The sequence below is a fragment of the Streptomyces sp. NPDC043870 genome (assembly GCF_056435785.1).
Genome location: NZ_JBWKDT010000049.1, coordinates 1 through 47139, shown reverse-complemented (window position 1 = coordinate 47139; position 47139 = coordinate 1). Strand labels below are relative to the sequence as shown.

The window sequence follows — 47139 nt, the reverse complement described above, 5'->3', positions numbered from 1 at the left end:
CTTCCCCACCCCCCCCCCCCCCCCTCACCCCCCCCCCCCCCCACCCCCCCCCCCCCCCCCCCCCCCCCCCCCCCCCCCCCCCCCCCCCCCCCCCCCCCCCCCCCCCCCCCCACGACCTTTTCGGCGTGCTCCCGCAGCTGATACGAACATCCGGGCGGCCGCTTCATTCGGGTGGGGATACAGGAATCCCCGGGATTCGGAGTTTCTGGCGCGGTGACGGATCGTTACAGAACGTGTAGCTGCACGACAGGCAGGCGCGAGCATCCGCAATATGCCTGAGCCGTACGTCACTTGCGCGCGCGACACGCGTCGCCGAAGGGGAGATTCACTGATGAAGTCCATGAGGGTCGCTGCGGTCGTTGCCGGTTCCCTGGTGGCCGCGGGTGCCGCCGCCCCGGCTTTCGCCGCTTCCGAACTCACTCCGAGCAGCCTCAACGGGGCGGTCGGGACCGTCGCGGAAGAGACCACGACCTCCTTGGAGCCGCTCGCGAACGAGGCGCTGGACACGGAGAAGAAGGGCTCGCTGCTCAGCAGCGTCAAGGACGCCAGCGGCGACCTGGGCAAGGTCAAGAAGGCCGCTCCGAGCCACCTCCTCGGCGGACTCCCCATGGGCGCCTGAGCGCGTGAGCGCCGGTGACGAATTCACCCGACTGAATTCCGTGGATTGCGCTGGATGAGCGATGTCGGTGGTGCGGTTCCGGGCCGGCCCGGCGGAATGGGGGTTCCGCAGGGCCGGCCTTTCGTCGCCGGCCGGTCCGCTGCCGGTCCGCTGCCGGTCCGCTGCCGGGCCCATGCCCGGGTGCGTACGCGCGAGCGAGCGCGACACCTTCGGGGTCAATCGGTGGTGGGGCTCCCCCGCGCGTGTGACACCGACGCCCGAACGATCCCGGTAAGTCGCTAAGGTCCGACCGTGACCTCAACCCCCAGCGCAGTACGCGCCTTCCGCCCGGCCCAGCTGGGCACCCTCGTCGTCATCGCCTGGAGCGGCGAACATCCTGACGACGAGCGCGACATGCCTTTCCTCCTGGCCTACTCACTCGGGGACGGCGACGGCGGCCCCGAAGGGGTGGAGGCCGCCGCCCGGCAGCTGCTCGCCGATGTGGGCCTGCCGGTCGGAACCGAGTACGTGGACGCCGCCCAGGCCGTCGGCCTCCCCGTCAGCCTCCTTGTCGAGGCGGGTCAAGCGGTCCTGACGATGCCTCATCTCACCGCCCAGTGCGCGGTGCCGCCGGAGTGGCTCGCCGCGGTGCAGGAGCGGGGCCATGTCTATTTCGTCTTCGCCACCCGGCCGTGGCCGGAGGCGGCTCCCGGGGTGCCGGTCACGGAGGAGGAGCTGCGGGAGTTCGTGGGCGACGAGGCGATGCTGTCGACGGCGGCGCACTGCCTGCTGCCGGTGCGTCAGCTGCGCGGGTGAAGCGGCAGCGGACGCCGAAAGGCCCGACGGGCGGGTGCATGACCGCCTGCCGGGCCTTGGTTACGCCCTACGGATCAAAGGTGCTGGGGCGCGCTCGCCGGGCAGCAGGCCGCGGGGTGCGCGACCTCCCGGGTGACCCCGGCGAGCTTGAGTGTTATCCAGCTGCTCGGGGCGGCGGCCGCCCCCGGGCGGCGAAGCGTCAGCTTCATGATCGAGCTCCTCGATACAAGGGTCAGGGACAACCGCGACGCTAATCGGAATCTGACGATCCGTCGCGTTGAGCGGGACGGCGATTACTGCGTGTGCGCATCGGCCCAGGTGGGCGAAGGGTCGGGGAACCGATCCTGAAGGACCGGTCGGAGAGGGGACCTGGAGAGACATGGAGACACAAGCGAGGGCACGCGTCCCGCGCCCGGCGACGGCGCCGGACGACGCCCCGTCAGATGCGGTCGGCGGTAGCCGCGGCTTCGCACTCCTGCTCGTCGTCACGGGCGCGGCGGGACTGCTCGCGTCGTGGGTCATCACGATCGACAAGTTCAGGCTGCTCGAAGACCCGCACTTCACGCCGGGCTGCAGCCTCAACCCGGTCGTGTCCTGCGGCAACATCATGAAGAGCGACCAAGCCGCGGCCTTCGGCTTCCCCAACCCGATGCTGGGCCTTGTCTCGTACGCCGTCGTGATCGGCGTCGGGGCCGGCCTCCTGGCGGGCGCCCGCTACCGCCGCTGGTTCTGGCTCGCCCTCAACGCCGGCACCCTCTTCGGCGTCGCGTTCTGCACCTGGCTCCAGTTCCAGTCGCTGTACCGCATCAACGCGCTGTGCCTGTGGTGCTCCCTCGCCTGGACCGCCACGATCCTCCTGTTCTGCTACGTGACCCGCCACACCGTCGAACACCGGATGCTCCCGGCACCGGCCGGCCTGCGGAACGGCCTGCGCGAGTTCGGCTGGGTACCGCCGGTGCTGTGGACGGGGATCATCGGGATGCTGATCCTGACGCGCTGGTGGGACTTCTGGACGAGCTGACGTCAGGCCTCCGGGATGCGCGTGAAGCGGCCCGCGATGTGGAGGTCGGACTCGATGTGGGCGGCGGTGGCGCGGAGTTGGGGGAGGACGTCCGTGAGGCACTCGTCGGGAGTGCGGCGGGCCGTGTGCATGGCGACGTTGAGTGCGGCGACGGTACGGCCCGTGTGGTCGTGGACCGGAACGGCCAGGGAACGGAGTCCCTCTTCGAGTTCCTCATCGACCAGGGCATGGCCCTCCTGGCGGACGCGGTCGAGGAGCGAGGCGAGGCGGGCGGGGTCGGTGATGGTGCGGGGGGTCAGCGGACGAAGCTCGGTGCGGCCGATGCGGGCCGCGCGCTCGTCCGCGGGGAGGCCCGCGAGCAGGACACGGCCCATGGAGGCCGCGTACGCCGGGAGGCGGGTGCCGACGGTGATGTTGACGCTCATGATGCGCTCGGTGGCGACCCGGGCCGTGTAGCGGATGTCGTCGCCGTCGAGGACGGCGAGCGACGCGGAGTCATGGACACGGCGGACCAGCTCCGCCAGGTGCGGTACGGCGATGTCCGGGAGCGTCGTCCGGGAGAGCGGGGGACAGCCGAGGGACAGCACGCGCGGGGTGAGGCGGAAGGCCCGGTCCCGTGAGGTGACGTACCCGAGGTGCTCCAGGGTGATGAGGGCGCGGCGGGCGGTGGCGCGGGCGAGGCCGGTGGCTTCGGCGATCGCGCTGAGGCCGAGTTCCGCCCGGCCCTCGCCGAAGGCGGTGATGACGGTCAGTCCGCGGGCCAGCGACTCCACGAACTCCGCGCCGAGCTCCTGCTTGGACGCGGTGGTCCAGTGCGCGAGTCCGGCGGCGGCGGGCTCCGCGGCGGGCGGGGCCTGCCGCAGCTCCTGTTCCATCGCGGCCACGGTCTCGCGTACCCGGGGAAGTACCGCGCGGCGCAGTGAGTCGGCGCTGTGGCGGCTGGTGTGGCTGACGACGCTCAGCGCGCAGGCCGGCCGTCCCCGCGGGTCGTGCACCGGGACCGCGAAGGCGATCAGCCCGTGCTCGATCAGCTGGTCGTCCAGCGCCCAGCCGTCCTTCGCGGCGCGGGCCGTCCGTTCCTCGAAGGCGGCTCCGGGGCGCCACGCCGCCCGTTCCTCGTCCGACCATGCGGCGGCGAACAAGGGGCCCGGTGCGGTGCGTTCGGCGGGCAGCAGATCGCCGATGCGGAAGGTCAGCGACATGGCGCGACGCCGGGTGGTCTGGTGGATGAAGCGGATGCCGTCGCGGTCGGGGACGGCGAGCGACACCGACTCGTCGAGCTCCTCGGCGAGCCGCTCGGCGAGCGGGCCGAGCGGGCCCGGCAGCCCGACCGCGGCCAGATACGCGTTGCCGAGCTCCATGAGCCGGGGCGCGAGCCCGGCCGCGTGGCCGTCGAGGCGCACGTAACCCATGCGCGCGAGAGTGGCGGCGACCCGGTCGACGGTGGACCGGGCCAGCCCGGTCGTACGGACGAGTTCGCTGAGGCTCATCCGGCCGCCGGCCTCGCTGATCCCGCGCAGCACGGCGATACCGCGCATCAGCGGACCTACGGCCTCTGCGGGGGGCGTGGCTGACATCGGTTCTCCAGGGCGTTGACATGCGTGACGGGTGCACGCACACTCGGGGGCGACTCAATTGTGAACTGTAGTTCATCTGGCGAACAGGGCAGGCGTCGCGGACAGGTCGACACCGCATCCTGGGAGGAGTCGCCCGTGCGGATGTGCGTGCGAAGGCCGCCGCACCCATGAAGGAGCTGACATGACCGACCGTCTGCGCGATGTGTACATCGTGGACGCCGTCCGTACGCCCATCGGCAAGTACGGCGGCGCTCTGTCCGGCGTGCGCCCCGACGATCTCGCCGCGGGCGTGCTCGGTGCCCTCGTCTCCCGTACTCCGGAGCTCGACCCGGCCCGTATCGACGACGTCTTCTTCGGTGACGCCAATGCCGCGGGCGAGGACAACCGGGACGTGGCCCGCATGGCCGTGCTGCTCGCGGGCCTGCCGGTCACCGTCCCCGGCACGACCGTGAACCGGCTCTGCGGCTCCGGGATGGAGGCCGTCATCCAGGCCGCCCGCGCCATCGCCGTCGGCGACGCGTCGATCGCCGTCGCGGGCGGCGTCGAGTCGATGAGCCGCGCGCCCTGGGTGGTGCAGAAGCCGGAGCGCGGCTTCCCCGCTGGTCACCAGCAGATGTACTCGACGACCCTCGGCTGGCGGATGGTCAACCCGCGCATGCCCGACGAATGGACCGTCGGCCTCGGTGAAGGGGCGGAGCTGCTCGCCGAGCGGTACGGCATCGGGCGCGAGGAGCAGGACTCCTTCGCCCTCGCCAGCCACCGGAACGCGGCACGTGCATGGTCCGAAGGGCTGTACGACGGCGAGGTCGTCCCCGTCGACGGCGTGGAGCTCGCGCGCGACGAGTGCATCCGCGACAGCACGTCGCCCGAGGCGCTGGCCAAGCTGAAGCCGGTGTTCCGGACGGACGGCAGCGGGACGGTCACCGCGGGCAACTCCTCCCCGCTCAACGACGGCGCCGCCGCGCTGCTGCTCGTGGACGAGGACGGTCTGCGCGCCACCGGCCGCGAACCCCTCGCCCGCATCGGCGCCTCAGCCGTCACCGGCATCGAGCCGCAGTACTTCGGGGCGGGACCGGTCGAGGCCGTCCGCCGTGCCCTGAAGAAGGCCGGCCGGGAGTTCGGCGATCTGCACACCGTCGAGCTCAACGAAGCCTTCGCCGCCCAGGCGCTGGCCTGTCTGCGCCAGTGGCCGGGGCTCGACCCGGCCGTCGTCAACCCGCGCGGCGGTGCCATCGCCATCGGCCACCCCCTCGGCGCATCCGGCGCCCGGCTCACCGGCGCCGTCGCCCACCAGCTCGCCGCCACGGGCTCCGGCACCGGCCTCGCCACGCTGTGCATCGGCGTGGGGCAGGGCCTGGCACTGGTACTGGAGAGGTGACGCGTCCCGGCGAGGACGAGCACGAGCACCGTGATCCCCACCCAGGAGCGGACGAGGAGCACTGATGCACACCAGCGTCGGCATCATCGGCGGCGGTCCCGCAGGACTGCTGCTGGCACGGTTGCTGCACAGCGCGGGGATCGACAGCGTGGTCCTGGAGCGCCGTGACCGCGCGTACGTCGAGCAGCGGCAGCGCGCCGGCATCCTCGAACAGGCCACCGTGGATGCCCTCCGCGCCGCCGGGGCCGGGGAACGGATGGACCGCGAGGGCATGCCCCACCACGGCATCGAGCTGCGCTTCGGCCGCCGCGCGCACCGCGTCGACTTCCCGTCCCTCACCGGCGGGCGGAGCGTGATGGTGTACGCGCAGACCGAGGTCGTGAAGGACCTGATCACCCTCCAGCTCGCCGCCGGCGGTCCGCTGCTGTTCGGAGCCGAAGTGACCTCCGTCGAGGGCGCCGACACCGAGAGCCCGGTGATCCGTTACGTACACGAAGGCCGCGAACAGACGCTGACCTGCGACTACGTCATCGGCTGCGACGGCTTCCACGGCGTGGCACGGAACGCGATACCCGAGTCCGTGCGGACCGGGTACGAGCGGACGTACCCGTACTCCTGGCTGGGCATTCTCGCCGAAGCGCCGCCCGTCTACGAGGAGTTGATCTACGCCCACTCGGAGCGCGGGTTCGCGCTCGCCAGCATGCGGTCGGCATCGGTGAGCAGGCTCTACCTCCAGGTGCCGAACGGCACCGACCCCGCGGACTGGTCCGACGAGCGGATCTGGGACGAGCTCGACGCCAGGTTCGCGACCGACGCCGACCCGGGGTGGCGGCTGGAGCGCGGTCCGGTCATGTCCAAGGCGGTGCTCCCGATGCGCAGTCACGTCACCGAACCCATGCGCCACGGCCGGGTCTTCCTGGCCGGCGACGCGGCGCACATCGTCCCGCCGACCGGGGCGAAGGGGCTCAATCTGGCCGCCGCCGATGTGATCGTGCTGGCCCGGGCGCTGATCAGCCGGCGGGACAGCGGCTCGACGGAGCTGCTGGACGCGTATTCGGACACCTGCCTGCGCCGTGTGTGGCGTGCGGAGCACTTCTCGTACTTCATGACGACGACGCTGCACGCGGATCCGGCGCAGCCGGCGTTCGAGACGCGCCTGCAGCTGGCGCAGCTGGAGCGGGTGGCGACGTCGCCGCACGCGGCGGCGGAACTGGCGGAGAACTACACGGGGTTGCCGCTCCCGTGCTGACGGGGGCGCTGCCCAGGACCCCCGGTCGTCGACCGCCGGAGGGGCCTGTGGACGTGGCCCCTCCGGCGATCGAGGACTCCGCCCTGGGCCGGGGTCGTGTGTCAGCCCGCCTCTCGCATCGTTCTCGGCGTTCGCCAGGTGAACTTCGATTCACTGGGTGAGAGCGTCCGGCGCCTCGTTACGGCGCCTGCGGCGTGAGGTGCACCGTGAACCAGTCGCGGGCGAGCGCCGACACTTCCTCCAGTGCTCCCGGCTCCTCGAAGAGATGCGTCGCGCCCGGGACGACCGTCAGCTGGTTCTCGCAGCGCAGCGCCGCCTGGGCCTGGCGGTTGAGGTCCAGGACCGTCGTGTCGTTGCCGCCGACGATCAGCAGCGTCGGCGCGCGTACGCCGGGGAGCCGGGGACCGGCCAGATCGGGCCGCCCGCCGCGGGAGACCACGGCGCCTACCTCCTTGCCGGCGGTGGACGCCGCCCACAACGCCGCCGCGGCGCCGGTGGACGCCCCGAAGTAGCCGATCGGAAGGTATGCGCGGGTGCGCAGCCACTGGGTGGCGCCCGCGAGCCTGCGGGCGAGGATCTCGATGTCGAAGACGTTCGCCCGGTCCGCGGCCTCGGCCTCGGTGAGCAGGTCGAAGAGCAGGGTGCCGAGGCCGGCCCGGTTGAGGGCCGATGCGACCGACCGGTTGCGCGGGCTGTGCCGGCTGCTGCCGGAGCCGTGCGCGAACATCACGACCGCTCCGGCCCCGTCCGGCAGGGTGAGTTCCCCGGCGAGCCGGACGCCGCCCGCCTCGACGTCGACGTCCTCGGCCTCCGCACCCCGGGGATCGACGCCCCGGGGATCGACGCCCTGCGGGTCGACTCCCCCGGGATCGCTCTGCGTGGCCTCGGCCGCCTGTGCCAGCAGGGAGACGACCTCCTCGTCGGCGGTCTGCGAGAAGTCCCGGTACCACTCACCGACGGCCGAGAACGCGCGCGGCGTCGACAGGCACACCACCTCGTCGGCCTCGGTGCGCAGCCACCCGACGGCGTCCGGCGGCGCCACCGGCGCGGCCAGCACCACATGGGCCGCTCCCTGCGCCCGTACGACCTCGCAGGCGGCCGCGGCGGTGGCGCCGGTGGCGATCCCGTCGTCCACCACGATCACCGTCCGGCCCTTGATGTCTATCCGTGGCCGGTCGGCCCGGAACCGCTCCGCCTGCCGTACGAGTTCGGCCGCCTCGGCCTGTTCCACCGCCTCGACGTCCTTCGCCGAGACGTGCCCCCGGCGGACGATGTCGTCGCTGATGACCCGCACCCCGCCCTCGCCGATGGCACCGAACCCCAGCTCCCGGTGGTACGGCACCCCCAGCTTCCGCACGACGATCACGTCCAGCGGCGCCCCGAGCACCCGCGCCACCTGGAACGCCACGGGCACCCCGCCCCGCGGCAGCCCGAGCACAACGGGATCAGCCCCCCGCAGATGCCGCAACGCTTCGGCGAGGCGCTGCCCCGCGTCCACGCGATCGGTGAACAGCACAGTGGTTCACCCCCAAGCCAGGAGGGGAGACAGAAACCACGTCCACACCTACTTCGAACCAACCCCATGGCGGGCCGCTCCGCAACTCGGGCCGGAGGGCACGAGTCAGCGCCCCTCCGGCAGGCAGAGCACAGGAATCCGCTGGACGAGGTTGTTGCCGAAGCCGCCGCGGTTCCACGCCTGATCGAGGGGCTGGGTACGCCCGTCGGCATCGGTGGCGCGGACGCTGAGCACATGGCGGCCGGGTGTGGCCGCCCATGCCGTATGCCAGTGACGCCAGGCCCAGGCGTGGCCCTCCGGGGGTGTCAGTGCGGCGTCGTGCCACGTACGGCCGTCGTCGGTACTGACCTCCACCCGTACGACCGGCGCGTGGCCGGACCATGCGCGGCCCTCCAGCCCCATCCGGCCGGGGCGCACCACACGGGCCCGGGACATGAAGTCCGGGAATCCGGGCGGGATCATCAGGGCGCGCGGCGCGACGCGGGTGACCGGTTCGCCGGGGTCGTCGGGGGACTGCTTGTAGCGGTACGCGACCGACTGCTGGAAGCCGGTGAACGGGGTGTCGGTGAGGCTGATGTCCCGCAGCCACTTCACATGCGCCATCCCGTACCAGCCGGGCACCACCAGCCGTACGGGACGGCCGTGCTGCGGCGGCAGCGGACGGCCGTTCATCTCGTACGCGACCAGCACCTCGGGATCGCTGCCGGTGGCCACGGACAGCGGGAGGCTGCGCTGGTAGTCCTGCTCGACCCCGCGCTCGACCCCGTGGTCGGCGCCCGTGAACACCGCCTCGACGGCGTCCGGCTCCACCCCGGCCTCGGCGAGCAGGGTCCGCAGCGGCACCCCGGTCCACTCCGCCGTCCCGACCGCCTCCACCAGCCACGGCTGGCTCACCGGGCGCGGGCTGAGCCGTGCCCGGCCGTTGCCCGCGCACTCCATCGTGACCCGGTGGGTGACGGGCTCGTACGCCCTCAGCGCCGCCACGTCCAGTGTCAGCGGGGTGCGCACCCGGCCCCCTACGGTGAGCCGCCACTCGGCGGCTTCGGCGGCGGGGATGTCGTAATGGACGAGGACGTAGTGCAGCCCGGGCGGAGTCACGTCGTAGCGCAGCGCCTCCAGCGGCAGCCCGTGGTTGCGGGCGGCGAGCGCCAGCTCCTCCGGGCTGATGCCCTCGCCGGGCCCGGCGAGGCGCCCGGGTGTGCTGATTTCGCCGAGGCGGGCGTCGTCCATGCCCTCATGGTGCGCCGTCCGCGCGCGGGACGCGCTTCAGCGGTGCTCGGGGTTCGGGAAGTCGTAGCGGCACCCGGCGTCCCACTCCGAGCGCTGGTTGCCGTGCGCGGGGATGCCACCTGCCTGCTTGAGCATGGCGCCGAGGTGCATCAGGTTCCAGGTCATGAAGGTGGTGTTGCGGTTGGTGAAGTCGTTCTCCGGCCCGCCGGACCCGGGGTCGAGATACGAGGGCCCGGGCCCGGCCTCCCCGATCCAGCCCGCGTCCGCCTGCGGCGGGATCGTGTAGCCGAGGTGCTGGAGGCTGTAGAGGACGTTCATCGCGCAGTGCTTCACGCCGTCCTCGTTGCCCGTGATGAGACACCCGCCGACCCGGCCGTAATACGCGTACTGTCCGCGGTCGTTGAGCAGCGACGAGCACGCGTACAGCCGCTCGATCACCTGCTTGGTCACCGAGCTGTTGTCGCCGAGCCAGATCGGCCCGGCCAGCACCAGGATGTCGGCCGCCATGACCCGCTCGTACAGCGCGGGCCACGCGTCGCTCTCCCATCCGTGCTCGGTCATGTCCGGCCACACGCCGGTCGCGATGTCGTGATCGACGGCTCGTACGAGCTCGGTGGCGACGCCGTTGGCCTCCATCACCGTGCGGCTCTTGTCGATCAGCCCCTGGGTGTTGCTGGCCTCGGGCGAGCGCTTGAGCGTGCAGTTGATGAACATCGCCCGCAGGTCGTCGTAGCGCGGGGTGTCGGGGGAATCGGGGGATACCAACGGAGCCTCCGGGGGACGTGGCCGATCCTCGCGGGGAGAGTAGTGCCGGTGCGACGGCGAGTGTGGGACGACGGCGTCCGCGATCGGGTGATCAGGACGGACCGGTCCTCCCGGCGGTTGGTGACGGTTCGGTTGCATGGCCGGGGGCCGCCGTTCCCCGCGGTTCGATCGCGTCGTTGGCCCGGGCATGGACGACTTCGGCAGCAATGCGATCCCTGTCCCCGACGCCCGGCTGGCCGGCGCGTACTGGCTCGCCCCCCGTGCGCATGACGAAGCCGGCTGTGAGTGGTGTGTGCAACTGCGGGAGGCTGACGCCCGGGCCCGCCGGGCAGCTTGGGAGGCAAAACGTTCCCCTGCGGCCTGGGTCGTGCCCCCGGGGCTGCCGCCTCGCCCCGCAATCCCCGGCCGGGCCCATACGGGCCGTCGGGATTCACTCGCCGGCGGCGCTCAGGTCGGCGCTGACTGAGTTCGCCACGGAGTTACCCCTTGTCACCCCTTGAAGGCCGGCCACTCACGACTCATCGCAAAGGCCGCCCCGGCCGGACTCATGTCCAGGAAGCGCTGGAAAACAATCCGCCGAGGCCGAAGGCGCCCGAGTTGGAGAACTCGAGAGTGTCTTCGTTCCGGCGATGGCGGCCTGAGTAGTCCCTTGAACCTCCTGAGTAGTCCCTTGATCCACTTGAGTAGTCCCTCGAAGCACTTGAGTAGTCCCTCGAAGCAACCTGGTCGGATTTCACAAGGTGACCCTCGGCCGCGAGGACCTGCACACGTTGCAGAACCGTCCTCAGTTCGAGACCGAGTTCGTTCGCGACGACCTGCAGGTCCAGCCCGGAGTGCCAGCTCCACACCAGCACCGAGTCCATCGATGGTGACCAGATGGGACCGGACACCTGAGGCGGCTCGGCCCACATCTGTTCCTCAACGGCGGCAGCAGCAGAATAGGAATTGCTCGCCTGGGACGGCGGTGCTGCGTAGGGAGCTGATGCTGCGGCGGCCGTACTCGTCTCTCCCCGAGGGAAAGACGCATGCGTATCCGAAGACGCCTGACCGGCCTCCCCGCCCATCTCGCAGGCCTGGTCGGACATTCGCGTCAGCAGATTCGCCGCCACATTGCGGGCCCCCTCCCGGCCGACAGTCCTGCGGGCAACTCTGACCTCGCGCTCCTGCAAGCCCATCATGCCGGCGACGGTGCCGTCGTCACCGACGACCACCGCGAATGCGGCAAGCAGCCTCGTACGCTCGGCCTGCGCCTCATCCAGGGCACTCTGCGCCAGCCGCACCCGGTCATCGCCGGCACAGAAGGCTTTTGCCAGAACAGTATTTCTTTCCCACAACTCACGCGGTTCCACACACGCACAAACGCTTCGCCTACCCCCGGGACTCGCGACTGCGCCAGAATTCACACGATGAGCTCCAATAGCTAAAGGTTTTCGCCACCCGGTCGTGGCAACGGGGAGCGGGGCGCCGGCCGGAGCACGATGCATTCGATTGCATGTCCCGATCGTCGTACCAGTCGGCAGGCGTATTTACGATTCGGCAGAACTATTACCGGGACTGTTACCGGGGCCTCGGCACGCGCCCGACGGCATCGGGAGGGGACGGCCGTCCTCTCCCGGTCGATTCCACCCCTGCCTCCGCCCATGAGGGGGATGCCGGCGCGGGATCCCGCTCGAGCCGCAGCATGCGGAGCGTCCTTTGTGTCTCCTCCTCGAATGCTCTGCTGGAGGCGAGCCTGTCCCACTGCAGGTCGCGGGTTCCCGGCAGCATCGCGCCGCGTGCCCGCCACTCGGCCACCAGCTGCCCGTAAAGCGGCGTCTGGGCGAGCTCGCCCTGGCCGTACAGGCTGTCCGGAGTCCGTGTGCCCGGATGCGCACCGGCAGACGCCGCATCGGGCTGCGGGCCGTCGGCCGGTGTCGTGCCGGAGGCCGACGACGCACGGAGGTCGGACGCTTCCAGGGTCGGCCGGCGTTCCCACGCGCGGACTCCGACCTGAGGAACCGGTGTGGGCAGGGGGTTCGGCCCGCCAGGGGGGACCTGCGGTGTGTTGTAAGAATTCATCATTGACGAAACGATTTCCCGCGCCGACGGACACTTAACTGGCGCCGATATCCTCACCGCCGCGTGCAGCGCCGCCGTCCACCGCGACCGCCGGGGCCGCATCTGAGCCGCCGACCACGGTGTGGCAGCGGTGGTGACACCGGGGGAGGAAGGGAGCCTGCCTGGGCTCGGGTGCGTTTCGTGAATGAACGACCGAGGCTCGTCCAGCGAATCTCATCGTAGGGCTCCCTGGCCGGGAATCGGTCAGGAAGAGCGTGATCCACCCTTATGGAGCATCGCGATGAGGTCGACGAGGCCAGCTGATAGGGAAAACGTATCGCATCACGACCAAAATGAATGCTTTCCTCGGTCCTCACCCGTTTGGATCGTACGCGGGTGCAGTTGGCGGTGCTTGTGCGGTAGGTGTAGAGCGCGATTTCGGCAGCGCCGCAACGGCCGCGCCGAAGTGCACCAGCAATCTTGCCGAAGGGGACTCTCGTCCATGGCGGTCAATCCCTGAGGGGGGTTTCAATAACATGAGCCTTGCGGAACCGGTCACGGTGCATTCGGACCCGACTGGCACCGGCCAACGCGCCGCCTCCGGTCGGTGGAACGATCCGCTGGCGATCTCCTATTGCCAGACCGTTGATCGCACGCTCGTCATTGCGCTCCGAGGCGTGATCGACGAAATCAGCGTGTATCCTTTGCGGTTCATGCTCACCGTCGCTGTGAAATCCGGATACTCACGCCTTGTGGTGGACTGCGCGGAAATCACGGATTGCGACAAAGAACTTCTCGAACTTTTTCTTTCCTGGAAGCGCAACGGCAGAAATCTTGTCCTGGTCCACCCTTCGTCGCCCGTACGCAGATTGATTGCGACCGAGATTTCGAGGCGACTTTTCCTGTGCGCAATTTCGGTCAAGCAGGCACTGGACCTGGTGGAGAGGTCAGGGGGGAGTCCGCCAGACCCTCGGATCTGATCTGCACGGCGTCACCGCTGAGGCGCCGGACGCTCCGTGTCGGAATGCGGCAGCTATTGGCGGTCCACCTACAGTGACGCCATGCGAGGAATTCTGTTGGCCGGCGGCACCGGCTCGCGACTCTGGCCGTTGACTCGCTCGGTGTCCAAGCAGCTGCTGCCGGTCTTCGACAAGCCCATGGTCTATTACCCGCTGTCCACCCTGGTGATGGCCGGGGTCCGGGAGATCCTCATCATCACCGCCCCGGAGGACCAGCACCAGTTCCGAAGGCTGCTCGGCGACGGCGATCAGCTGGGCCTGCGGCTGGAGTACGCGACGCAAGAGCGCCCGGAGGGCATCGCCCAGGCCTTCGTACTGGGCGCCGACTTCATCGACGACGAGGCGGTCGCCCTGATCCTGGGCGACAACATCTTCCACGGCAGCGGACTCGGCACACGGCTGACCCAGCACGCCGGCATGAAGGGCGGCAGGGTGTTCGCGTACCCGGTGGCCAACCCCTCGGCGTACGGGGTGGTGGAGTTCGACGAGCTGGGCCAGGCACTGTCCATCGAGGAGAAACCGGCCCGGCCGAAGTCCCGGTACGCCGTGCCGGGCCTGTACTTCTACGACAACCGCGCCGTGGACATCGCGCGCGGCCTACAGCCCAGTGCCCGGGGCGAGTTGGAGATCACCGACCTCAACCGCTGCTATCTGGAGTCCGGTGAGCTGCACGTCATCCGGCTCGACCGGGGCACCGCCTGGCTGGACACCGGGACCTTCGCCTCCATGGTTCAGGCTTCGGAGTTCGTCCGGGTGATCGAGGAGCGCCAGGGCTTCAAGATCGGCTGCATCGAGGAGACGGCCTGGCGGTCCGGCCTGATCGACGACGACCAGCTCCGGGCGCTGGCCCAGCCGCTGCTCAAGAGCGGGTACGGCCAGTACTTGCTGGGACTGCTGGAAGACTCCCGATGCGCCGTCATGCCACAACGGGGAAGCCGAGCGCGTCGGGACGTACTGCTGCGAACAGGACCGGGCGCTCCTGTGTAGCCGCGGACCGCTTGGGGTTACGGACGTGGTGTTCAGCAAATCGAGCGACGTGTGGAAGGAAGCGATCACGTGAAACCACTGGGCATCGAAGGGGCCTGGGTGGACACACCCGAGGTCTTCACGGACAGCAGGGGCCGCTTCCACGAGTGGTTCAAGACCGACCGGTTCCACGCTGTGACCGGCCAGAAGCTCAGTCTCGAGCAGGCCAACTGCTCTCGCTCCGTACGCGGCACTCTCCGTGGAATCCACTGTGCGGCGGTCCCGCCGGGCCAGGCCAAGTACGTCACCTGTGTCAGCGGCGCCGTCCTCGATGTCGTGGTCGACATCCGCGTCGGCTCCCCAACCTTCGGTCAGTGGGAGGCAGTTCAGCTCGACGACGAGGACCACCGGTGCGTCTATCTCTCGGAAGGGCTGGGCCACGCCTTCATGGCGCTGGACGATCACGCCACCGTCGTCTACCTGTGCTCGCAGGGATACGCGCCGCAGCGTGAGTTCGGGATTCACCCGCTCGATCCGGCACTGGCGATCGAGTGGCCCGAGGGCCTCGACCCGCTGCTCTCCGCGAAGGACGCTGCGGCGCCCACGCTCGGGGAAGCCGAACGGCAAGGACTGCTGCCTTCCTTCGAGGACTGCAATGCCTATCGTCGAAGTATGCGAGCCGTCAACTGAAATCCTCCCGCCGGCGGCCCCGCTGAACCGCCGCCCTTGCCGGTCCCGATTTATGCGTCAAGTATTGCGGCGCCGGAATCGACATCTGTCCGCCCCGCAACGGAAATGGGTGGAAGTCGTTGAGGGAGTAATCAACTCTGATTCACGGCCGCTTGGGTGATCTTCGTCCACGACACGAACCAGCTCGTAATCATTCAATCGCCGAGGCTGAAGAATGGTGCTGTCCGTGGCCAAGGGCGACGTGACACGCATGCGAATGCAACGCACTCATAGCGTGTGCATGCTGGCGGTTTGGTCACTCCAAGTTCCGTGAGGAAGGTTCTCCGTGAGCCGTAAAGCGATCCGTAGTTCCCGGGTCAAAACCACAACATTGGTTTCGGCGGGCGCACTTGCTGCCGTACTCAACATTCTCCCCAGCACGGCGGCCATCGCCGACGCGATCCAGAGGTCCGGCACCGAGCACAGCTTCGGGATGCCGGGCCCGAACGGCGCAACGAGTGCCGACCGCGACCGCGACCGCAACCGTGGGCCGCAGGGACCGCGAGGCAGGACAGGCCCGCAGGGTCCGCAGGGTGCGCAGGGCGTGCCGGGTGAGGACGGCGAGGACGGGGAGGACGGCGAGGACGGCGCCCAGGGTCCGCAGGGCACGCAGGGTGTGCCGGGTACGGGTACTCAGGGCCCGCAGGGTTCGCAGGGTTCACAGGGCACGGGTACGCAGGGCCCGCAGGGTTCGCAGGGCTCACAGGGTGAACAGGGTGACCCCGGCGGCCCCCAGGGTCCGCAGGGCGACCCGGGTGCCGATGGCGCTGACGGTGCACAGGGTGCCCCGGGCGCTGACGGTGCTGACGGTGCCCAGGGAGCCCAGGGTGCCGATGGTGCTGACGGTGCGCAGGGTGCCGCGGGCGCTGACGGCGCTGACGGTGCGCAGGGCGTGCCGGGCGCTGACGGTGCTGATGGTGCTGACGGTGCGCAGGGTGCCCCGGGTGCACAGGGTGCCGCGGGCGCTGACGGCGCTGATGGTGCGCAGGGTGCTGCGGGTGCTGACGGCGCTGACGGCGCGCAGGGTGCCCCGGGTGCCCAGGGTGCCGCGGGTGCCGATGGCGCTGACGGTGCGCAGGGTGCCCCGGGTGCCCAGGGTGCCGCGGGCGCTGACGGAGCTGACGGTGCTGACGGTGCGCAGGGCGCCCAGGGTGTCCAGGGTGCGGCGACGCTCGAGACCTACACCGTCACCGGCGCCCAGGGCACCCAGTCGACTGCCCTGTGCGGCATTGGCGACGTCGCCACCGGCGGCGGATACCAAGCCGGCGTCACGGGCGTCACCGTGGACCAGGATGCGCCCATCTTCACGGGTACCGGCCCTGCCACAGGGTGGCAGGTCACGGCAGCCGGGGGTCTCCCGGTCACCGCGTTCGCGCTCTGCCACGACGCGTGACACCTCCCGGGTGGGCTGTGGTGCGGTACGGACCGCCTGCCTCACCCGGGAATGAGTGACGGTGCCCCGAGGCTTCCGCCTCGCGGGCACCGTCCGCATTCCGCCCGCGCCCGCACGGCATGCGCCGGCTCGTCGCCCGCGATCCGGGTTTCGCACAAGAAATCATCCCCGGTTCTGAACGCCGGGCAGCAAAAGCTACGGAGAACCATGCGCATCCTTGTGACCGGCGGCGCCGGCTTCATCGGTTCGGAATACGTCCGCCAGCGCCTGTATTCGGATCCGGCCGCGCGGATCACGGTCCTCGACAAACTCACCTACTCAGGGGTCGAGGCCAATCTGGCGCCGGTGGCGGATCACCCGGGCTACAGCTTCGTCCGGGGTGACATCTGCGACCCGGACGTGGTCGACCAGGTAATGGCGGGCCAGGACGCCGTGGTGCATTTCGCGGCCGAGTCGCACGTGGACCGATCGATCGAGGGGGCCGGTCCTTTCGTCCGCACCAATGTGGTCGGCACCCAGGTGCTGCTGGACGCGGCGCACCGCCACGGCGTCGGCCGCTTCGTCCACGTCTCCACCGACGAGGTGTACGGCTCGATCAGCGAGGGCTCATGGAGCGAGGAGTGGCCGCTGGCGCCGAACTCCCCGTACTCCGCGTCGAAGGGCGGCTCCGACCTCCTGGCGCTCGCCCACCACCGCACCCACGGTCTGGACGTCGTGGTCACCCGGTGCTCCAACAACTACGGGCCGTACCAGTTCCCCGAGAAGGTCATCCCGCTCTTCATCACCAATCTGATCGACGGGGAAACGGTCCCCCTGTACGGAGACGGCCGCAACATCCGCGACTGGCTGCACGTCGCCGACCACTGCCGGGGCATCGAACTGGTCCTGCACGGTGGCAAGGCCGGGGAGATCTACAACATCGGCGGCGGGACCGAGGTGAGCAACCACAAGCTCACCGGACTGCTGCTGGACGCGGTCGGCGCAGGCTGGGACCGGGTCCAGTACGTGGCCGACCGCAAGGGCCACGACCTGCGCTACTCCCTGGACGACAGCAAGATCCGCGAGCACCTCGGCTACGCCCCGCAGGTGGCCTTCACGGAGGGCCTGGCCGCCACGGTCGCCTGGTACTGCGAGAACCGCTCCTGGTGGGAGCCGCTCAAGGCAAGGGCGGAGCTGGGATGACCACGAGCTGGCTGGTGACCGGTGCGGGCGGGCTTCTCGGCCGGGACGTGCTGGCGGAGCTCGCCGCCGACCCCGACGCCGCGGTGACGGGACTGAGCCGTGACGAGCTCGACATCACCGACCAGGCGGCCGCACACGCGGCCGTCGCCGGTCACCACGTGGTCGTCAACTGCGCCGCCTGGACGGACGTCGACGGCGCCGAGCGGGCCGAGGCGGAGGCCACCGCCGTGAACGGCACCGGCGTGCGCCATCTCGCGCGCGCCTGCGCGGGCAGCGGTGCTCTTCTGCTGCACGTCTCCACCGATTACGTGTTCCCGGGCGACGCCCGGCAGCCGTACCTCGAAGACGCGCCGACCGGCCCCGTCAACGCGTACGGGCGGGGCAAGCTGGCCGGTGAGCGGGCAGTGGCCGAACTGCTGCCCCGCACCGGCTACATCGTGCGCACCGCCTGGCTCTACGGCGCGCACGGCCGCAACTTCGTGACCACCATGCTCCAGCTCGCCGCTCAGCGCGAGACCCTGGATGTGGTGGCCGACCAGCACGGCCAGCCGACCTGGTCCCGTGCACTCGCCGGGCAGCTGGCCGCACTCGGCCGTGCCGCACTGGCCGGCCGGGCACCGGCAGGTGTCTACCACGGCACGGCAGCCGGCCACACCACGTGGTACGGCCTGGCCCGGGAGACCTTCCGTCTGAGCGGCCTCGATCCGGAACGGATCCGCCCGGTGGGGGCTGTGGCGTTCCCGCGCCCCGCTCCCCGCCCGTCGTTCGGCGTACTCGCTCACGGCAGCTGGCTGCGTACCGGGCTCACGCCCCTCCCACGGTGGGAGGACCAGCTGACCGCAGCCCTGGTCACGCCCGCCTTCGCCGGACTGGCGGCTGCGGCACGGTCGAGCAGCTGATGTTCCGCCGACCTGCCATCTGAACGCGCGAGGCGCCCGGCGGGAGATGTCATCCCTCCGGGTGCCTCGTCGTGCACGACCTGGACCCGCAACGGGTCCCGTCGTGCACGACCTAGACCCGCAGCGGTCCACCGCAGCGGGCGGCGCCCTCCTTCATCGCGATGAGGTTCGCCACCACGTACGAGATGTTGTTCTTGGAGTGCCAGTCGGTCGGGAAGTAGGTGACCAGCCGTGAATTCTGGAACCGGGCCTCGATCTCGGGCACGAACGCGCGGTACTGGTTGTCGGTGTAGTACCAGAAGGAGTTCTCGTTGTAGAAGGCGACGTGCGTCGGGTCCTGGTACGCGCCGCGGCCGTCGGCGCTGGGGGTCATGGTGAGGAGCATGCCCCCAGGAGCCAGCAGCCGGTACAGCTCGTTGATGAGCGGCACCTTCGCGGGCACGTGCTCGAGGAAGTCCACCGCCCGCATCAGGCCGACGGAGTTGTCGGGCAGGTCCAGTTTCTCGGGCAGTGTCGCGACGATGTCGACGCCCTCTCCCGGATACTGGTCCACGCCCAGATAGCCGGGCGGCTTCCGGTGGGCCGCGCCGAGGTCCAGCGCGAGCAGTCCACGGCGAGCGGTCCAGGCGAGGGCGTTGGCCTCGATGTACTTGTCGTACAGGGCGACCGTCTCACGCTGGATGTGTGCGTTGATCTCCGGATCGCGCTGTGTGTTCGCCTTGTGGATCCGCTGGAGGTACAGGCAGCGGGGGATGTGGTGGAAGTCGCCGGCTTGGAAGAGGCGGCACATCAGGTCCTGGTCGTCCAGGACCGTGCGGGTGGCGTCGTACCCGCCGACCTTCTCGTAGACGTCCTTGCGGAACGCCCGCACGTGGTTGGGCGCGTACCAGATGTAGGAGACGTTGTGCGGCGTCGGAGCCATGGACATGGCCTGCAGCAGCCGGCGGCCGTCGACGGTCACCTCCTCGTACTGCCAGCCGTGCGCCTTGTTGAAGCGGGACTCGTCCCGTCCCCCGTCCTCGGTGATCTGTGCGGTGTTGCTGTATACGAGGACGGCCTCGGGACGGTCGTCGAACGCCTCGGCGAGCTCCGCCAGGCACTCCTTCGCAAGGAGATCGTCGTGGTCGAGTTCCACGAGGATTTCTCCGCGGGCCAGTTCACAGGCTCTGCGTTTGGCCGCCCCGACGCCGTGGATGTCGTCTGCGATCTCCACGCGGACACGCTCGTCGGGCTGCTCCGGCCGCCATCGGGCGCCGTTGTTGAGCAGGACGACCCATTCCCAGTCCGAACAGGTCTGCGCCTGCAGGGTCGTCAGGCACTCATCGAGGAAGCGCGGCCGGTGGCTGGGGGTGAAGACGGAGAACCTCGGTGTCGCATTCGACGTCATCTGGTGGTACCTGCTTGGCTCGGAGTCGGTGAGGGGCTGGCGGAATCCTGGAACGGTTCCGGTACGAGGCGGTGCAGTGAGGGATCGGCCGAAACAGCGCGACGGAATGCATCCTGGGCTTCGTCGTCGCGGCCCTTCTTCGCCAGCACCTGCCCGAGATGCAAATGGGCCGTGGAGGCCTTCGGGTTGACGGCAACAGTCCGCTTCAGAAGCTTGATGGCGTGGTCGGGATCGCTCGACTGGAGCAGCACTGCTTCGTTGTAGAGGGCGGATGTGAACGACGGATCGATCTTCAGCGCGTTTTCATAGGCCGCACGGGCGGCATCCGTCCTGTGCTCCTGCTGCGCGATGACGCCCAGGTTGTACCAGGCGATCTTGTTGTCCGGATCCAGCTCCAGCACCCGCTTGAAGGTGACGGTCGCCCCGGCGGAATCCCGGTACTTCGACTGCAGAATTCCGGCCTGCAGGAGCGTTTGCGCCTCCAGGTCCTTCCGAGGCGCTGACGGGGCCCCGGCTTCCGAGGCCGCGGGCTGGGACAGAGTGGTCCAGACGGCTGCCCCGGAGGCAACCACCGCCGTTGCGGCGAGCCCTGTCCACAATCGCCTACGTTTCACTTGGTCACATCTCACGGGTTGGTAAGGGATGGGCGATCTGGCTGATGTCAGGTGGCTGACACGAGAGATCCGAGGGATATACCGACGGGATCGGAGTCCGAACCACCGGCATTGCCAATCAAGTTATGAGGTGGCCGTCATGACATCGGTGGTCGACAGGGGCTTAGGACGTGCAGACCACCCGAACGTACGCATCGGAGGCGCAGTTCATCCGAAGTGGACGGCGCGAACACTCCGATAAGCGGGATGGTTGCCGCGGTCCTTTGAGGACTGAGTTGCTTCCGCCGCTTGGAACAGGCCCAGTTGGGGCCGCATCCGGTGCTTTCCGTCAGTGCCGGGGCGGATTTCGTGCCCTCTCGAAGCCCCTGTGCCTTATCGCGAGGACGGGCCCGGAGTGATCGAGTGCGCTTGCACAACGCCTGATCATGCGGAGGACGTGTGTTCCTGCCGGGGGTCCGGCCGGGCCTGAGGGCCTGCCCGATCGCGCGGCAGCCGAGCCCGGGCCACACTGTTGTGTGGAGGTCTGTCACATGGCACATGACCAGATCCCGGGTATCGATCCCACCGCGACCCCCAGCGGGGCCGGCTGCGTGGAGTGCCTGGCGGGCGACGGGCCGGGGTGGTGGTTCCACCTGCGGCGCTGCGCCGAGTGCGGGCACATCGGGTGCTGCGACTCCTCGCCCTCGCAGCACGGTACGAAGCATGCGCGCGAAGCGGGACACCCGTTCCTGACCAGCTACGAGCCGGGCGAGGACTGGTTCTGGAACATCGACACCGGGCAGTACTACGAAGGCCCGCAGCTGCCGGGGCCCACCTCGCATCCGGCCTCCCAGCCGACCCCGGGCCCCCGGGACAAGGTCCCCGCGGACTGGCAGGCGCAGCTGCACTGAAGTAGCAGCTGCACTGAAGTATCAGCACCTGCACTGACGCGTCAGACGGGTGGTGGTGGGACCGGCAGGTGCGGGTCCGTGATCCCGCCGGGACAGGCGAGCCCGGCGACGTCCCAGCCTGCGCGCCCGGCTCCGGCCTGGTACGCGCTCTCGTAGAAGGCCAGTACGGCAGCCCGGGGGTCGCTCTCGGCGCGGGCCGCGTCGTACGGCAGCACGGCCAGGTGGCTGCCGCCGCGCTCGGCCCAGCGCGCCGACGCGGGGGTCAGCGGCTCACCGGCCAGACCCGCGGGCTCGGGAGCGGTGTAGGAGTAGAACGCGGGCTCGGCGAAGGTGTCGTCCCCGAACCAGAAACCGAAGCTGATCACCTCCCGGGAGTACGCCTCCCGCGTCACCGGGTCGACCTGCCGGGGCTGGTCGGCGTGACGCCCCGAGAACCGGCTGTGGGCGATGTCGAACGTGTGCCAGAAGTGGTGGACCGGGCTGGCCTTTCCCGAGAAGTGGGTCGCGAATTCCTCCAGTACCGACGCCACCTGGCTCAGGACCTGCCAGTAGCGGTTGGCCTGCACGGGGTCGTAGGTCGCGTGCTCGGTGTCCTCGGAGAACGGGCGGGCGGCGTCGGGCAGGTCGAACGGCCGCGGAACATCGATGTTCACCCGGACGCCCAGCGCGGCCAGCGAGTCCAGGACCGTGTCGTGGAAGGACGCCACGGACCGGCCGAAGAGCGGGAACGAGATCGCCCGGCCGTCGAGCGTCGCGACGATCAGTTGATGGCCGACGAAGTCGAAGTCCATCGTGAAGATCGGATTGCCGTCGATCTGTCCCATGGGGCGGGTGGTGATGCCCCGCCCGGTGAGATGGAACGGGACGTTCCACCAGTGATTGCGCCGGGCACTCGCGGCGAGGCGGATCTTGCCGACGACCTGCGCGAAGCGGTGCAGCGTTTCCTTGGTGTCCCGCCACTCGGCGAGCGGCATCGGCGGGAACAGCTCCATCGCGCGCCCCTTCCTGCCCGGCGCTCCTGCCGGACCGGCCATTCCATGATGACCACGCCGGTCATGTGCGGCACCTCGCCGGACCTGGGACCTCACTTCTCGTCCGCGGCCCTGACCGAGAGGTTGAGCTCGAGATCGCGCAGATCCTTGGTGATCGAGGAGCGGACCTTCCGCGCCATGAGCGGCGCGGCCAGCCGGTAGTAGCCGCCGGTGCCGCCCCGGACGCGGATGCGGGCGAGCGTGCCGTGCACATCCGGGGCGAACGTGTACGTGACGTGCATCGGCATGGGGCCGGCCACGGACACCATGTCCAGCAGCCGCGGCGGATCGTACGCGGCCACGCGGAGCACGTAGTCGATGCGCTTGCCGAGGAAGTACGCGGTACGCGTCACCTCGGCGCCGACTCCGAAACCACCGCCGTCGTCCGCCTCGCGGGTGAGCTCCGCAGTGCGGATGCCCTGGGTCCACTCGTGGTCGTGCCGCCAGTCCATCGCGTAGGCCGCGACGCGGTCGGCGGGGAGCGGGATGAGGCGTTCCGCAGTCTCGTCGATCGTCACTCCTTCAGGATTCCTCCCCGTGGCGCCGGGCGCAGCCCGTGCGGGCGGCACACGGCGCGGGGCCGCACGGCGCATGGCCGCACGGGAATCGACGGGCGGCCGGTGCCGGGTGCCGCATGGAGCGGCCCCCGGCACCGGTGCTCAGGCGCAGGTGAGCCGGGGTGCGGCCCAGTCCGCGTGGTCGTAGTCGATGCCGTCGCCGCCGTCCGTGACGACCAGCTTCAGCTCCAGCCCGCCGACCAGGTCCGCGGCGAGCGGCTTCGCCGCGTCCGCGCCGGTGACGCGGCCGCTGTCGGCGACCAGGGTGCCGTCGCGGTAGATCCGGAAAGCGACGGACCCGTTCGTGCCGCCCGCCTCGTCGTCCACACCCACACTCGTGGTGAGGGCGGAGCACCTGCCGCCGAGGTAGTACGTGATCGTCGACGGGGCGTGCGTGCCGAGGCCTCTGGCGTAGGTGGTGCCGTTGACGGTGAGGGTGCGGCCGTCGCCCGCGGGCCGTTCGCCGTTGCTGCGGTCGCGTTCGACCGGGCCCCAGCCGCCTGCCGCCGAGGCCCACGACAGATCGCTGAGCGCGTGCGTGCCGGCGGCCGGTCCGTTGCCGCAGGCCAGCTTCGCGTCCGCCCAGTCGGCGTGGTCGTAGTCGATGCCGTCGCCGCCGTCCGTGACGACGAGCCTCAGTTGCGTAGCTCCGCTGAGGTCCGCCGTGAGGCGCTTGGGCGGATCGTTCGCTGTGCGTGGTCCGCTGTCGGCGACCAGTGTGCTGTCGCGGTAGACACGGAAGACGGCCGAACCGCCACGCGTCGACTCGTCGTCCAGGCCGACATCGACGGCCAGCGAGCGGCAGGTGCCGCCCAGGTGGTACGTGATCGTCGACGGGGCGTGCGTGCCGAGGCCCTTGGCGTAGGTGGTGCCGCCGATGGTGAGGGTGCGGCCGTCGCCTGCGCCCTGTTCGCCGTTGCTGCGGTCGCGTTCGACCGGGCCCCATGCGTTGACCGCGGAGGTCCACGGCAGATCGCTGAGCTGGTGGAGGCCGCTCGGCGGGGTCACGGGACTGCCCGGCGTCACCCGGTACATCACCGTGCCGTGGGCGGGCACCGAGGCGCTGATCGGGCCCGTCGTGGTGCCGGTCTGCTTGGACCAGAGGTCCTTGAGCGCGTACGAGGACGCGCCGCCCAGACCGATCGCGTCGACCGTGGTCGAGATGGTCCGCGCCGATGCCGTCTCGTTCGTGAGGGTCACCGAACGGCCGCCGTCCGCAAGGGGCTTGGACATGACGACGAGGCCGCCGGAGCTGGAGAGGACCGTGCCCTGCTTGCCCAGGGGGTCCTGGTCGACGGCGATGACGTCGGTGTTCTTGAGGATCGCGAGGGTGGCGGGGGAGGCGTTGCGCAGGTCGCTGCCGATGAGCAGGGGTGCCGCCATCTGCGCCCAGAGGCTGAAGTGGGTGCGGTACTCGGTGTCGGTCATTCCGCCGTTGCCGACTTCCAGCATGTCCGGGTCGTTCCAGGCGCCGGGGCGGGCGTAGGGCGCCAGCGCCTGGTTCCGGTGCGCGATGTTGATCATGCTGGACCAGGAGTCGCTGATGTCCCCTGTGGTGCGCCAGGAGTTGCCGACGTCCTGCGCCCACCTCCAGGGCTCGTTCTCGCCCCACTCGCAGATGCTGAAGAGGATCGGCCGGCCGGTGGCTTTCAGGGCGTTCGCCATCGCCGTGTAGCGCTGCCGCGCATCCACGCCTGCGTTGTTGCAGTTGTCGTACTTCAGGTAGTCCACGCCCCAGGACGCGAACAGATCGGCGTCCTGCTGCTCGTGCCCGAGGCCACCGGGGAAGCCCTGCACGTCACAGGTCTTGGTGCCGGCGCTCGTGTAGATCCCGAACTTGAGCCCCTTGGAGTGGACGTAGTCGGCGACGGCCTTGATTCCGGCCGGGAAGCGCACGGGGTCGGGGACGAGGTTCCCGGACGCGTCGCGGGCCGGCAGCGCCCAGCAGTCGTCGATGTTGACGTAGGTGTACCCGGCGTCCTTGAGGCCCTGGGAGACGAAGGTGTCCGCGATGCCCTTGATCATCGCTTCGTTGAACTCGGCACGGCAGTGCGTGGAGTTCCAGTTGTTGAACCCCATCTGGGGGGTGCGGGCGAGGCCGTTGTCGGCGGCCGCGGCAGGGGGCGCGGCGGCCACCTGCGCGGTGACGGCGGCGGTGGCCGCCAGGGCTCCGCCGCCGATGAGGAGCGCGAGCGTGGTGGCGACGGCGGCGAGGCCCCGTCCTAAGGTGTGTCGTTCGGTAGGCAAGTGCGGCTCCGGAAGGCTTGAATGGAACACAAACGAACGGGGACGAACGAAACTCACCACATCCGATAGTGCCTGCGGCAGGGACACGTCAAGCCTTGTGACGCGAAGTGGTCCACTCTGTCGTCGCTTCGTCGCTTCGTCGCTTCGTCGCTTCGTCGCTTCGCCGCAGCGCGCGCCCAGTTCGATGTCAATCACCGCGGTGTCAAATGCGGTTGACGCAACACCATGCACACGGTTCTCTGTAGCGGTGTCGAATCTTCGCATCGAGCGGATCGAACGGGTGGACGACGATGCCAGGCTTCAGGACTGGCAGTACGTCCACAACCTGATCATCCCCACTCACTTCCTGTCCCTCGATGACGTGCGTGAGCGTTCCCAGCGCAACCAGCTGGACGTCGCGTATCTCGACGACGTGCTCGTGGGCTGCATGACGGTGCGTCCGCCCACCGACGGGACATCGACGGCAACAGTGATCGCCCGGGTGCTCCCTGACCACCGCGGGCAGGGGTTCGGTGGCGAGCTCTATGCGCATGGGCTGACACAGGCGCGAAAGCTCGGCGCCGACGTCATCGAGACGGTGGTCTGGGCATCCAACGTCGACGGGCTCCGGTTCGCGCAAGCGCACGGATTCATCGAGTTCGACAGGTACCTGCTGCCGGGCGACAGCGTGCCCTGGATCGACTTGAGGCTTGCCTGAGCCACTCGGTGGCTGTGCTCAGGCCGGTACGGGGCGGTCCAGGCAAAGCCGCGAGCGCCCGGGAGCCGGGGGAACCGCGCGTGCCTGAGGGCCGGTGAACCGCACGTGCCCGGCGCGTGCCGGGCCGTCCTACAACAGCAGGACGATGGCGGCAGAGACGCCGCCCACGACCAGTGCGAAGGCCGCCGGGCGCCACCCGCCGTCGCGCCAGGGGAAGCGCAGGTCGAGTGAGAGGCGGCCCGGGCCCAGGGCGGCGATGGAGAGTGCGACGGCGGCGAGCGTCATCGGGAACTCGAAGGCGGCGCCGACGGAGAACAGGCCGCTGTCGGAGGCGAGCGCCATGGCGTTGATCATGACGCCGATCACGGCGGCTGCGGCGAGCGGAGTGAGCAGTCCGACGGCCAGGCCCAGCCCGCCGAGGAACTCGGAGGCTCCCGCGAGGCCGGCGAAGACCGTGCCGGGCTCGTAGCCCAGCTCGGCGAACCCCTTCCCGGCAGCGTCCAGGCCCGGCCCTCCGAACCAGCCGAAGAGTTTCTGGGCGCCGTGGCCCGCCATGATCACTCCCACCGTCAGCCGCAGCAGGAGCAGGCCGGCATCGGCGGCGCTCACCTGCCCCGACAGGCGGCCCGCGCCGGGAGTGGTGGCACGGTGAGAACGCTCCGTGGACGGATTCATCGTGGAGTCACCTCCTGCGCCGACGCCGCGGCCGGGCCGCCGGTGCGGGCGGCCCGAGGCGCCGGGGCGGTCAGGTGGAGCACTGGTGGAACAGTTGTTGTCGAGGCTGATGCGCCGCGCCCTCACCGGGCCGCGAAGTGCACGCCATCAACGGACGGTGCACGCCAGCCGTTACCGCCCTCTGCCCGGAGTGGGGAGCGGGCTCAGGGCCGACCCCTCACCATTGATACTGCCCCTCCCCGGCAGGGCACGTCCAGGCAGCACATGCCACCACCGAAGAGGCCGAGTTCATGACGTGCACATGAAGGCACCGCGTGCCGGACGCCGGGCCGTCACCTCCTGCTTCCACGCTCACCGGGTAGTCGTCATGATCCCGACACCGAGGAGTGCATCGTGAGCAGGCCCAGCCCCGCCCGGCCGACCACCGTCGTCCTGGGTACGGTCCTCGCCGCGCTCGCCGCGGCGGTACCCGCCGCGGCCGAATCCGCCGAGGCGCGCACACCTGCCCCCGCTCCACTGCCCGCCGTCACCGCCCGCGCGGAGGCACCCACGCTGTACGACGACGAGGCAGGCGGCAATGCCAACGCCGACGACCCCGCGATCTGGCGCAACGCCGCGGACCCGGGCCGCAGCCTGGTGATCGCGACGGCGAAGGAGGGCGGACTGCGCGTCTACGACCTCGACGCGCGGCAGGTCCAGTCGATCCCGGCGCCTCCCGCAGCCGGGCCGGACGACGCGCCCGGCCGGTTCAACAACGTGGATCTGGTCCAGGGCCTGCGGCTTTCGTCAGGGCGGGCCGACCTCGCCGTGACCACCGACCGTGGCCACGACCGGCTGCGGTTCTACCGCATCGACCGCGGGCGGCCCGGCGGCCCGCTCACCGACATCACCGACCCCGCCGCCCCGCCGGTCTTCTCCACCGGCCAGGACGAGATCAACAAGCAGAAGACGGCCTATGGTCTGGCCACCTGGACCGACCCTGCGAGCGGGCGCTCGTACGCCCTGGTCAGCCGGCGCAACCGCACCGCCGTCGCCCTGCTGGAAATCCGCGCCGGCGCCGACGGCACCGTCACGTACCGCAAGATCCGTACGCTGGACCTGCCGTCCTCGTTCCGGCTGCCGAACGGCACCTCCTGGACGCCGTGCGCCGAGCCCGGCGAGCTGCCCCAGGTCGAGGGCATGGTCGTCGACCCGGCCAACGGCATGCTCTACGCAGGCCAGGAGGACGTCGGTGTGTGGCGTATGCGGGCCGATCTCACCGGCACTCCGAAGCTGGTCGACAAGGTCCGCGAGTACGGCGTCCCGGGTGTGTACGACGAGCAGACCGAGGAATGCGTCGCGGGCGACGACCCGGGCTACGGCGGCTCGCGTCTCGCGGCCGACGTCGAGGGACTGACCCTGCTGACCGAGCCCGACGGCGACGGGTACGTCCTGGCCTCCAGCCAGGGCGACAACACCTTCGCCCTGTACGACCGTGAGCTGGAGGACCGCAACGAGTACGAGGGCGGCTTCCGCGTCACCGCCGCCTCGCCGGCCCTGGACGGCTCCGAGGAGTGCGACGGCGCGGCCGTACTCAACGCGCCCCTCGGCACGAAGTACCCGCGCGGTCTGCTCGTCGTCCAGGACGGCCACGACACCCCGGGCGACGGCGAACGCGAGGCCACCGGTTTCAAGTTCGTGGACCTCGGTGACGTCATGGACCGCATCGACGACTGAGCACTCAACGGGACGAGACCTCTCCCCGTCCCCGTGCGACTCCGCCCGCCCTCCGCGAGGGGAGCCGCGCACGACGGCGACGCCCTGGCAGGTGCTGTACGCAGCGCCTGCCAGGGCACGTCAGTCGCTCCTGAGCCACTGCCTCTTCAGGCGGTCCAGTGTGCCGCTCTCCTGCATCTCCAGCAGCGCCCGGTTGATGGCATCGCGGTGGGGGCTGTCGCGCGGCAGGGCGAACCCGTACCACTGATGGTCGAAGACGGGGCCGACCAGCTCGAAGAGGCCTCCGGACCGGCCCACCTCGTACCTCAGGATCGGGGCGTCGTGCACGACCGCGTCGAAGCGTCCGGCTTCGAGCGCGGCCGTGACGTCGTCGAAGGTTTCGAAGTGGGCCGCCTTGATCCCGCGCCGTGCCAGCCCGTCGGCGGCGGTGCTGTGGGCGACCGTCGCCACCCGCCGCCCCCGCAGATCGTTCACCGACCGGATGCCTTCCTCCATCCGTTCCACCGTAAGGCTGGCCGTGAGCACCGCGGTGAGCTGCGCGACGAAGAGCAGGCTGGCCACCACCGCACAGATGACGCAGAGCCGCCCCCACACGGAGCGGGGGGTGTGCGAGGCGAAGTCGAGGGTGGCCATGTTGGTGAAGATCTCGTGCGTGGAGCGGATGACGCCCGGCAGGTACCCCTTCTCCGGGAGGGTCCCGCGGACGCGCCCGACGACCCACATCACATTCGCGGCGACGAACAGGAGCAGGAGTCCCAGGAACAGCAGGCCGAGCACACTGGAGCGGAAGAAGGCGGTGACGATGTCGTCGAACCCGCCGCTTCGGTTCCGCTTCGGGACCATCACCTGCAGCCCGGCCCAGATGTCCGGGTGCGAGAAATCCAGCGTGTCCTCGCGCGCGCTGGTGGCCGTGATCGCGCTGATGGCAACGTCGGCGGACCCGTTGCGCACGGAGTTCAGCAGGGGCTGAATGCTCTTCACTTCCTTGACGGTGAAGAAATAGCCCGCCTTCCGGGCCACCTCGTTCCACACGTCCACGTCGTACCCGGCCCAGGTGTCCCCCTCCCGGAATGCGAACGGCGGCGCGTCCCTCAGCACCACCCGCAGGTTCGCCGGTGCGGTGTCCGGTCCGGGGGCGGGCGCGGCGTACGCGGGTGCAAGGGCGTACGCGGGTGCAAGGAGGAGGGGCGGCAGCAACACGGCCGCGAGGAGCGCGGCGACGAGGCCGCGGGGACGCGATGACGTGGACACTTCGGGACATTAGTCAGGGCGTCCGCCCGAAGAAGGTGATCGACATTCGGCCCTTCGGCTGATTCTCGGGCCCGTGTCGGGCGGGAGGTATCGGGACACGGTCACGATGTGGTGATTCACGTGACGGCTACCGGTGAGCCGGCGGCGCAGATGCCGCCGGATCTCTCACTGAAGCTGCCGCTCGGGCCGAGCGGCAGCTCCAGCGCCATGCGAGGGTCAGCCGGTCCGTGGGCCCGGGCCGGGTCCGGTGCGCCGCCCGAGGAGTTCGGCCAGCCCGCGCCGCGTAGCCGCGAGGACGACACGGTCCTCCGGGCGCAGGACATAACCGGGGTGGAGGTCCCACAGCAGCCCGGCGCCCGCCCCGTCGCCGTCGACCGGGCGGGCCGCGCCGAGATCCGCCCGGCGACCGGCGGGGTCGGTCGTGTCCAGGGCGATCACCCGCCATGCGCCGGGCCGGAACGCCTCGGCGACGGTACGGCCCTCGAACTGCGGATGCCCCGCGACGTCGAGGGCGGCGAACAGCAGCACCTTGCGCTCGACCGGGATGGCGCCGAGGATCTGACGGCCCATCATCGCCCCGGCGAACGCGGGCGCGGCGAGCGTGGAGACGCTGCGGCTGCGGGTGACCGCGTCGGGGTGGGCGGCCCGCAGGGTGCGGTAGACGGCGGTCGCGAAGTCGTCGTCGTACAGCCGCAGGGCGACCTGCAGATCCGGCTTGACGGTGCGGGCGTACAGCGCCGCTTCCAGGTTCGTGGTGTCGGCACTGGTCAGGGCCAGCAGCGCGTGTGCCCGGTGGATCTTGGCGGCTTCCAGCACGCCCTCCTGGGTGACATCGCCCAGGACCACCGGGACACGGTGCCTGCGCGCGAGCGGAATGCCACGTGCCTCCGGGTCCTCCTCCACGCACACGACCGGGATGTCGAGCTCGCGGAGCCGGGCCAGCACGCGGGTGCCGACCTTGCCGAGGCCGAGCAGCACGACATGGCCGGACAGGCCGCGCGGCGGGCGGCGCAGCGCCCCTGCCGTGCGGAACGCGCCGAGGGCCTCCAGCGAGGCGGCCACGAGGAACGGCAGCAGCGCGAGGCCCACCAGTCCGGAGAGGAGCTGGTGCACCTGGCGGGCGGTGGGCTCGCCCACGGCAGGGTCGCCGATCCCGAACAGATCGAGGAGCGTGACGTAGACGGCGTGCAGCGGATGGTCGCCGGTGGTGAGCCAGGAGGTGACGGCCAGCGCGACCACGGCCGCGGCGACACCGGCGAGTGCCCAGCGCAGCCGCCGCGAGAAGATCTCCCCGAGCGGGGCGCCGCGACCGGCCAGACGGCGGGGCGGCACCTGGGGTCCGGCGTACGAGACGGTTTCCAGGACCATGGCCACCCGGCCGGGCGAGGCGGCGACCGTGGTGTCGTCGGGCAGCAGCAGGGGTCCTAGCGGGACGTTGCCGCTGTCCGGACTTCCCGTGGCTGCAAGGCCGTTGGCATTGGGCGACAACAGGGCGAGCGTGAACGGGCCGGGGCCCGGGGCCTCGCCGGACCCGGACGGTGTGCGCTCCGCGGCGCGCAGCAGCAGCCCGCCGGCCTGGACGACCTTGCTCGTACCGGCCACCGCGGTGGCCGCCAGCGCGGGCGCCGCCGTGTCCGCGTCGGACAGCACGGTGGTGGAGCCGTCCAGCCCGGCGCGGTCGAGACCGGGCATCGCGACCACCGCGGCCTGGTCGAGCAGCTCCTCCAGGCGCTGGCCCAGCTTGCGGTTGTAGAGCCGGATCACCAGCCGCAGTTGAGGGTTGAGCCGGCGGGCGGCCAGGGCGGCCCTGATGTTCGTCTCGTCGTCGTCGTACACGAGGGCGAGCGCCGCGGCCCGCTCCGCGCCTGCCTGCCGCAGCGCCTCCTCCGTCGGCTCGGCGGCCTCCATCTCCTGGACCGGGAGCAGGAATTCGCCGCTGGAGCCGACGTCGTCAGCGCCGCCCGGCCGGTTCATCGCGGCGGACACCCGCCCGAAGAGCGCCGAGGCGCGCATACGGCTCGACGCCGAGGCCGGCTGCCGGCTCGCGGAGGCGCGGGAGGGCGGGACGAGGAGCGTCACCCGCTCTCCGTAGACGTCGTGCAGTTCGGCGGCGAGGCGGGTGGCCAGCGCGTCGTCGCCGCAGACGATCATCTGCCCGGCGGGTACGGCGTGTTGGACCTGCTGAGGAAGTTGTGAGGACACAGCCCCAAGACTCTCCTGCCGGGGGGCCGGGGGCGTAGCTCCCGAGACGATTTGCCGGGCACGAACACGTACTTCACGGTCGCGCGAGCCGCCGAGCCGCCGAGCCGCCGAGCCCCCGAGCCGCCGAGCCCCCGAGCCGCCGAGCCCCCGGGCCGTCGGGCCGTCGTGTTGCCGAGCGACTGTGCCGCCGAGCCGCCGAGCCGTCGGGCCGTCGGGCCGTCGCGTGCCCTACTCGCCGATGCGTACCAGCGCGAGTGTGATGTTGTCGGGACCGCCCGCCTCGATGGCGGCCTTCCACAGCTCGTAGGCGGCCCTGCCGTCGTCGTGCACCCGCAGCACGCTGTGGACCACCTCGTCCGGCACCGGATCGGTCAGCCCGTCGGTGCACACCAGGTAGCGATCGCCCGCGGAGAGCTTTGCGGCCGCCACATGGGCCGTGATGGAGGTGTACGCGGGCCCGCCGCCCAGCGTCTGTGTGACGGCCGACGTGGTCCGCCGCCCCGGTGACGGCGGCGGGCTGTCGTCCACGCTCACCTGGCGCAGCCCGTCCGGAGCCGCGTCGTAGACCTTGCTGTCGCCGACGTTGAACGCCAGCAGCGAGTCCGCCAGGACGACGGTCCCCGCGACCGTGGTCCCCATGGTGACCAGCTCCGGATCGCCGTCAGCGGCCGAGTACACCATGTGGTTGCACATGCTCAGAGCGTCGCGCACCGCTTCCTCGTCGTCGAGTGACGGGCCGAGCGAGGCGAGCTGGCGGACGACCAGGGCACTTGCCACCTCACCGGCCGGCTGCCCGCCGAGCCCGTCGGCGACAGCGACGACGAGCGGTGTGCCGAGGGGAAACAGCAGCGTCTGCGGGTTCTCGGTCACGGTGCCGCACAGCGTCCACGGTCCGACGACGAGGCTGTCCTCGTTGTGATCACGAATCAGCCCGACATCGCTCAAGGCAGTCACAGCTATGTACGGCAACGGGTACCGCCTCTCCGCAGCGGACGGAGCTTCCCCCACCACTGTCCCTCACCGCACTCGCCTCCACCATCGCGACGCCACGGGAGCGCCGGGGCGCGAGGTGTGCGGGTGCGGCTGGGGGTGGCTCACCCGCCGGTGGGCCGGGCCCGTACGTGCATCCGCTCGCCCTGTGCGCCGAACAGGCTCAGGAACTCGACCGGCTGTTCCCCGGCGTTGGCGAAGCCGTGGGGGGTGCGCGTGTCGAATTCGGCGGCCTCCCCGGCGGTGAGGACGAGGTCGTGCTCGCCCAGGGCCAGCCGCAGCCGGCCGGACAGGACGTAGAGCCACTCGTAGCCCTCGTGCGTCTGCTGCTCGGGCCGCGCGCCCGGCGTCTTGGCCACGGGGAGGATCTGCTTGTACGCGTGCAGACCGCCCAGATACCGGGTCAGCGGTACGAAGGTCTGTCCATGCCGGGTGAAGGGGCGGGGGTGGATGCGCGGGTCCCCGGTGGGCGGCGCGCCCACCAGTTCGTCCAGTTGCACACCATGCGCCCTGGCCAGCGGCAGCAACAGCTCCAGCGTCGGTTTGCGCTGTCCGGACTCCAGGCGCGAGAGGGTGCTGAGCGAGATTCCGGTGGTCTCGCTCAGCTGGGCCAGGGTGGCTCCGCGCTCGCGCCGCAGCGCTCGCAGCCGGGGGCCCACGCCGGTCAGCACGCTGGGAATGTCCGGGCCCGGAGCGTCGGCCTCGGGGATGCGCGGAGCGTCCCGCTCAGGAGTGCCCTGGGTGTTCATGCCTGGAGTGTCGTCGGCTGCCATCCCACCATTTGCCAGTGCGGCAAGAAAGTTTGTCAAGCCGTTGCGGCCGGCACCGGCGAGCCTCACCGCCCTCGCCCGCACGAGCCGCCTCAGTCGGCCGTCAGAAATAACTCCATGCGGGCTTACCTGGGCAAACGCTTAAGATCGGCGGAAAGACCGGCCGATCGGGAGGGAACGCGAGCAGTGCTGGTGACGGGGAGGGGCATCGTGGCGGCAGTCGCGGGGGCGGCGCTCACGATGGTTCTGGTGGGGTGCGACGGAGGCGGCGGTTCCGGCCGCGGCGGCGCGAGCCAGGGCGAGAACGAGGCGGGGACCGAGCGGACCGACGCCCACGCGGTGTTGATGGCCGCGGCCAGGAAGACCGGGGCGCAGGCCTCGTACAAGACCGTCCAGACGGGGGCGTGCCGCTCGGACAGGTCCGAGATGCTCTTCCAGCGGAAGCCCGCCGCCACGGCCATCAAGTCATGGGGAGCGAAGACCGAAGCCACCCCGAGCGGCTTCAACCACATGATCTCCATGGGCGACATGATCTATGTGAAGTTTGCAGGATCTTCGCACGGCACCGGCCGGTAGTCGCCTTGTCTGCGGAATGCGCCATGCGCCATGCGCGCATCGCCGGGTGCCATGCGCGCATCGCCGGATGCCACCACGCGGATCATCCAGCGACACGAACGGGGCGGCGTACTCCGACGGGGTGTCGGTGTACGCCGCCCTCGGGTGGGACGGGTTGCGGGAGGTGGCCCGCGTTGTCATGGCTGTTACTTCGGGTCGTGATTGAACTTCGAGGTCGACCAGCGGTAGCCGAGCACCGCGAGGCCCAGGCACCAGGCGACGGCGAGCCATCCGTTGTTGCCGATCCCGGTGCCGAGCAGCAGGCCGCGCAGGGTCTCGATGGCGGGCGTGAACGGCTGGTATTCGGCGATCGGCTGGAACCAGCCCGGCATCGCGTCGATGGGGACGAAAGCGCTGGAGATGAGCGGGAGGAAGATCAGGGGCAGTGCGTTGTTGCTGGCGGCCTCGGCGTTCGGGCTGACCAGGCCCATGCCCACCGCGATCCAGGTGAGCGCCAGGGCGAACAGCGTGAGCAGTCCGAATGCGGCGAGCCACTCCAGGACGGTGGCGTCCGTGGACCGGAAGCCGATGGCCACGGCGACGGCGCCGACGAGGACCACGCTGGCGATGGACTGCAGCACGCTGCCGACGACGTGCCCGGTGAGCACGGAGCCGCGGTGGATGGCCATCGTGCGGAAGCGGGCGATGATGCCCTCGGTCATGTCGTTGGAGACGGAGACCGCCGTGCCGATCGTGGTGCTGCCGATGGTCATCAACAGCAGGCCCGGCACGAGGTAGGCGATGTATGCGGAGCGGTCCGCGCCCCCGCCGCCGATGCCCGCGCTCATGGTCTCGCCGAAGATGTAGACGAAGAGCAGCAACAGCATGATCGGGGTGAGCAGCAGGTTCAGGGTGAGGGACGGGTAGCGCCGGGCGTGCAGGAGGTTGCGGCGCAGCATCGTGGAGGAGTCGCGTACGGCGAGGGAGATCCGGGTCGGGCGGGCGGGAGCCAGGGGGGAGCTCATCGGGCAGTCTCCTTGGGCTGGTTGGGGACGCCGGCGCCGCCGGTCAGGGCGAAGAAGACGTCGTCGAGGTCGGGGGTGTGCACGGTCAGCTCGTCGGCCTCGATGCCGGCCGAGTCCAGCCAGTCGAGGACGGAGCGCAGCTCGCGCTGGCTGCCGTCGCTCGGGATCTGCAGCGCCAGTGCCTCGTCGTCCCGGGAGGCCTCGCGCAAGGCGGAGGCGGCGCTCTGGTACCCCGCCGGGTCGGAGAAACGGAGCCGGACGTGTCCGCCGGGGACGATCCGCTTCAGCTCCTCGGCGGTGCCCTGGGCGGCGATCTTGCCGTCGTTGAGCACGGCGATGCGTTCGGCGAGCTCGTCGGCCTCCTCCAGGTACTGGGTGGTGAGGAAGACGGTGACGCCGTCGGAGACGAGCTCTCGGATGATCTGCCACATGTTGTGCCGGGAGCGCGGGTCGAGGCCGGTGGTGGGCTCGTCGAGGAAGATGATCCGTGGGCTGCCGACCAGCGTCATGGCGATGTCGAGGCGGCGCTTCATGCCGCCGGAGTAGGTGGAGGCAGGCTTCCTCGAGGCCTCGGTGAGGTCGAAGCGCTCCAGCAGCTCGGCGGCGACCTGCCGTCCTTCGCGCTTGGAGAGGTGGTGCAGGTCCGCCATGAGGAGCATGTTCTCCTCGCCGGTGATCAGGCCGTCGACGGCGGAGAACTGCCCGGTGACGCCGATCGCGGCGCGCACGGCCTGCGGGTCGGTGGCCAGGTCGTGGCCGCCGACGTGCAGATCCCCGGCGTCGGCGGTGATGAGGGTGGAGAGGATCTTGACGGCGGTGGTCTTGCCGGCGCCGTTCGGGCCGAGCAGGGAGAAGATCGTTCCTTCCGGGACGGCCAGGTCGACGCCGTCCAGAACGGTCTTGTCGCCGTAGGACTTGCGCAGCCCGTTCGCCGCGATGGCCAAGTCGGTCATGAGGGGTGCTCCTTCTACGGGGCTGCGGGCGTTTACAGGCTGCGGGCGGTGATGTCGCCGTGGGCGGTGGTCGCGCGGATGTTCAGGCCGGCGGCGGCGCCTTCGGTGTTCTTCAGCGCGTTGTGAATCCGGCCGTAGCCGGTGCCGGCGTCCAGGGAGGCGGAGACTCCGGCCGCGGCGCCGACCGACACGTCGCCCATCTGGGTGGTCAGCACGAGCGTGCCGGAGGTGGCCTCGGCGATCTGGATGTCGCCCTGTTGGGTGCTGATCTCAGCAGGGCCGGTCAGGCGGCCGACCGTGACGTCACCGGAGTAGGCGGTGAGGCGGACGCTCGCGGCCTCGTCGATCTTGACCGCGCCGTACGTCTCGGCGGCGACGTCGCCGAGGCGTCCGACGGCCCGGAGTTCGGCGCAGGCCGCCTTCCCCTCGATGCGGGAACCGGCGGGCAGCTTGACGGTCACCTCGACGGACCCGGAGGGGCCGAGGTACTGGTTCCTCGCCGCCGGTGCATCGATCCGCAGGACGCCGTCGTCGTAGGCGACCGTGGTCTGCTCCGCCACCTTCACATCGCGGCCCTTGGCGGCGTTGGCGGGCCGGACCTCCACCGTGGTCTCAGCGCGGTCGGCGGCGATGAACTGGATGCGTCCCGCGGGGATGTCCAGGACGGCGGAGATCGCGGCGGGGGTGTCGAACTTCTGCATCATGCTTCTCCTTCTCCTGCAGCGTGCGCTCTTGCGGCCCGCTGCTTTCCGATGATGGAAAAGCTACGTTGCGTTCAGGGATCGAGCAACAAGGTCGTTGCGCAGGATTGCCATCCTTGCAGGTGGAGGTGGAGAAATCGTTGCAACGGTGCTGATTCTAATGCAACAAGCCTTACCCCTGTTCGTTGCAATGGATTGAGGGTGAACGCTATACTGGAGACGCCACGGACCACGAAGGAGGCCGCGATGCCGGGAGGCAGACTCACCCAGCAGGAACGCCAGCAGATCGCGCTGGGACTGGCCGACGGCCTCGCGTACGCGGAGATCGCCCGACGCCTCGGCCGCCCGACCTCGACGATCACGCGCGAGGTCATGCGCAACGGCGGCCCCATCGGCTACCGCGCCGACGTCGCCCACCGCGCAACCGAACACCGCGCCCACCGGCGCAGGCAGGCCGCACCCCGGGGCGGGCCGGTGGCGCCCCCGCAGGCCCACGGACGCGACGCCGAGGCGGTGCGCGAGTACGAGGAGACGCTCACCACCGTCTTCATGCAATCGGGCATGCCCAAGATGACGTCCCGGGTGCTGGTCTGCCTCACCCTCTCCGACAACGGCAGCCTCACCGCGTCCGAACTCGTCCAGCGCCTCCAGGTCAGCCCGGCGTCCATCTCCAAATCGATCGCGTTCCTCGAGAGCCAGGGCCTCGTCCGCCGGGAACGCGACGAACGCCGCCGCGAGCGCTACGTCGTCGACGACGACGTCTGGTACCAATCGATGATGGCCAGCGCCCGCGCCATCGCCCAGATCGTCGAGATCGCACGGCAGGGCGTCGGCATCCTCGGCTCCGACACCCCGGCCGCCGCCCGCCTGGAGAACATCGCCCGCTTCCTCGACTTCGTCTACGAGAGCACCGCCCGCGCCGCGGAGCAAGCCCGCGACATCCTCTACACGAAAGCCGAGACGACTTCGGGCGGCACTGCCGAGCCGAGTTCAGAGCGCGGATAGACGGCCGTCTTGAGGGTCACGGATGGTGTCACGTTCCCCTGATCGACCCGGTCTTTACCGCGTCCACAAACGTCGACCAACAGGAGTGGGGAAACAGAACCGCGATGCCGCCGGGGACCTTGCTGTCCCGGACGGGTACGACGCCGGGGAGGTTGTCAGACACTTCCACGCAGGCGCCGCCATCGCCGTTGCTGTACGACGATTTACGCCACGCAGCGGTAGTCAGATCAGGTGCGGCAGTCATTGGCTCGCGTAGTCCTTCGCCACCGATTCGATCAGGTTGAGGGATGTTTCCGGCGGCAATGAAGCAGCCCTGGTCAGATCGTAGGCCCTGGCGTACTGAGCAACTAGGGCTGGATCTTCGATCAGTTGCCCGGTGAAGGCGCTCTCGGTGTAGACGACCTGCGGAGCGTCGTCGAAGGTCATACTGATGGTTGTGCCATTCAGGAAGGCGGCGGCTCCGGCCTCAAAGGGAAGGAGCTGCACCAACAGGCGCCGGTTCGTCCGAATCGCCGCAGCGAGGCTTGCGAGCTGCTCCGCCATGACTGCGCAATCGCCAACCTTTACCCGAAGCGCGGACTCGTGCAGGACGACCCACACCAGTGGTGCCATCCGGCCGTCGAGAATGGCCTGCCGTTCCAGGCGTGCCCTGACGAACCCTTCCACCACGTCCTGTGGTTCGAACCGCTGGGCCGCGCTGACCAGGGCCCGCGCATACGCCTCCGTCTGCAACAACCCCGGCACCAGCATCGGCGCGTACTCGCCGATCGTCCGCGCCTGCTGCTCCAGCTCCGCCGCGTCCGCGAAGTACTCCGCGTGCCTGGACTTGCGCGCAAGGTGGCACAGGCGTTGGAAGTGCTCTCCGGAGTCGAAGATCTCGTCCAGTAGCCGGGACACCTCTGGCTGAGGCAGGCGTTTCGCCGACTCGAACTGGCCGATGTACGTACCCGAGCAGAAGACTCGCTCGCCGAGCTGTTCCTGCGAGTAGCCGGCCCCCTCGCGTTCGCGGCGCAGCTCGGAGCCATAGAAGGTCCTCGGCGAGGCGTATGGGTCGAGCTGGTTCTGGGCGGGCATCGGTTACGTCCCCCTCGAAGTGTCCGCGGAGCTTCTGCGTAGCGCGCGTACACCGCAAGGTCCACATGCGAACAATCGCCCGCAGCACGGTAGTTGGCGCACAGCTTCTCCTGTTGAACGTAGCGTCAGGAGGTCATGCTGTGAGCGAGAGCGGAATCAACCACACTTGTGGGTGGCTTGCAGGGCACGTTCCTGGAGGGCTCAACCGCCTTCACGCGGCGTCCCCGAGTACCCTTCCGGGCTGCGCGGCGGCGTTCGTGCTCGGCGTCGAGGTTGTTCAGTTCCTCGCGTGCCGCCGTCCGCTCGCTCTAATCGGAGCACGCAGCGGGCGGCTGGTAGAGACCAGATGTTCTCCCCGACGTCGCCAACGCCCTCTGGTAGGGCCTCACGTGCGCCGCGATGCTGAATCGCTGTCGAGTGCGCAGCAGGCGCACATACGGGCCGCCTTCACCGGAGTCGCCGTGGTTTCCTCAGGATTCGCAAGGTTCGCAGGAGTCACAGGGTTCGCAAGGTTCGCAGGGGTCAGAGGGGTCACAAGGTTCGCAGGGTCGATCAGACGTCCTCGATTCATCAGACCTGTGCTTGTCGCGACGGTGTCCTCGGCCCTGGTGCTGGGCGCCGTCGGGCCCGCCGCCGAAGCCGCACCGCCGCCGCCCGAGCCCGTCGCGCGGTCCGCGGCCGAGATGCTGCGGGCGGTTTCGCCGCCCGCAGCGAGTGGCCCGGACGGCGACGGACCCGGCGCCGGCTTCGACACCCTCTCCATCGCGGACGGCGACGGGCTCGAGACGGCCCGGACCGGCCGCCCCATCGCCCCCGGCGTCGAGTTGACCTCGTACGACCGGCTGGAGTCCGACAAGTGGCTGCGCGTCGACTCGCTCTCCGTCGATCTCACCGCCGGCACCAAGGTCGACTACCTCTACCCCGGCAAGGTCGCCGCCAGGAAGACCGTCTCCCAGCTCGCCGCCGAGCACGATCCCGGGCCGGGGCGACGTACCGTGGCCGCGATCAACGGGGACTTCTTCGACATCAACCAGACCGGAGCCCCCAGCGGCGTCGCCATCGACGACGGCCAGGTCGTCAACTCACCCGCCAGTGGCCACAACCGGGCCATCGGCTTCGGTCCGGCCGACGCCGGGCGCATCCTCGAGCTCTACTTCGACGGCACACTCACCCTCCCCGCAGGCGCCCGCCCGCTCGCCTCGCTCAACGCCGCCAACGTCCCGGCGAACGGCGTCGGCGCCTACAACGCCCAGTGGGGCGAGGCGGACCGGGCCCTGACCGTAGACGGGGCGCAGCGCACCGCCGAAGTGGCGGTCGTGGACGGGAAGGTGGCCACCGCGGCAGCCGCACCCGGCAGGGGACCGGTCCCGGCCGGTACGACCGTGCTGGTCGGCCGTGACGCAGGAGCCGACGCGCTCGCCGGGCTGGCCGTCGGCGACCCGGTCGCCATGGAGTACCGCCCGCGCGCGGGCACGGGAGAGGTGCCGCAGACAGCCATCGGCGCCAACGAACTCCTCGTCGTCGACGGCAAGCCGGTCAACCACGACGGCGGCGGCAACAACACCGCGGCCCCGCGCACCGCCGTCGGCTTCTCGCAGGACGGCAGCAAGATGCACATTCTCAGCGTGGACGGCCGCCAGGCGGACAGCGGTGGCACCACGCTCACCGAACTCGCCCTGATGATGGAGCGCGCCGGCGCGTACAACGCCATCAACCTCGACGGCGGCGGCTCCTCGACGCTCGTCGCCCGCGAACCGGGCAGCGACACGACACAGGTGGAGAACAGCCCGTCCGACGGCACCGAGCGGACCGTCCCCAACGGCCTCGCCCTCACCGCCCCCGACGGCAGCGGAAAGCTCAGGGGCTACTGGGTCGAGACGGCCATGGACCCCGGCTCCGCGCCCACCGCCGACCCGGTGCGGGGCGGCCACCCCGAGCGCGTCTTCCCGGGACTCACCCGCCGCCTCACCGCGGCCGGGTACGACGAGACGTACGGCCCGGCGGCGGGGGCGCCGCGCTGGTACGCGGAGAATCCCCTGGTCGGGCGCATAGGCCCCGACGGTGTGTTCACCGCCAGGCACAGCGGCGGCACCAAGGTGACCGCGCGGCGCGGAAGTGCCCGCGGCAGCGTCCGGTTGACCGTCCTCGACGACCTGGACCGGATCCGGTCCTCGGCCCGGCGGGTCGGTCTCGCCGACGCGCAGGCGTCAGGGCGCTTCGGCATCGTCGGACTCGACGCACACGGCACCAGCGCGCCGATCGAGCCGTCCGACGTGACGCTCGACTACGACCACGCCCTCTTCGACATCACGCCGAACGCCGAGGGCGGCTTCACCGTCAAGGCACGTACCGCGCAGGCCGCGGCCGGTCAGGTCAAGGTGACCGTGGCGGGCAGGAGCACGGTGCTCGCCGTCACCGTCGGTCTGGCCGAGCAGCAGGTGGCGTCCTTCGACGACGCCGGCCGCTGGACGTTCAGCGCCGCCCGCGCCTCCGGTTCGGTCGCGCCGACGGCCGACGGGCACACCGGAACCGGCCTGGAGATCAGCTATGACTTCACCCAGTCCACCGCCACCCGCGCCGCGTACGCCAACCCGCCGGGCCAGCTGATACCCGTCGACGGCCAGCCGCAGTCGTTCGGGATGTGGATCAAAGGCGACGGCAAGGGCGCCTGGCCGACCCTGCACCTGAAGGACTCGGCGGGGTCCGACCAGCTGCTGCGCGGGCCTTACGTGACCTGGACCGGCTGGAAGTACGTCGAATTCGCCGTCCCCGCCGGGGTCTCGTACCCGCTGACCGGCTACCGCTTCTACATCGCCGAGACCGGCGCGACCCGCTCGTACACCGGGAAGATCGTCATCGACGACCTCACGGCGAAGGTCCCGCCGGCCGTCGGGCTGCCGGACGAGCCGGTCCACCGGGACCCGCTCGTCGACCCGGCCGCCCGGGTCGAGGGCCGGGACTGGCAGTTCGCGGTGATGTCGGACGCGCAGTTCGTGGCCCGCAGCCCCGGCAGCCCGATCGTCGCCCAGGCCCGGCGCACCCTCCGCGAGATCAAGGCCGCCGAGCCGGACTTCCTGGTCATCAACGGCGACCTGGTCGACGAGGGCTCGCCCGAGGACCTCGCCTTCGCCCGCACCGTCCTGGAGGAGGAGCTGGGCGACGACCTGCCCTGGTACTACGTACCGGGCAACCACGAGGTCATGGGCGGAAAGATCGACAACTTCGTGGCCGAATTCGGGCCCGCGCAGCGGACGTTCGACCACGAGGGCACCCGCTTCATCACGCTCGACACCTCCAGCCTCGGGCTGCGGGGCGGCGGCTTCGCGCAGATCAAGGAGCTGCGCCGGCAACTGGACCGGGCCGCCGCCGACCCGAGGATCGGGTCGGTGATGGTCATCCAGCACGTACCGCCGCGCGACCCCACGCCGCAGAAGGGCAGCCAGCTCGGCGACCGCAAGGAGGCGGCGATGCTGGAGGGCTGGCTCGCCGGCTTCCGCCGTACGACGGGGAAGGGCGCGGGATTCATCGGCAGCCACGTCGGCACGTTCCACGCCGAGCACGTGGACGGCGTCCCATACCTGATCAACGGCAATTCGGGGAAGAACCCGTCCACTCCGGCGGGCCAGGGCGGCTTCACCGGATGGTCACTGGTCGGCGTCGACCAGGTGTCCGAGGCCCAGCAGGCCGCCGCGCGACGGCAGCCGTGGAACGGCGGCCCCGACTGGGTGTCCGTCCAGACCAGGGCGCACGTCGACGGCCTGATGCTCACCGCCCCGGAGACGCTGCCCGCCGGGAAGGACGCCGACGTCGAGGGGACGGTGATCCAGGGCGGGGGCGCCGGTGCGCGTGCGGTGCCGGTCGGCTTCCCGATGAGCGCCGACTGGAGCGGCTCGCCGAACGTGTACGTCGGCGACCCGGACCGGGCCAGGCCATGGCACGTCGCGGTGTACGACCCGGCGACGGGGCGGCTCACCGGGCTCCGGTCCGGTACGGGCACGCTCGCGGTGACCGTCAACGGGGCGACGGCCGCGGCCCGCATCACCGTGGCCGCCCGTCAGGGCCACGGCCAGGTGGCCCCGGCGGCGTAACTGCGCCCGCAGCCGGGTGGCCCAGGCGGCCGTAGCCGCCCCCGCCAAGCGCCGGCGCACGAGAGGCCGGACAATCCGGCCTCCGAGAGGTCCGGACAACAGAGACAAAGGCCCGGGTCCATGACCTGGGCCTTTGTCGTGGGCAGTCGATCGTTAATTGCGAGCACTGTCATCTGTCAAGTCCCGAAAAGAAGCGGCATGACGCGATCCGGGGTCCGGGACTTACTGGAGACGTGAGTCCACTCAGAGCACGTGGACCCACCACAACATCGGTATCAGCCCTGGCAGTGCGATTTCCGGGACATGTGCCCCGCTGCCGAACCCTTGCCGAACGGCTCGTGAAATGACGGGGGCCGTCCGGCCTCTTCGTCATTTCTCGCGAGAGGAGAATGCCATGATTCACGCTTCCCGGACGTGGAGTCCCCTTATTGATACGAGTCCCCTCATTGATACGAGACCCGTAATGGAGATGAGGAGGGCGAATGAGAACGAACGCTGCTCTCCCCATGCCCTGGATGTGGGGAGGGCGTCATGAGTTCCATACCTCCTCCGTCCGAGCGCCCCGAGGGCCCTCCGTCCGGTCCGCTGTCCGGGCGGCCATCAGGTGAGCAGGTTTCGGCGACGCCGACGCCACCACCAGGTGCTCCGCCACCAACAGGCCCTCCGTCCGGTCCTCCGTCCGGTCCGCCGGGAGGGATCGGCGGACCGGGTGGGCCGGGTGGGCCGGGCCGGCGTCGTGGAGGGCCGTCGCCCTGGTGGCGTACGCGCAGCACGGTGGCGACTGCCGGTACTGCGGCGTTCGTGGCGATGGCGTTGATCCTCGGCACCACCCTCATGGGCGGGAGCAGCAGCGCCGGAGAGATCCTCCTTGAGACCGCCTCGGCGCCCGGCACCGATCCGTTCACCCCGTCGACGGCCAAGGACACCAAGAGTCCAGATCCCCCGTACACAAGCCCTAGTGCGTCGCCGGCCTCTGCTACGCCGACGTCCGACGCGAACGGTACGGGCCTTCTCCAGGTCAACGGTTCGCACCCGGGGCTGTACGGAGGCACACAGAACGTCGCGACCTGCGACGTCGAGAAGCAGATCGCCTTCCTCACGCAGAACAAGGACAAGGGGAGGGCCTTCGCCGGCGCCCTGGGTATCCGGCAAGCCGACATTCCCTCCTACCTGCGGTCGCTGACGCCCGCTCGGCTGGGCTGGGACACCCGGGTCACCAACCACGGGTACAAGAACGACGCGGCCACCAGCTTTCAGTCGATTCTGCAGGCCGGCACGGCCGTCCTGGTCAACGATCGCGGCGTACCGCGCGTGCGCTGCGCCTGCGGCAACCCCCTGACCCCGCCCGTCCCTGTCCAGGGCCAGCAGAAGTACACGGGCCAGCAGTGGTCGTCGTTCCAGCCTTCCACCCTCGTCGCGGTCGAACCCGCCGACCAGCCGATGAAGACCGTCAGGATGTTCGACGAGGACAGCAAGGCGTGGTTCGAGCGTCCGAGCGGAGACGTGCAGGGCAGGAACGACCAGCCGGTCCCTGCCCCGAAGGGGCAAGACCCCGGACCGTCGGTCCCCACCCTGCCCACGCCCGTCCCCGACCAAGACGAGGAGCCGCCGGACAAGGACGAGGAGGTGAAGCCGCCGGAGAAGGATGAGGAGGTGAAGCCCCGGGACAAGGACGAGGAGGTGAAGCCGCCGGAGAAGGACGAGGAGGTGAAGCCGCCGGAGAAGGACGAGGAGGTGAAGCCCCGGGACAAGGACGAGGAGGTGAAGCCCCCGGACAAGGACGAGGAGGTGAAGCCCCCGGACAAGGACGAGGAGGTGAAGCCCCCGGACAAAGACCATGAGGTGAAGCCCCCGGACAAGGACCATGAGCAGGGCGAGGACAAGCAGTCGGATGAGTCGGAGTCCCCTGCTGCGCCGGAGCCCCCGGTCGAGCCGGCGCCCCCGGCCCCGGAGCCCCCGCCGGCCCCGGAGCCTCCTGTCGAGCCGGATCCGCCGGCCCCGGAGCCTCCTGTTGAGCCGGAACCTCCAGTTGAGCCGGCGCCCCCGGTCGAGCCGGATCCGCCGGCCCCGGAGCCTCCTGTTGAGCCGGAGCCTCCTGTCGAGCCGGCGCCCCCGGTCGAGCCGGATCCGCCGGCCCCGGAGCCCCCGGTTGAGCCGGAACCCCCGGCCGAGCCGGAAGCCCCCGTCGATCCGGGGTACCCGGAACAGCCGCAGGACTACGGCACTGACGCCGTCTCGCTCCTGATCTGATCCGGCCACAGCGCCTCGGCCTTCCACATCGGTGGAGGGCCGAGGCGCTGCCCGCGCGCCCAAGAAACACCCCGGGCGCCCCTGACCTGGGGTGATCTCGAGATACAGAGATCAAGAACCATGTCAAGTCACGCTTTTTCGGGAGTTAACCGAAGGGTCTTCGTCGCCTTCACTCGAAGTGCGGGCCGGTATTCACGGCCACCTCGGAGACTGGAGAACGACCATGACCACTCAAGCGCCGGACCCTCACCACGGAAGCGAGCCTCCCGTGCGCCCCGCCCGTACCGCGTCCGTCCTGCGCCGGACGGCCAAGCTCGGGCGGGCACTGCGTCAGGCCCTGACCGGGACGGCCGCGCTGATCGGACGTGTCGCCGACTTCCTGGCTCCGGGAGTGGGCCGCCGGCGTTGGGGTCCCGCGTGGCCCGCCGCGCTGGTCGGTCTGGTCGCCAGTGCGGGACTGCTGAGCGTGCTGTTCATGCACACACCGTCGCTCGTCTACCAGGGCGTCGCGAAGATCATCGACACCTCCCCACCGGCGGGGCTGCGTCCCTTCTACACCCAGAAGATCAACTGGCACTCCTGCGGTACCGGTGTCCAGTGCGGTCAGCTGGAGGTGCCCCTGGACTACGCCGACCCGGGTGGACCCACGATCGAGCTGGCCCTTGCCCGCAGGCAGGCGACCGATCCGGGCGAGCGGCTCGGCTCTCTGGTGTACAACCCGGGCGGCCCGGGCGGATCCGGTATCGACATCGTGCAGTCTGATCCGGACATGTTCTCCACCGCACAGCTGCGCTCCCAGTACGACTTCGTCAGTTTCGACCCGCGCGGTGTCGGGCAGAGCGCGCCGATACGCTGCGCACCCATGCCGTCGGCCGACCCCGTTACGGTCGACGCCACACCGGACAACCCGGCCGAGGTCACCAAGTACGTCGATGCCAACAAGGAGTTCGCCGCCTCCTGCGAGGCCAACTCCGGGGCGCGGCTGGCCCATGTCTCCACCGAGGAGAGCGCTCGGGACATGGATGTGCTCCGCGCCGCTCTCGGGGACGAAAAGCTGCACTACATGGGCGTGTCCTACGGCACCTACCTGGGCACCCTCTACGCCGAGCTGTTCCCCGACCAGGTCGGCCGGCTGGTTCTCGACGCGGCCGTCGACCCGCGGGTCGACGCGCTGGACGCGACGCGCGAGCAGGCCGCCGGATTCGAGCTGGCCCTGGACGCTTTCCTGTCCGACTGTGCCACCAGGGCGGACTGCCCGCTGGGCACCGACCTGCCCGGGGCCCGGCAGCGTCTGGACGAGCTGCTGACGAGCCTGGATCGCAAGCCGCTGCCGGCGGCCGAGGCGGGCACCCTCGATAAGGACACCGCCCTTTCGGCCATCCTGGGGGCGCTTTACTCCAAGGACGCCTGGCCCCAGCTGCGGGCGGCCCTGGAGAAGGCGCTGGCCGGCGACGGGGCGGACCTGGGGCTGATGGCTCTCTCCGGCGCCGGCATCGGCCAGGAGGCGTTCGCGGCGATCGACTGCCTGGACCATCCCCCGGCCGTGACCTCGGCCGAGCAGGTCCAGGCCGAGATTCCCTCCTTCCGGCAGGCGTCCCCCGTGTTCGGGGAGTGGCTCGCCTGGAGCGCGCTGAGCTGCGCGGACTGGCCGGCCAAGCCGGTCGGCACCCCGCACGCGGTCAATGCTCCGGGAACGCCGCCGATCCTGGTGGTGGGCACCACCCGGGACCCGGCCACGCCCTACCCGTGGGCCCAGGGGCTGGCCGAGCAGCTGGACTCCGGGGTGCTGCTGACCCGCGACGGTGACGGCCACAGCGGGTACGTCATGGGCAGTCCGTGCGTCGACGACGCAGTCGACACCTACCTGATCGAGGGCCGAGCTCCGGCGGACGGAACCCGGTGCGCCTGATCTGTTCGATCACGGTGCGCTGACCTGAGGGCAACGACTGAGTGTGCGTGGAACCCGGGGGGGGGGGGGGGGGGGGGGGGGGGGGGGGGGGGGGGGGGGGGGGGGGGGGGGGGGGGGGGGGGGGGGGGTTTCTCTTCGTTTGGGGGGGGGGGTGGGGCGGGGTGTTGATCAGCGTGG

At 70.3% G+C, this 47139-nt stretch carries 40 protein-coding genes; 18 read left to right on the top strand and 22 right to left on the bottom strand.

Annotation, left to right across the window (positions count from 1 at the left end; genetic code table 11):
• Positions 1-331 precede the first annotated feature (331 nt).
• The gene (locus tag AC0699_RS34760; RefSeq protein WP_478668535.1) at positions 332-619 is read left to right on the top strand and encodes a hypothetical protein; all 288 of its coding nucleotides are present in this window, start codon (positions 332-334) and stop codon (positions 617-619) included.
• A gap of 291 nt (positions 620-910) precedes the next feature.
• A complete protein-coding gene (locus AC0699_RS34755; protein WP_478668531.1) occupies positions 911-1414 on the top strand; it encodes a DUF5949 family protein in 504 nt (167 codons plus the stop codon).
• A gap of 74 nt (positions 1415-1488) precedes the next feature.
• Here AC0699_RS34755 and AC0699_RS34750 read toward each other — a convergent pair whose 3' ends face one another.
• Positions 1489-1623, bottom strand: a complete 135-nt coding sequence (locus tag AC0699_RS34750) for a hypothetical protein (protein ID WP_478668527.1) — start codon at positions 1621-1623, stop codon at positions 1489-1491.
• A 170-nt stretch (positions 1624-1793) separates the two neighbouring features.
• Here AC0699_RS34750 and AC0699_RS34745 point away from each other — a divergent pair, with 170 nt between their 5' ends.
• Positions 1794-2435 (top strand): vitamin K epoxide reductase family protein, encoded by a 642-nt coding sequence (locus AC0699_RS34745; RefSeq protein WP_478668524.1) that lies wholly within the window; start codon positions 1794-1796, stop codon positions 2433-2435.
• A 2-nt stretch (positions 2436-2437) separates the two neighbouring features.
• On the opposite strand, the gene AC0699_RS34740 is transcribed toward AC0699_RS34745, so the two are convergent.
• Positions 2438-4012, bottom strand: a complete 1575-nt coding sequence (locus AC0699_RS34740) for an IclR family transcriptional regulator domain-containing protein (RefSeq protein WP_478668520.1) — start codon at positions 4010-4012, stop codon at positions 2438-2440.
• A gap of 181 nt (positions 4013-4193) precedes the next feature.
• On the opposite strand from AC0699_RS34740, the gene AC0699_RS34735 reads away from it, so the two are divergent.
• Together AC0699_RS34735 and AC0699_RS34730 are read left to right on the top strand one after the other, a co-directional pair.
• Positions 4194-5390: a thiolase family protein gene (locus AC0699_RS34735; protein ID WP_478668516.1), complete on the top strand. Its 1197-nt coding sequence runs from the start codon at positions 4194-4196 to the stop codon at positions 5388-5390.
• A 64-nt stretch (positions 5391-5454) separates the two neighbouring features.
• Entirely contained in the window at positions 5455-6639 is a 1185-nt protein-coding gene (locus AC0699_RS34730) for a 4-hydroxybenzoate 3-monooxygenase (RefSeq protein ID WP_478668511.1), read from the top strand.
• A 178-nt stretch (positions 6640-6817) separates the two neighbouring features.
• On the opposite strand, the gene AC0699_RS34725 is transcribed toward AC0699_RS34730, so the two are convergent.
• The 4 genes from AC0699_RS34725 to AC0699_RS34710 all read right to left on the bottom strand — a co-directional run bounded on the left by AC0699_RS34725 (position 6818) and on the right by AC0699_RS34710 (position 11499).
• Positions 6818-8155, bottom strand: coding sequence for a phosphoribosyltransferase family protein (locus AC0699_RS34725; protein ID WP_478668507.1), 1338 nt, complete (start codon positions 8153-8155; stop codon positions 6818-6820).
• A gap of 105 nt (positions 8156-8260) precedes the next feature.
• Positions 8261-9385 carry a sulfite oxidase gene (locus AC0699_RS34720; RefSeq protein ID WP_478668503.1) on the bottom strand — a complete coding sequence of 375 codons (1125 nt, stop codon included), beginning with the start codon at positions 9383-9385 and terminating at the stop codon, positions 8261-8263.
• Positions 9386-9421: 36 nt separating this feature from the next.
• Entirely contained in the window at positions 9422-10099 is a 678-nt protein-coding gene (locus AC0699_RS34715; RefSeq protein ID WP_478668544.1) for a flavodoxin family protein, read from the bottom strand.
• Between the two features lie 596 nt (positions 10100-10695).
• Positions 10696-11499, bottom strand: coding sequence for a hypothetical protein (locus tag AC0699_RS34710; protein ID WP_478668499.1), 804 nt, complete (start codon positions 11497-11499; stop codon positions 10696-10698).
• A gap of 1224 nt (positions 11500-12723) precedes the next feature.
• Here AC0699_RS34710 and AC0699_RS34705 point away from each other — a divergent pair.
• The 3 genes from AC0699_RS34705 to rfbC all read left to right on the top strand — a co-directional run bounded on the left by AC0699_RS34705 (position 12724) and on the right by rfbC (position 14862).
• The gene (locus AC0699_RS34705) at positions 12724-13167 is read left to right on the top strand and encodes an STAS domain-containing protein (RefSeq protein WP_478668495.1); all 444 of its coding nucleotides are present in this window, start codon (positions 12724-12726) and stop codon (positions 13165-13167) included.
• Between the two features lie 81 nt (positions 13168-13248).
• Complete coding sequence (rfbA, locus tag AC0699_RS34700; RefSeq protein ID WP_478668492.1) at positions 13249-14193, top strand: glucose-1-phosphate thymidylyltransferase RfbA; 945 nt, start codon at positions 13249-13251, stop codon at positions 14191-14193.
• A gap of 69 nt (positions 14194-14262) precedes the next feature.
• Positions 14263-14862, top strand: coding sequence for a dTDP-4-dehydrorhamnose 3,5-epimerase (rfbC, locus tag AC0699_RS34695; RefSeq protein ID WP_478668489.1), 600 nt, complete (start codon positions 14263-14265; stop codon positions 14860-14862).
• Positions 14863-15601: 739 nt separating this feature from the next.
• On the opposite strand, the gene AC0699_RS34690 is transcribed toward rfbC, so the two are convergent.
• Complete coding sequence (locus tag AC0699_RS34690) at positions 15602-16285, bottom strand: hypothetical protein (RefSeq protein ID WP_478668486.1); 684 nt, start codon at positions 16283-16285, stop codon at positions 15602-15604.
• 216 nt (positions 16286-16501) lie between these two features.
• Between AC0699_RS34690 and rfbB the strand changes: the two genes are divergently transcribed.
• Both rfbB and rfbD read left to right on the top strand, forming a co-directional pair.
• A complete protein-coding gene (gene rfbB / locus AC0699_RS34685) occupies positions 16502-17476 on the top strand; it encodes a dTDP-glucose 4,6-dehydratase (RefSeq protein ID WP_478668482.1) in 975 nt (324 codons plus the stop codon).
• Positions 17473-18375: a dTDP-4-dehydrorhamnose reductase gene (gene rfbD, locus AC0699_RS34680; protein WP_478668479.1), complete on the top strand. Its 903-nt coding sequence runs from the start codon at positions 17473-17475 to the stop codon at positions 18373-18375. Before rfbB ends, rfbD begins: the two co-directional genes overlap by 4 nt.
• 112 nt (positions 18376-18487) lie before the next feature.
• Here the strand turns inward: rfbD and AC0699_RS34675 are convergent, their stop codons facing one another.
• Together AC0699_RS34675 and AC0699_RS34670 are read right to left on the bottom strand one after the other, a co-directional pair.
• Positions 18488-19762: a glycosyltransferase gene (locus tag AC0699_RS34675; RefSeq protein WP_478668477.1), complete on the bottom strand. Its 1275-nt coding sequence runs from the start codon at positions 19760-19762 to the stop codon at positions 18488-18490.
• Positions 19759-20163, bottom strand: coding sequence for a tetratricopeptide repeat protein (locus AC0699_RS34670; protein WP_478668474.1), 405 nt, complete (start codon positions 20161-20163; stop codon positions 19759-19761). The genes AC0699_RS34675 and AC0699_RS34670 overlap by 4 nt, the downstream gene beginning before the upstream one ends.
• A gap of 743 nt (positions 20164-20906) precedes the next feature.
• Between AC0699_RS34670 and AC0699_RS34665 the strand changes: the two genes are divergently transcribed.
• On the top strand, positions 20907-21266 hold the full coding sequence (locus tag AC0699_RS34665; protein WP_478668470.1) for a UBP-type zinc finger domain-containing protein: 360 nt from the start codon (positions 20907-20909) through the stop codon (positions 21264-21266).
• A gap of 41 nt (positions 21267-21307) precedes the next feature.
• On the opposite strand, the gene AC0699_RS34660 is transcribed toward AC0699_RS34665, so the two are convergent.
• The 3 genes from AC0699_RS34660 to AC0699_RS34650 all read right to left on the bottom strand — a co-directional run bounded on the left by AC0699_RS34660 (position 21308) and on the right by AC0699_RS34650 (position 25101).
• On the bottom strand, positions 21308-22258 hold the full coding sequence (locus AC0699_RS34660; RefSeq protein WP_478668467.1) for a DUF5996 family protein: 951 nt from the start codon (positions 22256-22258) through the stop codon (positions 21308-21310).
• Between the two features lie 92 nt (positions 22259-22350).
• The gene (locus AC0699_RS34655) at positions 22351-22815 is read right to left on the bottom strand and encodes an SRPBCC family protein (RefSeq protein ID WP_478668464.1); all 465 of its coding nucleotides are present in this window, start codon (positions 22813-22815) and stop codon (positions 22351-22353) included.
• 141 nt (positions 22816-22956) lie between these two features.
• Positions 22957-25101 carry an NPCBM/NEW2 domain-containing protein gene (locus tag AC0699_RS34650; RefSeq protein ID WP_478668461.1) on the bottom strand — a complete coding sequence of 715 codons (2145 nt, stop codon included), beginning with the start codon at positions 25099-25101 and terminating at the stop codon, positions 22957-22959.
• 280 nt (positions 25102-25381) lie between these two features.
• Here AC0699_RS34650 and AC0699_RS34645 point away from each other — a divergent pair, with 280 nt between their 5' ends.
• Positions 25382-25798, top strand: a complete 417-nt coding sequence (locus AC0699_RS34645; RefSeq protein WP_478668458.1) for a GNAT family N-acetyltransferase — start codon at positions 25382-25384, stop codon at positions 25796-25798.
• Positions 25799-25927: 129 nt separating this feature from the next.
• Here the strand turns inward: AC0699_RS34645 and AC0699_RS34640 are convergent, their stop codons facing one another.
• Positions 25928-26473 carry a DoxX family protein gene (locus AC0699_RS34640; RefSeq protein ID WP_478668455.1) on the bottom strand — a complete coding sequence of 182 codons (546 nt, stop codon included), beginning with the start codon at positions 26471-26473 and terminating at the stop codon, positions 25928-25930.
• Between the two features lie 393 nt (positions 26474-26866).
• Between AC0699_RS34640 and AC0699_RS34635 the strand changes: the two genes are divergently transcribed.
• Positions 26867-28189, top strand: a complete 1323-nt coding sequence (locus AC0699_RS34635) for a phytase (RefSeq protein ID WP_478668452.1) — start codon at positions 26867-26869, stop codon at positions 28187-28189.
• A 120-nt stretch (positions 28190-28309) separates the two neighbouring features.
• Here AC0699_RS34635 and AC0699_RS34630 read toward each other — a convergent pair whose 3' ends face one another.
• From AC0699_RS34630 to AC0699_RS34615, 4 genes are all read right to left on the bottom strand, one after another.
• Positions 28310-29440, bottom strand: a complete 1131-nt coding sequence (locus AC0699_RS34630; protein ID WP_478668449.1) for a transporter substrate-binding domain-containing protein — start codon at positions 29438-29440, stop codon at positions 28310-28312.
• A 216-nt stretch (positions 29441-29656) separates the two neighbouring features.
• Positions 29657-31591 (bottom strand): potassium channel family protein, encoded by a 1935-nt coding sequence (locus tag AC0699_RS34625; RefSeq protein ID WP_478668541.1) that lies wholly within the window; start codon positions 31589-31591, stop codon positions 29657-29659.
• A 279-nt stretch (positions 31592-31870) separates the two neighbouring features.
• Positions 31871-32611 carry a PP2C family protein-serine/threonine phosphatase gene (locus AC0699_RS34620; protein WP_478668447.1) on the bottom strand — a complete coding sequence of 247 codons (741 nt, stop codon included), beginning with the start codon at positions 32609-32611 and terminating at the stop codon, positions 31871-31873.
• Between the two features lie 125 nt (positions 32612-32736).
• A complete protein-coding gene (locus tag AC0699_RS34615; protein WP_478668445.1) occupies positions 32737-33381 on the bottom strand; it encodes a helix-turn-helix domain-containing protein in 645 nt (214 codons plus the stop codon).
• 231 nt (positions 33382-33612) lie between these two features.
• Here AC0699_RS34615 and AC0699_RS34610 point away from each other — a divergent pair, with 231 nt between their 5' ends.
• Complete coding sequence (locus tag AC0699_RS34610) at positions 33613-33978, top strand: hypothetical protein (protein ID WP_478668441.1); 366 nt, start codon at positions 33613-33615, stop codon at positions 33976-33978.
• 185 nt (positions 33979-34163) lie between these two features.
• Here AC0699_RS34610 and AC0699_RS34605 read toward each other — a convergent pair whose 3' ends face one another.
• The 3 genes from AC0699_RS34605 to AC0699_RS34595 are packed head-to-tail and all read right to left on the bottom strand — an operon-like array spanning position 34164 to position 36636.
• Positions 34164-34982: an ABC transporter permease gene (locus tag AC0699_RS34605; protein ID WP_478668438.1), complete on the bottom strand. Its 819-nt coding sequence runs from the start codon at positions 34980-34982 to the stop codon at positions 34164-34166.
• Positions 34979-35935, bottom strand: a complete 957-nt coding sequence (locus AC0699_RS34600) for an ATP-binding cassette domain-containing protein (RefSeq protein ID WP_478668434.1) — start codon at positions 35933-35935, stop codon at positions 34979-34981. The genes AC0699_RS34605 and AC0699_RS34600 overlap by 4 nt, the downstream gene beginning before the upstream one ends.
• 32 nt (positions 35936-35967) lie before the next feature.
• Complete coding sequence (locus AC0699_RS34595; protein ID WP_478668539.1) at positions 35968-36636, bottom strand: DUF4097 family beta strand repeat-containing protein; 669 nt, start codon at positions 36634-36636, stop codon at positions 35968-35970.
• A 246-nt stretch (positions 36637-36882) separates the two neighbouring features.
• Here AC0699_RS34595 and AC0699_RS34590 point away from each other — a divergent pair, with 246 nt between their 5' ends.
• Positions 36883-37641 carry a GbsR/MarR family transcriptional regulator gene (locus AC0699_RS34590; RefSeq protein WP_478668431.1) on the top strand — a complete coding sequence of 253 codons (759 nt, stop codon included), beginning with the start codon at positions 36883-36885 and terminating at the stop codon, positions 37639-37641.
• 28 nt (positions 37642-37669) lie between these two features.
• Here the strand turns inward: AC0699_RS34590 and AC0699_RS34585 are convergent, their stop codons facing one another.
• Positions 37670-37885, bottom strand: a complete 216-nt coding sequence (locus AC0699_RS34585; protein ID WP_478668427.1) for a DUF397 domain-containing protein — start codon at positions 37883-37885, stop codon at positions 37670-37672.
• Entirely contained in the window at positions 37882-38715 is an 834-nt protein-coding gene (locus AC0699_RS34580; RefSeq protein WP_478668424.1) for a helix-turn-helix domain-containing protein, read from the bottom strand. The genes AC0699_RS34585 and AC0699_RS34580 overlap by 4 nt, the downstream gene beginning before the upstream one ends.
• Positions 38716-39293: 578 nt before the next feature.
• Between AC0699_RS34580 and AC0699_RS34575 the strand changes: the two genes are divergently transcribed.
• The 3 genes from AC0699_RS34575 to AC0699_RS34565 all read left to right on the top strand — a co-directional run bounded on the left by AC0699_RS34575 (position 39294) and on the right by AC0699_RS34565 (position 46962).
• Entirely contained in the window at positions 39294-42803 is a 3510-nt protein-coding gene (locus AC0699_RS34575; RefSeq protein ID WP_478668420.1) for a phosphodiester glycosidase family protein, read from the top strand.
• Between the two features lie 774 nt (positions 42804-43577).
• Complete coding sequence (locus AC0699_RS34570; protein ID WP_478668417.1) at positions 43578-45053, top strand: DUF6777 domain-containing protein; 1476 nt, start codon at positions 43578-43580, stop codon at positions 45051-45053.
• A 223-nt stretch (positions 45054-45276) separates the two neighbouring features.
• Positions 45277-46962, top strand: a complete 1686-nt coding sequence (locus tag AC0699_RS34565) for an alpha/beta hydrolase (RefSeq protein ID WP_478668414.1) — start codon at positions 45277-45279, stop codon at positions 46960-46962.
• Positions 46963-47139: the final 177 nt, after the last annotated feature.

Excerpts from the sequence above, each read along its gene's own strand:
- AC0699_RS34740 (WP_478668520.1), bottom strand. The coding sequence starts at position 4,012 with ATGTCAGCCACGCCCCCCGCAGAGGCCGTAGGTCCGCTGATGCGCGGT.
- AC0699_RS34705 (WP_478668495.1), top strand. The coding sequence starts at position 12,724 with ATGAGCCTTGCGGAACCGGTCACGGTGCATTCGGACCCGACTGGCACC.
- AC0699_RS34625 (WP_478668541.1), bottom strand. The coding sequence starts at position 31,591 with ATGATCGTCTGCGGCGACGACGCGCTGGCCACCCGCCTCGCCGCCGAA.
- AC0699_RS34585 (WP_478668427.1), bottom strand. The coding sequence starts at position 37,885 with ATGACTGCCGCACCTGATCTGACTACCGCTGCGTGGCGTAAATCGTCG.
- AC0699_RS34745 (WP_478668524.1), top strand. The coding sequence starts at position 1,794 with ATGGAGACACAAGCGAGGGCACGCGTCCCGCGCCCGGCGACGGCGCCG.
- AC0699_RS34665 (WP_478668470.1), top strand. The coding sequence starts at position 20,907 with ATGGCACATGACCAGATCCCGGGTATCGATCCCACCGCGACCCCCAGC.
- AC0699_RS34750 (WP_478668527.1), bottom strand. The coding sequence starts at position 1,623 with ATGAAGCTGACGCTTCGCCGCCCGGGGGCGGCCGCCGCCCCGAGCAGC.
- AC0699_RS34605 (WP_478668438.1), bottom strand. The coding sequence starts at position 34,982 with ATGAGCTCCCCCCTGGCTCCCGCCCGCCCGACCCGGATCTCCCTCGCC.
- AC0699_RS34595 (WP_478668539.1), bottom strand. The coding sequence starts at position 36,636 with ATGCAGAAGTTCGACACCCCCGCCGCGATCTCCGCCGTCCTGGACATC.
- AC0699_RS34715 (WP_478668544.1), bottom strand. The coding sequence starts at position 10,099 with ATGTTCATCAACTGCACGCTCAAGCGCTCGCCCGAGGCCAGCAACACC.
- AC0699_RS34615 (WP_478668445.1), bottom strand. The coding sequence starts at position 33,381 with ATGAACACCCAGGGCACTCCTGAGCGGGACGCTCCGCGCATCCCCGAG.
- AC0699_RS34730 (WP_478668511.1), top strand. The coding sequence starts at position 5,455 with ATGCACACCAGCGTCGGCATCATCGGCGGCGGTCCCGCAGGACTGCTG.
- AC0699_RS34580 (WP_478668424.1), bottom strand. The coding sequence starts at position 38,715 with ATGCCCGCCCAGAACCAGCTCGACCCATACGCCTCGCCGAGGACCTTC.
- rfbA (WP_478668492.1), top strand. The coding sequence starts at position 13,249 with ATGCGAGGAATTCTGTTGGCCGGCGGCACCGGCTCGCGACTCTGGCCG.
- AC0699_RS34760 (WP_478668535.1), top strand. The coding sequence starts at position 332 with ATGAAGTCCATGAGGGTCGCTGCGGTCGTTGCCGGTTCCCTGGTGGCC.
- rfbD (WP_478668479.1), top strand. The coding sequence starts at position 17,473 with ATGACCACGAGCTGGCTGGTGACCGGTGCGGGCGGGCTTCTCGGCCGG.
- AC0699_RS34640 (WP_478668455.1), bottom strand. The coding sequence starts at position 26,473 with ATGAATCCGTCCACGGAGCGTTCTCACCGTGCCACCACTCCCGGCGCG.
- AC0699_RS34720 (WP_478668503.1), bottom strand. The coding sequence starts at position 9,385 with ATGGACGACGCCCGCCTCGGCGAAATCAGCACACCCGGGCGCCTCGCC.
- AC0699_RS34660 (WP_478668467.1), bottom strand. The coding sequence starts at position 22,258 with ATGGAGCTGTTCCCGCCGATGCCGCTCGCCGAGTGGCGGGACACCAAG.
- AC0699_RS34565 (WP_478668414.1), top strand. The coding sequence starts at position 45,277 with ATGACCACTCAAGCGCCGGACCCTCACCACGGAAGCGAGCCTCCCGTG.
- AC0699_RS34675 (WP_478668477.1), bottom strand. The coding sequence starts at position 19,762 with ATGACGTCGAATGCGACACCGAGGTTCTCCGTCTTCACCCCCAGCCAC.
- AC0699_RS34590 (WP_478668431.1), top strand. The coding sequence starts at position 36,883 with ATGCCGGGAGGCAGACTCACCCAGCAGGAACGCCAGCAGATCGCGCTG.
- AC0699_RS34600 (WP_478668434.1), bottom strand. The coding sequence starts at position 35,935 with ATGACCGACTTGGCCATCGCGGCGAACGGGCTGCGCAAGTCCTACGGC.
- AC0699_RS34735 (WP_478668516.1), top strand. The coding sequence starts at position 4,194 with ATGACCGACCGTCTGCGCGATGTGTACATCGTGGACGCCGTCCGTACG.
- rfbB (WP_478668482.1), top strand. The coding sequence starts at position 16,502 with ATGCGCATCCTTGTGACCGGCGGCGCCGGCTTCATCGGTTCGGAATAC.